This window comes from Kineococcus sp. AC630 (genome assembly GCF_979255925.1).
On record NZ_CEEDMJ010000014.1, the window covers coordinates 1 to 55,067 of the forward strand.

General features: G+C 68.8%; 64 protein-coding genes and 1 pseudogene (1 of these 65 running past the window's edge). 32 read left to right on the plus strand and 33 right to left on the minus strand.

The features are described from left to right. Positions 1-717 precede the first annotated feature (717 nt). Entirely contained in the window at positions 718-1,809 is a 1,092-nt protein-coding gene (locus tag AC0I8G_RS15445) for a GlxA family transcriptional regulator (RefSeq protein ID WP_471730855.1), read from the minus strand. 127 nt (positions 1,810-1,936) lie between these two features. Here AC0I8G_RS15445 and AC0I8G_RS15450 point away from each other — a divergent pair, with 127 nt between their 5' ends. From AC0I8G_RS15450 to AC0I8G_RS15465, 4 genes are all read left to right on the plus strand, one after another. Beyond that, positions 1,937-2,575, plus strand: a complete 639-nt coding sequence (locus AC0I8G_RS15450) for an HD domain-containing protein (protein WP_471730706.1) — start codon at positions 1,937-1,939, stop codon at positions 2,573-2,575. 372 nt (positions 2,576-2,947) lie between these two features. Then, complete coding sequence (locus tag AC0I8G_RS15455) at positions 2,948-3,406, plus strand: tautomerase family protein (RefSeq protein ID WP_471730707.1); 459 nt, start codon at positions 2,948-2,950, stop codon at positions 3,404-3,406. Between the two features lie 260 nt (positions 3,407-3,666). Further along, on the plus strand, positions 3,667-3,972 hold the full coding sequence (locus AC0I8G_RS15460) for a putative quinol monooxygenase (RefSeq protein ID WP_471730708.1): 306 nt from the start codon (positions 3,667-3,669) through the stop codon (positions 3,970-3,972). A gap of 237 nt (positions 3,973-4,209) precedes the next feature. Beyond that, positions 4,210-4,824, plus strand: a complete 615-nt coding sequence (locus tag AC0I8G_RS15465; RefSeq protein WP_471730709.1) for a TetR/AcrR family transcriptional regulator — start codon at positions 4,210-4,212, stop codon at positions 4,822-4,824. 475 nt (positions 4,825-5,299) lie between these two features. Here the strand turns inward: AC0I8G_RS15465 and AC0I8G_RS15470 are convergent, their stop codons facing one another. Further along, positions 5,300-5,890: a CGNR zinc finger domain-containing protein gene (locus tag AC0I8G_RS15470; protein WP_471730710.1), complete on the minus strand. Its 591-nt coding sequence runs from the start codon at positions 5,888-5,890 to the stop codon at positions 5,300-5,302. 603 nt (positions 5,891-6,493) lie between these two features. Then, complete coding sequence (locus AC0I8G_RS15475) at positions 6,494-7,399, minus strand: alpha/beta fold hydrolase (RefSeq protein ID WP_471730711.1); 906 nt, start codon at positions 7,397-7,399, stop codon at positions 6,494-6,496. Between the two features lie 194 nt (positions 7,400-7,593). Here AC0I8G_RS15475 and AC0I8G_RS15480 point away from each other — a divergent pair, with 194 nt between their 5' ends. Further along, the gene (locus tag AC0I8G_RS15480) at positions 7,594-8,574 is read left to right on the plus strand and encodes an alpha/beta hydrolase (protein ID WP_471730712.1); all 981 of its coding nucleotides are present in this window, start codon (positions 7,594-7,596) and stop codon (positions 8,572-8,574) included. Between the two features lie 671 nt (positions 8,575-9,245). Here the strand turns inward: AC0I8G_RS15480 and AC0I8G_RS15485 are convergent. Further along, a complete protein-coding gene (locus AC0I8G_RS15485) occupies positions 9,246-10,040 on the minus strand; it encodes an oxidoreductase (RefSeq protein ID WP_471730713.1) in 795 nt (264 codons plus the stop codon). Between the two features lie 55 nt (positions 10,041-10,095). On the opposite strand from AC0I8G_RS15485, the gene AC0I8G_RS15490 reads away from it, so the two are divergent. Next, entirely contained in the window at positions 10,096-10,683 is a 588-nt protein-coding gene (locus AC0I8G_RS15490; protein WP_471730714.1) for a TetR/AcrR family transcriptional regulator, read from the plus strand. 402 nt (positions 10,684-11,085) lie between these two features. On the opposite strand, the gene AC0I8G_RS15495 is transcribed toward AC0I8G_RS15490, so the two are convergent. The 4 genes from AC0I8G_RS15495 to AC0I8G_RS15510 form a co-directional block, all read right to left on the minus strand. Continuing rightward, the gene (locus AC0I8G_RS15495) at positions 11,086-12,183 is read right to left on the minus strand and encodes an NmrA family NAD(P)-binding protein (protein WP_471730715.1); all 1,098 of its coding nucleotides are present in this window, start codon (positions 12,181-12,183) and stop codon (positions 11,086-11,088) included. Positions 12,184-12,502: 319 nt separating this feature from the next. Continuing rightward, positions 12,503-13,087 carry a TetR/AcrR family transcriptional regulator gene (locus AC0I8G_RS15500; protein ID WP_471730716.1) on the minus strand — a complete coding sequence of 195 codons (585 nt, stop codon included), beginning with the start codon at positions 13,085-13,087 and terminating at the stop codon, positions 12,503-12,505. 352 nt (positions 13,088-13,439) lie between these two features. Beyond that, a complete protein-coding gene (locus AC0I8G_RS15505) occupies positions 13,440-14,432 on the minus strand; it encodes an alpha/beta hydrolase (protein ID WP_471730717.1) in 993 nt (330 codons plus the stop codon). A 12-nt stretch (positions 14,433-14,444) separates the two neighbouring features. Beyond that, positions 14,445-15,413: an alpha/beta fold hydrolase gene (locus tag AC0I8G_RS15510; protein WP_471730718.1), complete on the minus strand. Its 969-nt coding sequence runs from the start codon at positions 15,411-15,413 to the stop codon at positions 14,445-14,447. Between the two features lie 156 nt (positions 15,414-15,569). Between AC0I8G_RS15510 and AC0I8G_RS15515 the strand changes: the two genes are divergently transcribed. The 3 genes from AC0I8G_RS15515 (at position 15,570) to AC0I8G_RS15525 (ending at position 18,330) form a co-directional block, all read left to right on the plus strand. Beyond that, positions 15,570-16,145 (plus strand): TetR/AcrR family transcriptional regulator, encoded by a 576-nt coding sequence (locus AC0I8G_RS15515; protein ID WP_471730719.1) that lies wholly within the window; start codon positions 15,570-15,572, stop codon positions 16,143-16,145. Positions 16,146-16,542: 397 nt separating this feature from the next. Then, positions 16,543-17,262 (plus strand): hypothetical protein, encoded by a 720-nt coding sequence (locus tag AC0I8G_RS15520; RefSeq protein ID WP_471730720.1) that lies wholly within the window; start codon positions 16,543-16,545, stop codon positions 17,260-17,262. A 327-nt stretch (positions 17,263-17,589) separates the two neighbouring features. Next, a complete protein-coding gene (locus AC0I8G_RS15525; protein ID WP_471730721.1) occupies positions 17,590-18,330 on the plus strand; it encodes a transposase in 741 nt (246 codons plus the stop codon). A gap of 455 nt (positions 18,331-18,785) precedes the next feature. On the opposite strand, the gene AC0I8G_RS15530 is transcribed toward AC0I8G_RS15525, so the two are convergent. Together AC0I8G_RS15530 and AC0I8G_RS15535 are read right to left on the minus strand one after the other, a co-directional pair. Then, positions 18,786-19,280 (minus strand): GIY-YIG nuclease family protein, encoded by a 495-nt coding sequence (locus AC0I8G_RS15530; RefSeq protein ID WP_471730722.1) that lies wholly within the window; start codon positions 19,278-19,280, stop codon positions 18,786-18,788. 4 nt (positions 19,281-19,284) lie between these two features. Continuing rightward, on the minus strand, positions 19,285-19,842 hold the full coding sequence (locus tag AC0I8G_RS15535; RefSeq protein WP_471730723.1) for a hypothetical protein: 558 nt from the start codon (positions 19,840-19,842) through the stop codon (positions 19,285-19,287). A gap of 113 nt (positions 19,843-19,955) precedes the next feature. Here AC0I8G_RS15535 and AC0I8G_RS15540 point away from each other — a divergent pair, with 113 nt between their 5' ends. The 10 genes from AC0I8G_RS15540 to AC0I8G_RS15585 all read left to right on the plus strand — a co-directional run bounded on the left by AC0I8G_RS15540 (position 19,956) and on the right by AC0I8G_RS15585 (position 25,027). Next, positions 19,956-20,444, plus strand: a complete 489-nt coding sequence (locus tag AC0I8G_RS15540) for a hypothetical protein (RefSeq protein WP_471730724.1) — start codon at positions 19,956-19,958, stop codon at positions 20,442-20,444. Between the two features lie 289 nt (positions 20,445-20,733). Continuing rightward, the gene (locus tag AC0I8G_RS15545; RefSeq protein WP_471730725.1) at positions 20,734-21,162 is read left to right on the plus strand and encodes an Rv3235 family protein; all 429 of its coding nucleotides are present in this window, start codon (positions 20,734-20,736) and stop codon (positions 21,160-21,162) included. 126 nt (positions 21,163-21,288) lie between these two features. Beyond that, entirely contained in the window at positions 21,289-21,528 is a 240-nt protein-coding gene (locus AC0I8G_RS15550; protein WP_471730726.1) for a hypothetical protein, read from the plus strand. A 98-nt stretch (positions 21,529-21,626) separates the two neighbouring features. After that, positions 21,627-21,923, plus strand: a complete 297-nt coding sequence (locus AC0I8G_RS15555) for a hypothetical protein (RefSeq protein ID WP_471730727.1) — start codon at positions 21,627-21,629, stop codon at positions 21,921-21,923. A gap of 76 nt (positions 21,924-21,999) precedes the next feature. Then, positions 22,000-22,305, plus strand: a complete 306-nt coding sequence (locus tag AC0I8G_RS15560; RefSeq protein WP_471730728.1) for a hypothetical protein — start codon at positions 22,000-22,002, stop codon at positions 22,303-22,305. 143 nt (positions 22,306-22,448) lie between these two features. Further along, complete coding sequence (locus tag AC0I8G_RS15565) at positions 22,449-22,796, plus strand: DUF5983 family protein (protein ID WP_471730729.1); 348 nt, start codon at positions 22,449-22,451, stop codon at positions 22,794-22,796. 157 nt (positions 22,797-22,953) lie between these two features. Next, a complete protein-coding gene (locus AC0I8G_RS15570; RefSeq protein WP_471730730.1) occupies positions 22,954-23,340 on the plus strand; it encodes a hypothetical protein in 387 nt (128 codons plus the stop codon). 230 nt (positions 23,341-23,570) lie between these two features. Then, the gene (locus AC0I8G_RS15575; protein ID WP_471730731.1) at positions 23,571-23,726 is read left to right on the plus strand and encodes a hypothetical protein; all 156 of its coding nucleotides are present in this window, start codon (positions 23,571-23,573) and stop codon (positions 23,724-23,726) included. Positions 23,727-23,892: 166 nt separating this feature from the next. Then, positions 23,893-24,480: a hypothetical protein gene (locus tag AC0I8G_RS15580; RefSeq protein WP_471730732.1), complete on the plus strand. Its 588-nt coding sequence runs from the start codon at positions 23,893-23,895 to the stop codon at positions 24,478-24,480. A 172-nt stretch (positions 24,481-24,652) separates the two neighbouring features. Beyond that, positions 24,653-25,027 (plus strand): hypothetical protein, encoded by a 375-nt coding sequence (locus tag AC0I8G_RS15585; protein ID WP_471730733.1) that lies wholly within the window; start codon positions 24,653-24,655, stop codon positions 25,025-25,027. 222 nt (positions 25,028-25,249) lie between these two features. Here the strand turns inward: AC0I8G_RS15585 and AC0I8G_RS15590 are convergent, their stop codons facing one another. Next, positions 25,250-25,489 (minus strand): hypothetical protein, encoded by a 240-nt coding sequence (locus AC0I8G_RS15590; protein ID WP_471730734.1) that lies wholly within the window; start codon positions 25,487-25,489, stop codon positions 25,250-25,252. Positions 25,490-25,640: 151 nt separating this feature from the next. Here AC0I8G_RS15590 and AC0I8G_RS15595 point away from each other — a divergent pair, with 151 nt between their 5' ends. From AC0I8G_RS15595 to AC0I8G_RS15605, 3 genes are all read left to right on the plus strand, one after another. Further along, positions 25,641-25,820 (plus strand): hypothetical protein, encoded by a 180-nt coding sequence (locus AC0I8G_RS15595; protein ID WP_471730735.1) that lies wholly within the window; start codon positions 25,641-25,643, stop codon positions 25,818-25,820. A 26-nt stretch (positions 25,821-25,846) separates the two neighbouring features. Continuing rightward, entirely contained in the window at positions 25,847-26,464 is a 618-nt protein-coding gene (locus AC0I8G_RS15600; protein ID WP_471730736.1) for a hypothetical protein, read from the plus strand. A gap of 72 nt (positions 26,465-26,536) precedes the next feature. Further along, on the plus strand, positions 26,537-26,776 hold the full coding sequence (locus AC0I8G_RS15605; RefSeq protein WP_471730737.1) for a hypothetical protein: 240 nt from the start codon (positions 26,537-26,539) through the stop codon (positions 26,774-26,776). Between the two features lie 83 nt (positions 26,777-26,859). On the opposite strand, the gene AC0I8G_RS15610 is transcribed toward AC0I8G_RS15605, so the two are convergent. After that, the gene (locus AC0I8G_RS15610; RefSeq protein ID WP_471730738.1) at positions 26,860-27,117 is read right to left on the minus strand and encodes a hypothetical protein; all 258 of its coding nucleotides are present in this window, start codon (positions 27,115-27,117) and stop codon (positions 26,860-26,862) included. A gap of 239 nt (positions 27,118-27,356) precedes the next feature. Here AC0I8G_RS15610 and AC0I8G_RS15615 point away from each other — a divergent pair, with 239 nt between their 5' ends. The 5 genes from AC0I8G_RS15615 (at position 27,357) to AC0I8G_RS15635 (ending at position 30,617) form a co-directional block, all read left to right on the plus strand. Next, positions 27,357-27,644 carry a WhiB family transcriptional regulator gene (locus AC0I8G_RS15615; RefSeq protein ID WP_471730739.1) on the plus strand — a complete coding sequence of 96 codons (288 nt, stop codon included), beginning with the start codon at positions 27,357-27,359 and terminating at the stop codon, positions 27,642-27,644. After that, on the plus strand, positions 27,641-28,018 hold the full coding sequence (locus AC0I8G_RS15620; protein ID WP_471730740.1) for a hypothetical protein: 378 nt from the start codon (positions 27,641-27,643) through the stop codon (positions 28,016-28,018). Before AC0I8G_RS15615 ends, AC0I8G_RS15620 begins: the two co-directional genes overlap by 4 nt. Positions 28,019-28,245: 227 nt before the next feature. After that, a complete protein-coding gene (locus AC0I8G_RS15625; RefSeq protein WP_471730741.1) occupies positions 28,246-28,881 on the plus strand; it encodes a hypothetical protein in 636 nt (211 codons plus the stop codon). Positions 28,882-29,051: 170 nt separating this feature from the next. Beyond that, complete coding sequence (locus tag AC0I8G_RS15630; protein WP_471730742.1) at positions 29,052-29,519, plus strand: 3'-5' exonuclease; 468 nt, start codon at positions 29,052-29,054, stop codon at positions 29,517-29,519. A gap of 117 nt (positions 29,520-29,636) precedes the next feature. Next, positions 29,637-30,617, plus strand: coding sequence for an ABC transporter ATP-binding protein (locus tag AC0I8G_RS15635; RefSeq protein WP_471730743.1), 981 nt, complete (start codon positions 29,637-29,639; stop codon positions 30,615-30,617). A gap of 18 nt (positions 30,618-30,635) precedes the next feature. Here the strand turns inward: AC0I8G_RS15635 and AC0I8G_RS15640 are convergent, their stop codons facing one another. From AC0I8G_RS15640 to AC0I8G_RS15740, 21 genes and pseudogenes are all read right to left on the minus strand, one after another. Then, positions 30,636-31,160 carry a hypothetical protein gene (locus AC0I8G_RS15640; RefSeq protein WP_471730744.1) on the minus strand — a complete coding sequence of 175 codons (525 nt, stop codon included), beginning with the start codon at positions 31,158-31,160 and terminating at the stop codon, positions 30,636-30,638. A gap of 111 nt (positions 31,161-31,271) precedes the next feature. Then, on the minus strand, positions 31,272-31,754 hold the full coding sequence (locus AC0I8G_RS15645) for a hypothetical protein (protein ID WP_471730859.1): 483 nt from the start codon (positions 31,752-31,754) through the stop codon (positions 31,272-31,274). Between the two features lie 477 nt (positions 31,755-32,231). Beyond that, positions 32,232-32,432: pseudogene (locus AC0I8G_RS15650) on the minus strand (helix-turn-helix domain-containing protein); the annotation flags it as partial. Positions 32,433-32,764: 332 nt separating this feature from the next. Further along, positions 32,765-33,001, minus strand: a complete 237-nt coding sequence (locus tag AC0I8G_RS15655; RefSeq protein WP_471730745.1) for a hypothetical protein — start codon at positions 32,999-33,001, stop codon at positions 32,765-32,767. A 527-nt stretch (positions 33,002-33,528) separates the two neighbouring features. Beyond that, on the minus strand, positions 33,529-34,260 hold the full coding sequence (locus tag AC0I8G_RS15660; RefSeq protein WP_471730746.1) for a prepilin peptidase: 732 nt from the start codon (positions 34,258-34,260) through the stop codon (positions 33,529-33,531). 227 nt (positions 34,261-34,487) lie between these two features. Further along, complete coding sequence (locus AC0I8G_RS15665) at positions 34,488-37,763, minus strand: bacterial transcriptional activator domain-containing protein (RefSeq protein ID WP_471730747.1); 3,276 nt, start codon at positions 37,761-37,763, stop codon at positions 34,488-34,490. Further along, complete coding sequence (locus AC0I8G_RS15670; RefSeq protein ID WP_471730748.1) at positions 37,763-38,158, minus strand: TadE/TadG family type IV pilus assembly protein; 396 nt, start codon at positions 38,156-38,158, stop codon at positions 37,763-37,765. Before AC0I8G_RS15670 ends, AC0I8G_RS15665 begins: the two co-directional genes overlap by 1 nt. A 122-nt stretch (positions 38,159-38,280) precedes the next feature. Then, positions 38,281-38,670 (minus strand): TadE/TadG family type IV pilus assembly protein, encoded by a 390-nt coding sequence (locus AC0I8G_RS15675; protein ID WP_471730749.1) that lies wholly within the window; start codon positions 38,668-38,670, stop codon positions 38,281-38,283. A 119-nt stretch (positions 38,671-38,789) separates the two neighbouring features. After that, positions 38,790-39,290 (minus strand): TadE/TadG family type IV pilus assembly protein, encoded by a 501-nt coding sequence (locus tag AC0I8G_RS15680; RefSeq protein ID WP_471730750.1) that lies wholly within the window; start codon positions 39,288-39,290, stop codon positions 38,790-38,792. Between the two features lie 74 nt (positions 39,291-39,364). Beyond that, positions 39,365-39,724: a hypothetical protein gene (locus AC0I8G_RS15685; protein ID WP_471730751.1), complete on the minus strand. Its 360-nt coding sequence runs from the start codon at positions 39,722-39,724 to the stop codon at positions 39,365-39,367. Between the two features lie 263 nt (positions 39,725-39,987). Beyond that, entirely contained in the window at positions 39,988-40,905 is a 918-nt protein-coding gene (locus tag AC0I8G_RS15690; protein ID WP_471730752.1) for a type II secretion system protein, read from the minus strand. Continuing rightward, complete coding sequence (locus AC0I8G_RS15695) at positions 40,902-41,930, minus strand: type II secretion system F family protein (RefSeq protein WP_471730753.1); 1,029 nt, start codon at positions 41,928-41,930, stop codon at positions 40,902-40,904. Before AC0I8G_RS15695 ends, AC0I8G_RS15690 begins: the two co-directional genes overlap by 4 nt. Further along, complete coding sequence (locus AC0I8G_RS15700; protein WP_471730754.1) at positions 41,927-43,285, minus strand: CpaF family protein; 1,359 nt, start codon at positions 43,283-43,285, stop codon at positions 41,927-41,929. Before AC0I8G_RS15700 ends, AC0I8G_RS15695 begins: the two co-directional genes overlap by 4 nt. Next, the gene (locus AC0I8G_RS15705; protein WP_471730755.1) at positions 43,282-44,598 is read right to left on the minus strand and encodes a hypothetical protein; all 1,317 of its coding nucleotides are present in this window, start codon (positions 44,596-44,598) and stop codon (positions 43,282-43,284) included. Before AC0I8G_RS15705 ends, AC0I8G_RS15700 begins: the two co-directional genes overlap by 4 nt. Further along, positions 44,598-45,356, minus strand: a complete 759-nt coding sequence (locus AC0I8G_RS15710; protein ID WP_471730756.1) for an SAF domain-containing protein — start codon at positions 45,354-45,356, stop codon at positions 44,598-44,600. Before AC0I8G_RS15710 ends, AC0I8G_RS15705 begins: the two co-directional genes overlap by 1 nt. A 62-nt stretch (positions 45,357-45,418) precedes the next feature. Beyond that, a complete protein-coding gene (locus AC0I8G_RS15715) occupies positions 45,419-46,351 on the minus strand; it encodes a hypothetical protein (RefSeq protein ID WP_471730757.1) in 933 nt (310 codons plus the stop codon). Continuing rightward, complete coding sequence (locus tag AC0I8G_RS15720) at positions 46,348-46,905, minus strand: hypothetical protein (RefSeq protein ID WP_471730758.1); 558 nt, start codon at positions 46,903-46,905, stop codon at positions 46,348-46,350. The genes AC0I8G_RS15715 and AC0I8G_RS15720 overlap by 4 nt, the downstream gene beginning before the upstream one ends. Before the next feature lie 167 nt (positions 46,906-47,072). Further along, the gene (locus AC0I8G_RS15725; protein ID WP_471730759.1) at positions 47,073-47,282 is read right to left on the minus strand and encodes a MarR family transcriptional regulator; all 210 of its coding nucleotides are present in this window, start codon (positions 47,280-47,282) and stop codon (positions 47,073-47,075) included. Positions 47,283-47,722: 440 nt separating this feature from the next. Next, entirely contained in the window at positions 47,723-48,055 is a 333-nt protein-coding gene (locus AC0I8G_RS15730; RefSeq protein WP_471730760.1) for a hypothetical protein, read from the minus strand. Positions 48,056-48,854: 799 nt separating this feature from the next. Then, positions 48,855-49,868 carry a ParA family protein gene (locus AC0I8G_RS15735; RefSeq protein WP_471730761.1) on the minus strand — a complete coding sequence of 338 codons (1,014 nt, stop codon included), beginning with the start codon at positions 49,866-49,868 and terminating at the stop codon, positions 48,855-48,857. A gap of 442 nt (positions 49,869-50,310) precedes the next feature. Further along, positions 50,311-51,093, minus strand: coding sequence for an RNA polymerase sigma factor (locus AC0I8G_RS15740; protein ID WP_471730762.1), 783 nt, complete (start codon positions 51,091-51,093; stop codon positions 50,311-50,313). A gap of 471 nt (positions 51,094-51,564) precedes the next feature. On the opposite strand from AC0I8G_RS15740, the gene AC0I8G_RS15745 reads away from it, so the two are divergent. The 5 genes from AC0I8G_RS15745 to AC0I8G_RS15765 form a co-directional block, all read left to right on the plus strand. After that, positions 51,565-52,164, plus strand: coding sequence for a hypothetical protein (locus AC0I8G_RS15745; RefSeq protein WP_471730763.1), 600 nt, complete (start codon positions 51,565-51,567; stop codon positions 52,162-52,164). A gap of 164 nt (positions 52,165-52,328) precedes the next feature. Beyond that, the gene (locus AC0I8G_RS15750; protein ID WP_471730764.1) at positions 52,329-53,546 is read left to right on the plus strand and encodes a conjugal transfer protein; all 1,218 of its coding nucleotides are present in this window, start codon (positions 52,329-52,331) and stop codon (positions 53,544-53,546) included. A 32-nt stretch (positions 53,547-53,578) separates the two neighbouring features. Next, positions 53,579-53,893 carry a hypothetical protein gene (locus AC0I8G_RS15755; RefSeq protein WP_471730765.1) on the plus strand — a complete coding sequence of 105 codons (315 nt, stop codon included), beginning with the start codon at positions 53,579-53,581 and terminating at the stop codon, positions 53,891-53,893. Then, complete coding sequence (locus AC0I8G_RS15760) at positions 53,890-54,756, plus strand: hypothetical protein (protein ID WP_471730766.1); 867 nt, start codon at positions 53,890-53,892, stop codon at positions 54,754-54,756. Before AC0I8G_RS15755 ends, AC0I8G_RS15760 begins: the two co-directional genes overlap by 4 nt. Positions 54,757-54,764: 8 nt before the next feature. Beyond that, positions 54,765-55,067, plus strand: the 5' portion of a protein-coding gene (locus AC0I8G_RS15765; RefSeq protein ID WP_471730767.1) for an ATP-binding protein. It continues 2,766 nt past the right edge of the window; the window shows 303 of its 3,069 coding nt (coding positions 1-303); its start codon is at positions 54,765-54,767; its stop codon lies off the right edge, out of view.

The window sequence follows — 55,067 nt, forward strand, 5'->3', positions numbered from 1 at the left end:
GGGCGGCGCTGGCGCGCCGCCTCGTGCCCTCGCGCTGGCGCGCGAGCTGCGAACCGTGTGGCCGCTGGCGCGGCCTAAAGTTTCGTAGTCGTTGCGGTACAACGCGTCTCGCCCCGCTGGCGCGGTGCGAAACTCGTTGGGTTTCGCAGTTTCTAGTTCTTGTAGGCAACTATCGTCGGACTGCGCCCTCCCCGGCGACCCCCTGGGGTCGGGCCTGGCGGCCCGACAAGTGCTCATGCCCGCCCCTCCCCCGACAGTCAAGAACTAATCAGCCCAGAAGACGGGGCCCGGCGTACGCGCTGACCTGCCGTAAGCACCGCGGGCGCCGCTCGGTGACCTCCTCCGTACCCACTCCCTGCACCCCCGGGCTGGGTCGAGTGTCGTGCGCGAAGTACCAACCCCCCTCCCCGGTGACCTCACGGCGCCGGAAGACGCTTCCGAATACCACGGGGTCGACGCACCACCCGCACACCACCCGAAGCGGCTGGGACGGTGGTCTTCTCCGGCATACTGGAACTGGTCTGGCTGCGAGAGCAACGAGATGATCAAGATGTCTCCTGACAACTGTGAGCTCCGCGCGGTGAGACCGCCAGCTCGGAAGCGTACGTATCGGAACTGCCAACCGCGTCACATGGGACTGCACCACCCGAGACCCGCGGTCAATGCGCAGAGCGCAACGCACGGTCATCTCGCGTTGTGCGGCACAGAACAGGAATCTCACTCCTCGGCCTGATGCGCAGGTTCCTCCGCCACGGTGCTCGTTCCGTCTCGCCGGCTGGTCCGAAACCGCTCCTGGTAGGCGCGGGGCGAGACACCCACGTGTGCGGTGAAGGCGCGCCGCAGCGTCTCCGGGCTCCCGATCCCGACGGCACGCGCAGTGGCCGCCACGGAGTACCCCTCGTGCAGCAGACGCACTGCGGCATCGACGCGCACCGCCTCGACGTACCTGCCCGGTGTGGTGGCCAGCTCAGCGTGGAAGAGCCGCGTGAGGTGGCGGGCGCTGAGGTGGGCACGGGCGGCGAGAGCAGACAACGAGTGGTCCCCGGCGGGGTCGGCGGCGACGGCGTCGGTCACCTCCCGCAAGGAGGTGGTGCGTGGCCGGGTCAGCGATGAGGACGGGGAGAACTGCGACTGACCGCCGGGGCGTTGCAGGAACACCACCAGCGACTGCGCGACCTGGCGGGCGAGTTCACCACCGTGGTCGGCCTCCACCAGCGCCAGGGCCAGGTCGATGCCGGCCGAGACTCCCGCGGAGGTGTAGACGCCGCGGTCCTCAACGAAGATCGCGTCCGGTTCGACGTCGATGTGGGGGAAGGAACGCGCCAGCAGCGCCGTGGATCGCCAGTGGGTCGTCGCCCGGTGTCCGTCCAATACGCCGGCTGCGGCCAGAAGGAAGGCACCGGTGCAGATGGAGGCGGTCCGCACCGCCCGCCGCGCCAGGCGCTGCACCGATGAAATGAGGTCTGCATCGATCGGCGTAGTGGGCAGCCGGTCACCGCCGACGACCAGGAGCGTGCCCACACCCCGCGCGCCTCCAGCGGCTCCGTCGACGGGGACTCGCAGGCCGGCCGAGGATGAGACGGGCTGCCCGCCCGGGGAACGGACCTCCAGCACGTAGCGGGCCCCGAAGCGGTTGGCCTCGGCGAAAACTTCCATCGGCCCGGCCAGGTCCAGCAATTTCATCCCGTCGAAAACCAGGGCGGTGACCTTGTGCGAGGGGACACTGTGGGAGGGAGCGCGGTGAGCGGGCACGCGACTAGCGCCTGATGCGCGGTCGCTCCCGCGGTGGAGGTCGGTGAGCGCCACGATGATCTCCTCCTTCTCGCTGATGTCCGGATCCGAGGTAAGCATGTCACGGTGGACACTCCCCTCCTGGCTGTCGTTTGCGCACGATGGGTGTTCCCGGGGCCGTTGGCCCCTCGAGAACGGAGATCTCATGACTGAGACCATCGCCGGTGTGCCAGTGCCCGACTCCACCCTGGCCCGCGAGGCCACCGACCTGGTCCGCGACGCCGCCGACGACCTGATCTTCGACCACTCCCGCCGGGTGTTCCTCTTCGGCTCCCTGCAAGGGCGCCGCCTCGGCCTTCACGCCGATCCGGAACTGCTCTACGTCGGGGCGATGTTCCACGATCTCGGTCTGACCCCCACCTACCGGCGCGACGACCAGCGCTTCGAACTCGACGGAGCCGACGAGGCGCAGCGCTTCCTCACCGCCCACGGCCTCGCGCCCCAACGGATCCGACTGGTGTGGGAGGCCATCGCCCTGCACACCACCCCCGAAGTGCCGTGGCGCTTGGAACCGGAGGTCGCGCTGGTGACCGCGGGGGTGGAGACCGATGTGCTCGGCATCGGACACCGCGACCTCGAGACAGGCGACGTGGAAGCGGTCGTGACCGCCCACCCCCGCCCCGGCTTCAAGAAAGCCATCGTCGACGCCTTCACCGACGGCTTCCGCCACCGCTCCCACACCACCTTCGGTACCGTCAACGCCGACGTCCTCGAACACCGCGTCCCCGGTTACCGCCACCTCGACTTCGTGCAGGTCATCGAAAACAACTCCTGGCCCGAATGAAGGTATTAGCGGATCACACAGACGACGCGGACGACCCGAACAGCCCGGATGGTACGAGCAGGGTATCCGCCTCGTCAGGCTTGGCCATCAACGGCGCATGAGCACCGGGGCGACATGATGGTGCCGTGATACCCGCCCCGCCTACACCGCCACCGTCGGTCATCGGGGCGGCGATCGTCACGGGAAGGCCGCTCTTCGAAGTGGCGGTGCCCTACACCGGAAAAACAATCGTCACCATCCATCATCGATCGCCACCGCAGCGCCAGAGCCGCATCCGCAGCCGCGTGCGCGTCTCGTCATCCTTCACCTCTACGCTCGAGCACGGTTCATTCCGATGTTCCGCCCCCACCCACCGTTTCAATCGGAGCTCCGATGCCTTGGATCAATTTAACCCTGCGCAAGGGTGCCTTGAACAAACCGCAGCAACACGAGGTCATGGATCGGCTGACTTCGGCACTGATGTGGTGGGAGAAGATCCCTGACACTCCCGCCGCACGAGAGGTCATGAAGGGATGGATCTACGAGGTCGAGGCGGATGCCGACTACCACGCGGGGCAACCTAACCACGAGGCTCCCTTCTACTTCCTCGAGGTGCGCATCCCCGCCCATCGACTGAGCGAACTGGACAAGCGCGGCATTATGCGTGACTTCACCCGCATCGTTCTAGAGGCCGAAGGAAGCCCTCCCACCCTCGAGAACGCCGGGCGCGTGTGGGTCACGATACTGGAGATCGAGGCACAGGACTGGGGGATCGGCGGTCACACCGACTGGTTGCGTGCCTATACCAGTGCCCTGACCCCTGCGGGTCGCGCCGGACGCGGCGCTAGCTGAGGCCACCATCCAGCGATCCCAACCTCAAACTCGGCCGGCACGACAGCGGCATCGCGGATCGAAAGCAGCGGATCGAGGACAGCGGTTCGCCGCGGATTCTGCGTCCGCCGTGCAGCCCAAGTTCTCGGGCGTGGCCAACCTTGCGATCCCATCGACATCTGTTTACTTGCCACCGCCGGTGCCACCCCCAATCACGCGGCACGAGTGGCTCACGCCGAACATCCCGGCGACCATCCCGTCATCTCAGTACGAGGAGCGACATGCCCGCCTTCGGGTTCTCCGTCCAGTTCGACGTCCGCCCAGGCAAGGAGGAGGAAGTCATCGCCTTCTTCGAGGAGGCCCGTCAACTCGTCGGAGCTGAACCAGGAACCTTGACCTGGTTCGCCTTCCGCCACGGTCCCACGTCCTTCCGCATCTTCGACGCATTCGAGACCGAGATGGATCGCGAACTGCACCTCCACGGCGAGGTCCGGAGGTTGATCGAGGCGCGAGGGGAGGCACTGTTCGCCACTCCCCCGGTCATCACCCCGGTTGAGGTCATCGCCTCCAAACTCCCCGCCAGGTGATCTCAGATCGGCAGCAACCTGCCCCGGCGACGACGCCACCCTCCCCTGCCAGATCGCCGCACGCAGAGCACGTCCGAGACCGGCCAGAACAGGCGAGGCGGAGGAAGACGATCCATCGGCTCACAGCGCACTGAGGGGATTCACCCCCGGCGAGCCCACGCTGTGCGACCGGTCGGCGGGCGATGACTAAGATGGCCGAGTTGCCATCACAACAGGTCGGCGAGCGGAGGAACGAGCATGGCTACCACCGCTGCAGCGAAGCGGGTTCGACGGGTCAAGCCAGCTGAGGAACGTAGGCGCGACTTGCTGGACGCTGCCCTAGTCGTTTTCGTCCGCGATGGATTGGCTGAGGCCACCATCGAAGAGGTGACCCGCACCGCCGGCATGTCCAAGGGGTCCTTCTACCTGCACTTCGCGACCAAGGACGAGTTGGCTGCCGCCGCCTGGGAACGGCACATGAACGCCTTCGCCGATCTGGGGGAGGCGATCCTGGCTGAGGAGACTTCTCCCATCGGCGATCGCCTAGTGGCGGTCTTGGAATCATTGACGCGTTTCGTCCTGGACCACGGTGAGGTGCACCGCGCGTTGTACGCCGTGGCGGGGGCCGAGGCGGTGAAGAACGCCGCCAACGAACGCCTCATCGACCTGATCGCCGGCGCTGCGCGAGCGGGCGTCGATGCCGGCGTCCTCGACGTCGCGCAACCGGAGATCACCGCTCGAGCTCTTTACCACGGTTACTGCGGCGCCGTCACCGACGTGGTCGCCGGCACCGCCGCCATCGACGGCGAACTGCTCATCCGACACGCCGGGGCCATGACGCGAGCGGTCTTTCCCACGCTCAATCCATCCTGAGGCCGACGTCTTCCTCGATCCGAAAATTCAGGAAACGTCCGTCTCATCCCGGCACTGAAACCAGCACGTACTGAGACAGCGCGGCACTGCGGTGGTCCTCACTGGACCCGTCGACGGTGGGCGATGTTCACCCCAAGCCACATCGCCGCTCTCCTCCTAGCGAGCGCCAGGAGACGCTTCACGCGCCAACCGGAGGGTGCCTACGAGGCGAGGAGCAGGGCGGCAGATGAGCCGAGAGTGCGCAACCCTGGTCGAGCAGACGAGGCGTCGTGCGCCATCCACATCGCGGGCATCCGCGCACGGCAGCGGCGGCCAGGACTGGCCGGGCGACTCAGGGAACTCACCGAGGATCCAGATCGGCGTACGAGCTGGACGTTGGAGCAGCGTCGCCGAAGTCGCGGCTCACGAGGTGTCGACCGGTTGCTCGTCCTGGTTCACGCGGCCCGGCGCCGGGAGATGATGGCAAGGTAGCCGGCTACTGCGTCTCGAGCTGATCTCGTTGAGCACGAGCCCGCTCGCGGTAAGCGCGCGCGTTGGCCATGCCGCCGCAGGTTCGGACGTCGTGCCACACGCGACTGGAGTTCTTGGACTCATCGAAGAAGGCGGTTCGGCAGTGTTCGTTGGGACAGATCTTCAATCGGTGAGCGACTCCGCGACCCGCCGCTTGGGCGAGCTGGATCAGCAGGTAGGAGCGCAGCAGCTCCACTCCCCTACCCATCGGCTCCGTGCAGATCGTGCCGTCTGCGCTCAGGGTGATGGTGACTGAGCCGCTGCGAGTGATCGGTACGTCCACCGGTGCGCGGTCGGTGGCGGCGAGACCGGCGGCGACGGCTTCGCGCACGTCCTCACGCAGCAGAGACAGATCGCGCAGGTCGCGTTCATTGAGCCGGAACACGTGGTCCACGAACCCGTCGGTCAGTTCTTCGAGGTTTCTGAGGGCACCTTGCATCCACTGCTGGGCGCTTTCGAGGTCGTGCAGCAAGTCCGGCTGGCGGGGGTGGTCAGCAGCCAGGGTGTTGAGGAAGTCCTGAACGAAGCCCAGCCCGGCCGGCGCGCTGCCCTCCATGTACCTGCTTGTCGCTGCCCACGGCTGCATCTACGTCGTCCCCCTCGAACTCGAACTCACACCGCCGCCCTCGTCGGTCCCTTTGGCGGACCATGCCGCCTGGTCCCTGTTAGTGCTGCGGCGCCAGAACCCGACAGTTCACCAGCATATTCCGATACCGCGGCGGCACGGTCTGGGGACCGCCACCAGCTGTCCGCGACACGGTGCCGCGTCACGGTCCTCAGCCGAGCCGCTCTTACCAGGCCACTCGCGGCCCCCGTGCCAGGTTTGATCAGCCCGTAGCCGTCACACCACCAGGACGAGGCCCCGTCCTGCTCCAGCGACGCCACACCCTGCTCGCTCCACCCATGGTGCGACCACCTGCCAACAGAGGCTACGGAGAGGGCGACCGGCCGGCTGACCTTGCTGGGCACTCGCTCAGATCAACCCCGTGGCGCTTCACGCCTACAGCTCGCGGACGGACGCATCAACTCACCGCACCTGCCCACCGCGCCGGCTCGAGCAGGGCCGCTCATAGGGGCTGATTCGGGAGGGGCTGCTCGACGGGGTCGGCGCCCTCCCTCGCCCCCGCCCGCGGGCCCGCGTCACCGCTGCGGCCGACGCTCACTCCTTGGCCAGGAAGTCGAGGACGACAGCGGCGAACTCCTCCGGTCGCTGGAAGAGGAAGCCGTGGCCGGCGTCGCTGTACAGCAGGACGGTGGCGTCGGGCAGGCGCTGGGACATGGCGTAGGACTGCTGAGCGTGAACCATGACGTCGTGGGCGCCGTTGGCCACCAGCACCGGGACCTTGATCGATTTCAGGTGCGGCCAGGCAGTGACGTCGTCGGCTGAGCTCCAGTGACCGATGGCCTGCAGTTGAGCCTGCCAGCTCTGCTGGCTGACCTCGACCCCGGAGACGCTCAGGCGGGTGTCCAATCGTCGCAGCGACTCCAGGCCCAGCCGGCGTCCTTCCTCGTGCAGGCCGAAGAAGAGGAAGAGAAAGTCCTCATCGTTGCTCTCGGGGTGGGTCATGACCTCGATGACCTTGGCGTCGGGTCCGGGTGCGCCGGTGGCGCCACCAGGTCCGCTGCCCAGGACGAGGAGGCGGCGCACCAGCTCCGGGCGCTGCAGGGTCAGCAGCTGGGCGACGAAGCCACCGATGGACCAGCCGAGCAGGTCCACCTGGGCCAGGCCCAGGGCGTCGATGAAGGCGGCGGCGTCGTGGGCCATCTCGGCGAAGGTGGCGGGGGTCTGTCCGCTGCTGAACCCGATACCGCGGTTGTCGAAGACGATGACCTCGCGCTGGGCGGCGAGGGCGTCGAGGAAGGCGGGGTCCCAGTGGTCGATGGTGCCGCGGAAGCGCTGCAGCAGTACCAGCGGCGGCTGGCTCGCCGTCGAACCGGCGGGAGACGTCGCGTCTGACGCAGTACCGGAGCTGGAGCCGGTACTGGCACCGAAGCGGCGGTAGGCGAAGCGGAGAGATCCGATGTCGACGTACGAGGTGTCGACGGTGTCGGCGAGGTAGGACATGGGGGTCTCCTGCGGGACCGATGCGGATAGATCAAGGGTGGTTAGAGGTAATCACGTTTTACTTCTAACGGTCAAGGTGTACAGCCTATTGACTGGCAGTCAGTCAGGTGTCTATGGTTCGAGGCGTCGCCCTGACGGTTCTTCCAGGAGTCGACACCCACCCCATCCCCGCACCGGCCTCAGGAGGCCCCGCCATGACTACTGCACCCCTGCGCACCGCACCCCCCTTCGACGCAGAACTGAACACCGTCTTGAAGGTCGTCAACGAGTCCATCTCCCCGACCCTGCTGCCTGAGCATCTGCCGGTGCTGCGCGGTCCGGGGTTCACCCCGACCTTGGAGCAGCTGCTGGAGGGGCGCGCCATCGAGCACGAGGAGCGCTGGATCCCCGGCCCGGCCGGAGACCTGCTGATCTCGATCTTCCGTCCCCGTGGCCAGGGCACCTCAGCGAAGCCCGCCGGCCCCGGCCTGTTCTTCACTCACGTGGGCGGGTTGATCTTCGGTGACCGGTTCGTGGGCGTGGGCCCGGTGGTGGACCTCGTGGAACCCCTCGGCGCCGTCGTGGTGACCGTGGAGTACCGCCTGGCGCCGGAGAACCCCGCTCCTGCGGCCGCCGAGGACTCCTACGCCGCGCTGGTGTGGACCGCTGAACACGCCGGCGAGCTCGGCATCGACCCCGAACGACTGATCACCATCGGCGGCAGCGCCGGGGGCGGGCTGACCGCGGCCATCACCCTGATGGCCCGTGACCGCGGCGTGCCGGCTCTGGCCGGGCAGGTGCTGATGTACCCGATGCTTGATGAGCACAACAACTCCACCTCGGCCCACCAGATCGACGGAATCGGCATCTGGGACCGCACAAGCAACGACACCGGGTGGAACTTCGCCCTCGGGGCTCGCCGCGGCACCCACGACGTGAGCGCCTACGAGTCCCCGTCTCGCGCCAGTGACCTCTCCAACCTCCCGCCCACCTACCTGGAGGTGGGTTCGGCGGAGGTGTTCCGCGACGAGACCGTCGACTACGCCTCGCGCATCTGGGCCGACGGGGGCGACGCGGAGCTGCACGTGTGGCCCGGCGGCTACCACCTCTTCGAGCTGCTCGCTCCGGACGCCGCTCTCTCCCGCGCTGCCCGTGACACCCGCAACGCCTGGCTGGTTCGCCTGCTCACGCGCTGACGCGTACCCGGCGGACCTCACGGTTCGCCGAGGCCTACCGGCGAATCTGCGCGCACATCTGCTGGCAGAGGTACCAGTGGGTCCATCGACTGAGTCCATGCGCCCTTCGAACGCACCGGGCGGGTTCCTCACCTGAGGTGAGGGACCCGCCCATTGCGTCTGCCCGTCCCGCCCGTCCCGCCACCCCGCCTCGAAACCCACCCGGCAACGCCTGGCGACGAGGAGCAGGACAACCCGGCGGCGAGCGCCGTCGCGAGTCGATGCGAGCAAGGAGACGGCAGAGACATCTGGGGAAAGGATGGGGCAGGGACAAGGACTTCTCGTGCACGCGTCTCGGAGTGAAAACTACCCGCCGACGTACCCTGCACCTCAAAGCCCGGCGACGCGTCTGATCACGTCAGCATCCGCCGAGAACCTGTTGGTGGCCCACCTACGGGTCATCGTCCGGCGGCCGTCCGCGGCGTCTCGGACTGATGCTGCGGAACTGATGCGGGGACTACAGGCCAGCCACGAGTCCGCTTGCCGTCGAAAGCACCGACCTTGGGCCGGGAGTGGCGAACAATTAGGCCAACCGACTGCAGGCCGGCTGCTGACCGACTGCAGGCCGGCTGCTAGCGATCCGAAACCACCTGCACGCCGACTGTGGGCCGCCCGCAGATTTGGCGGCGCCATCACCATCCAGGGGCGAGACCGCCGTCGACGCTGACGCTGGTTCCGGTGATCCAGGCCGCGCGATCGGAGGCCAGGAACGCGACGAGTTCGGCGACGTCAGCGGGTCGCCCGGGAGATCCCAGCGGAACCGACGGGGTCTGAGTGATGTGCTCCCACACCGCAGCTTCGGGCACGGCGGTGGCGGCGGCAACCTGGGCGACCATCGCCTCGATCGCGCTGGTGCGGATAAGCCCGGGCAGGACGGTGTTGACCCGCACCCTGTGCGATCCCAGTTCGTCGGCGAGGCCCTTGGCGTAGTGGGTCAGTGCCGCCTTGGCTGAGGTGTAGTGCAGCAGTTCCGGTCGCGGGGTGCGGATGTCCGCGGTGGAGATGAGGACGATCGCGGCGGCCGGGGACTGCTTGAGGGCGGGTAGGAGCGCGCGGTTGAGGCGCACGGCGCTGAGCAGGTTGACGTTGAGGGCCTGCACCCACAGCTCATCGGGAACAGTACTTCCGTCGCCGGTGTGCGGTTGCGCCAGCCCCACGGCGTTGACCAGGATGTCGGCGCCCCCCAGGCGCTGCAGAGCCTGCTCGCCGAACCTGGCCACACCCTCGGGGGTGGCGAGGTCGGCGATCAGCAGTTCGACCCCGGCGGGGAGGTCGTCGACAGCGGTGCGGGCGGAGGTGATGACGCGAGCGCCGGCGGCGGCGAAGCGGGCGGCGATCGCTGCGCCGATGCCGCGGGTGCCGCCGCTGACAACGACCCGACGGCCCGCGAACTCGGCGGCGGGAACAGGAGGCAAGTTGTTGACCATGCGCTCCACAATGAGTGTTCTGGAGAGTTCAGTCAAGAACGGCTAGTCTTCCCGTGTGGCCAGACCCCGCGAGTTCGACGAGTCCGACGTCCTGCACGCAGCGCGCACCCAGTTCCAGCGCACGGGCTACGCCGGCACCAGCATGAGCGACCTCCAACGAGCCACCGGCCTGCACAACGGCAGCCTCTACGCCGCCTTCGGCAGCAAGCACGACCTGCTCGTGCGCTCCCTGGAGGACTACTGCCAGGACCTGGCCGCCACCGCCCGAGACCACCTGAGCGGATCGGAGCACGCGCCCGCGCGGCGACTCCAAACCTTCCTGCGCGAAGCCGCTCAGGCCGCAGCAACCGAGGACTACCTCGGCTGCCTGGCCGGGCGCGCGGCCTCCGAGCTCGCCGGCACCGACGAACAGGTCAGCGCCCGCGTCCAGGCCAGCTTCAGCGAACTGCGCGCGCTGCTGCTGTCCGGCCTGCAGGCCGGACAGCGGAGCGGAGAACTGGCCGCGGATGCCGATCCCGAGCAGCTGGCCTCGATGCTGTTGGCCGTGCTGCGCGGCATCGACGCGATGGCGGTGGCCGGCTGTCCCGCCTCCTTCCTGCAGGAGGCGGCGGAAGCCGCGTGTGCCGCCCTGCCCCTGGCCTGAGAACCCACCAGGAAGGGCGCGAGGCCTGCGGCACACTGCAAAAACTCTCGGCCCACGACGCAGGGCCGCGCGGGGTTAGCGGCGGAGGATCGGAGAGGACGCCGCGCGAGAAACGTTGAGGCGCGAGCCAAGAAGAACAATCACACGGATCAGGTGAGCCGATGAAGACCGCAGGCCGGGGAGCCCACGACGCCGCGCTGCGCGCCGCCTGGCGGTCTCGGCTGCGCCTAGCAGTCTCGGCTGCGCCTGGCGGTCTCGGCTGCGCCTGGCGGTGCCGGCACCGCACTGCCGACACCGCTTGAGGTACCCACGGTCGCCCGACCGTCGCTACCCCCTCCTCGTCTCACAGACTCCCGGGTACCCGTTGGTTGGGGCTGGTCCTCAGGGCTCCACCAAGCCCTTTCAGTGTTCCTGGGACTGCTTTGCCTTCGGCAAGGCGAACTGTCCCATTCGACGGAGGTCGTCGCGGCGCTCCAGGGTGAACTGCTCCACCGTCAGCGGCTGACGGCCACTGAGGCTCTGGATGAGGTCGTTGCTGCCGGCGAAGACACCGTCGCGGTAGTCACGGGCCACGCTGCCCACGTGCTGCACGAAGTGCTCGTCCAGGCCCCGCGTGCGCAAGCCGTCCTGGAAGTCTTCGATGGTGGAGGGCTCGTAGCGCACCGAGGCTCCCAGCGCGCTCGACATCCGCCGGGCGATCTCCCAGTGGTCCATCTCCTCGGGCCCCACCAGGGTGTAGGAGGCGCCGGCGTGTTCGTCGGGTGCCTGCAGCAGAGCGGCGATGACGTGGGCCTGGTCGACACCGGCGATCGGTGCGTGACGCCCGTCACCGAAAGGCAGCGTCAGCACACCCCCCTGAACATTGCCCGGGGTCTCGTTCTGGTCCTGGGGCCGCCACCCCCACAGCAGCCACTCGGCGAAGAACGTCGGACGCAGGTGGGTGACGGTGAACGGGTAGCGTTCGAGCAGACGCTCCCCCACCCAGTGCTGGCGGGCGGCGTCACTGGCCGCCTCGGCGCGCGCGGAGATCTGCGACATGTTGACCACTGAACGGACCTGCGCCTCCGCCGCGGCCTGAGCGAAGTTGACCAACCCGTCGAGCAGACCGGGAGCGACGGGGTAGGTGAAGTAGGCACCCTGCACCGGACGGGCTTTCTCCCCCGTACGGGTGCCGGACACGGCGAACGCCTTGCGCAGAGAGCGCAGGTCGAGCAGGTCACCGACGACGACATCGGCACCAGCGGCGCCAAGAGCACGAGAACGCTCGTCGTCACGGCGCACCAGAGCCGTTACCGCGTGCCCACTCTGCAGCAGCAGACGCGTGGTCGTGACGCCGGTGTTGCCCGTGGCGCCGGCGATCAGGAACCGTCGGGAAGGGGTGGTCATGATGAATCCTCCGGTAGGGAACAACATATTGAGACTGATCAGTGCGGAATTGTGGTACACGACGTTCCCGCCTGACCCGAGACGACCAGGACGCACTGCGCCGATCAGGACCAAGCACTCAGTACCGATCCGGCGACCGCCACCCACCCATCGATCAGTGGATCACCAGCGCCTGCTGGTCAGCCACCAACACTCGGCGCGCGACGACCAGCGCGCGACGACCAGCGATCGCTGCACGTCTCTCGTCGCCGCACCTCGGTGGCGCGAATCCCCTGCCTACGCTGTCCAGAGCACCCCGCGGGGGACAGGGTTCGTCCAGTGAAACCATTGTCCGCACACCAGCTCCCGACGCCAGCTCTCAGGAGGGCGACGCTCGGTGGGTGATGAACTGCACTGGCTGTCGCGGAGCTCGTGACGGCTCACGCCCCTGGTGTCATCCGAGGGCGGCGAGCAGATCGTCGACACCGTCACGCATGTGGTCGGGGCCTGCCCCTGCCCGGGCCAGCACGCGCAGACCGATCCATCCGGTGTGGATGGTGGTCGCGACCCGATGCAGGGCGGGCGCCCCGACCTTCGCCCACCGCGGCTCCTGTCGCAAAAGGTGCCCGATGGTGACGACGCACCGCGCGAAGTGGCGTTGCACCAGATCAGCGACTTGCGCATCAGTACCGCCCAGTTCACTGGCGGCGTTGACGGCGAAGCAGCCGGCCGGGGTGGGATCGGGGGCGCCGGCCGGCAACTGCACATGGGAGTTCAGCAGCGCTCGAACCGCCGCCAGACCGCCTCCTGCGGAGGTGATGGCCGCGTCTTGGGCCTGCTCGGCGCGCTCGATGTAGTCGCGCAGCGCCTTCAGGTACAACTCACGCTTGTCCCCAAAGGTGTCGTACATGCTGCGCTTGCCCACCCCCATCGCAGTCATCAAGTCCTGGGTGGAGGCGTACTCGTAGCCCTTGGCCCAGAACGTCGCCGTGGCGCGCGTCAGAACCACGGCCGGCTCGAACTCCTTGGTGCGCGACACCACTCCACCTCTCACCATGCATTCGACACGACAGGTACTACTCGACAGGTACTACTCGATGGACGGTTGGTAGGTGCCGATCCGTGCGGGTTCCTCGACGCGTCCTGCGCGAGAGGGCCGCTCGAGGTAGCCGTCAGGGCCGGGGCGTGGGCGTGACCGCCCGGCCGGTGCACGCAACACTACTCATATGAGACCGCCTGGTGCAATAAGGGCGAGTACGTTCACCCGCAGTTCTCGGCCTCCATCGCATCAGGCCACCGGTGGCCTCAGTCGACCGGCGCCCGCGAAGACCGGCACGGGGCCAACGCGGGCTGGCGTGAGCCCCGCTCATGGCACCGTCACCGATGTCCACTCAGCCCGATGCGCCACCGGCTCGGTGTGCATCGGCCCCAGTGAGCGGCCCGGTCAGCGACTGGGTTGACGGCTGGGTCAGCGGGTGGGTGCTGTCCACCCAGCTCAGGACGGTCTCGGCCACACTGTGCCAGCCGGAGTCGAAGACCACGGAGTGGCCGCGGCCCTTGAGTTCGCGATACTCGGTGCGGTCACCCGGCCGGTACAGGGCCGCGGCCTGGCGGGCGACGACTTCGGGCACCGTGTGGTCCCGGGCTCCCCCCAGGATGAGCAGCGGTCCACGCTCACGGTCGTCCGTCGCCACCTGGGTGGGACTGGCGGGGTCCTTCTTGGCCGCGGTCAGCTCGAAGATCGGGCGCCCCGGCCCCGGGATGGTCCACCGGGCGTGCAGGTCGTCGGCTTCGGAACGGCTGAGGCGGTTGGCGAAGGCATAACGGAACTGCCGCCGGGTCAAGCTCACCGCCCGCTCGGCGTTGGCCTTGGTGCGCAGCACCGGTAGGGCGGAACGGATCTGGGCCAGCGGCAGAGCGCGGACCCCCTTGATGGGCGCGGGGTCGATGGCGACGGCCGCCGCTGCCGCACCACGGGCCAGCAGCTTCTGGGCGATGAGGCCACCGAAGGAGTGCCCGATGAGGATGGGCCACTGCGGCCGTGGGCTCGCAGTGGTCGGGGTCGCGGAGGTGAGGGGAACGGTAAGGGTGGCGAGGTAGCGGGCGTAGTGGTCGGTGAGTTCGTCGATGCCCCAGCCGGCCATGGCCGCCGGGTTGGCACGGGTCGCTTCCACCGTGTCGGCTTCGCCAGGCCATCCCAGGGTGGAGGCGGCGTAGCCGGCGGCGTTGAACATCTCGACCCACGGCCTCCAGGCGGTGGAGTGGATCCACAGCCCCGGGATGAAGACGACGGGCACACCGGCACCACCGTCGGGGACTTCCCCGGACGTGGGCCTCGAGGCGGGTGAGGAGGAGGAGAAGGCGGGGAAGGGCAGGGAGGTCACGTCAGGGCTCCTTCAGCGCGCCGTGGCGGCGGCGCGTTCGATGGTGGCGGTGACCTCGGCGGGCTTCTCCAGCATGGACAGGTGGTCGGCCTTGGCGGTGACGATGCTGGCGTGGGCGCGCTCAGCCATGGCCTGCTGCTCCGCGGCGGGGATGACCTGGTCGTTGCTGCCGATGAAGAAGACGCTGGGCAGGTGCTTCCAGGCCGGCTGACCCGAGGGCTCCTGCAGGGCGCCCCCGGCGACCGGGGACTGGCTCGCCGCCAACTGGTGGGTGCGGGTGGCGGGCAGGTGGGCGGCGAAGGCCTTGGCGAACAGGTCGCGCTTGACGTAGAGGTCGGGATCGCCCTGGGGCAGGTTGGGGTCCTGGACCGCGTCGAAGACGGTGCTGGGATCGGCCACGGCGAAGACCGAGCCGGGCTTGGCCGCGCTCAGCTGGGCGATGGATTCCCCGGCGTCGGGGGCGTAGGCGTCGATGTAGGCCAGTGCCTTCACACGCGGGGTGGAGGTGGCGGCGTCGGTGATGACCGCGCCACCGTAGGAGTGACCGACCAGGACGACGGGGCCGGTGGTGGCCTGGTTGACGAAAGCCGAGACCGAGGCCGCGTCAGCGGCCAGTCCCCGCAGCGGGTTCGGCGCGTTCAGCACGGTGTAGCCGTCGCGCTGCAAGCGGGTGGTGACCGGGGCGAAGCTGGAGGCGTCGGCCCACGCGCCGTGCACGAGCACGATGGTGGGCTTCACCTTCGCACCCGGCACACCCGAGGTGTCCGTGCCACCCGTCGCGGTCGCGGCGGTCGTGGTCGCCGACAGCCCGCTCGCCCCTGTTGCGTTCGAGGGTGCACCAGAAGACGTGGCGGCGGTGGCCGGGACGAGCGCGGCGACGGCGGCGAGGACGGCGGCGGCACGCAGCCGGCGAGTAGCCAGACGCGAGGTGGAGGACGTGGCAGAGAGGGTGGACGACGAGGGCGTGGACGACGAAGACATGGAGGACTCCTGGGAGAGGGGGATGCGTGGAGCATCCGCAAGACAGAACGATCGTTCTGCCTGCTAGATCAGACTCCCACCGAGCATCACTTGTCAAGTGCCGATACGACTCTCATGCCAGAACGACCGTTCCGCTCGTGGGGTACGCTGTCTTCTGTGACCCCGGCACCGACCCCGCGCCCCTCGCCACCGCGCGAGCACCTGCTCCACACCGCCAGCGAGCTCTTCTACCGTGAAGGCATCAACGGCGTGGGCGTGGACCGCATCCTGCAGGAGACCGGGGTGACCCGCTCCACCCTCTACCGCCACTTCGCGGGCAAGGAAGCACTGATCGTCGCCTACCTGCAGCACGAAGATCAGGCCATGCGCGAGCAGTTCGCCGCCGCCGGGCAGCAAGCGGTCTCTCCCGAGCACGTGCTGGAGTTGATCGTGGAAGGCATCGCCAACGACGCCTCACGCCACCACACCCGCGGCTGCCCCTTCATCAACGCCACCGCGGAGTTCCCCGACCCGGACAGCCCCGTGCGCCAACTCGTCACCGAGCACCGCTCGTGGTTCCGCGACACCCTGCTGCACGCCCTGACCGCCGCCGGTCGCGACGACGCCGCCACCAAGGCCGACACCCTGGTCATGCTGCGCGACGCCGTGCTCGTCGGCTGCTACCTCGACAACGCCGAAACTGTCCGCAGGACCTTCGTACAGTCCGCCCGATGGGTCGCCGGACTGCGCTGACCTTCCGCGAAACTCGACGTGGCTGCACATCCGCGAGGCACCACCAGCGCCACGGCAGGCGCCTGCACCCTGCGGCCACGCATGGGGTCACGTAGAGGTCTCGCAGGACCGTCAACGAACGAAACCCACCAGCGCCGGTCACCAGCACACCGGCCAACAGCACTGCGTCCCTCTACACGTCCACGACCTGCGCAGCCCGATATCAAGAGTTTTGACCCTGAGCAGGCTCCCGACGCGCCCGAGCCGATAGTCCCCGCTCGACGAACCCGTTCGGCCGCAGCTTCTTCGAACCTGCACCTCTGGCACGGCAAGTCCGGACCCGCGTCTCGGCGGAACAAATCCCCGCGAGCCGTCGGTCGAAACGGCTGATGGCGACGCTTCACCACCTGGAGGAATCATGAACAACTTATTGGCGTCAGCCCTCGAGGCCCACGGCGGACTAGAGCGCTGGAACGAATTGAGCACCGTCACCGCTGATCTGTCCATCACCGGTGCCCTGTGGAGCGTGAAAGGTAGGCCGGGCGCGCTTGAGAGGGTGCAACTGAGCGCTCGCCTCCACGAGCAGCGTCTCGTCCTGAGCCCGCTGGGCGGTGACGGCCGATACAGCGTGTACGAAGACGGGCACCTCAGCTTGCGCAGCAGCAGCGGCGAGACACTACAGGAACGCCAAGATCCCGACGCCGCCTTCGCCGGGCAGGACATCGACAGCCCGTGGGACGACCTGCACATCGGCCAGTTCACGACCAAAGCGATGTGGACCTACCTCACCGTCCCCTTCCTCTACACCTACCCCGGATTCAGCGTGCAGGAGGTAGCGTCACGGAAAGAGAACGACGAGGTGTGGCGGGGTTTGGAGGTCATTTTCCCCGACCACATCGCCACCCACACCCGTCGTCAGACGTCCTACTTCGGTCCCGATGGACTGCTAAGGCGCCATGACTACACCGTTGATGTCCTCGGCGGAGCCAGCGGAGCCAACTACGCATTGCAGATCGAAGAGTACGACGGGATCCAGGTACCCACCCTGCGACAAGTCTTCGCTTTCGACGAGAACGGAGACAAGATCCCGGATCCGCTCCTCGTCGACATCAAAATCATCGACCTCCGCTTCGCCTGAGCTCAAGCCGGCAACGTCATCGTCCTCATCCCGACCATCGGGGCCCAAGCCGCGGTAAACCTCGCCCACGGCTGGCGTAGTGTCCGCCTTCTCCACCACGCATCCGAGCACGGCGGTTTAGAAGGGCCAACGCTCGCGGTCGGTCAGCATCATGACTCACCTCTTTCGAGGTCATCGGGGTGGTACCAAAAAGCACCTGCCACCCCTTCCACGGCCCGGATGCCCAGGGAGCTTGACCCGGTTTCCCGGACAGCTTGATCATGACCCGCTTCTCCGGACTCGCGTGTCGAGAGACGGTGACCGCTCGGACACCCGAGAGGATCACCCATGCCCAGGTCGTACCCGCCGACTTTCCGACACCAAGCACTGGCGCTGCTCGCTGCCGGCCGCACCGTGAGCGATATCGCCGCCTCGCTCGGCGTCGCCGGATCCTGCCTGTACCGCTGGCGCAAGCAAGGCCTCATCGATCGCGGTCAGGTCGATGGCGCCAGCGGCCGTGAGAGCGCTGAGCTGGCCAAAGCGGAGAAGCGCATCCGCGACCTGGAGGAAGAGGTCAAGATCCTCCGCAAGGCCGCTGCCGCGGTGGAGGAGGTGGTGCCTCCAAAAGTGCGCTTCCGCCTGGTCGCGGAGCTGCACGGTGACGGTGTCCGCATCGGGCGGTCCTGCCACGCGCTGGGTGTCTCCCGCTCGGGCTACTACGAGTGGGCCTCATGGGCACCGTCAGCGCGCAGCATCCGCCACGCCTGGCTGAGTACTCTGATCGGGACGGTCCACCAGGCCTCGCGCGGGACGTACGGGCGTCCTCGGGTGCATGCCGAACTGCTGCACAACCATGGCGTGATCGTCGGACACAACACCGTCGGCCTGCTGGGGGCACCTCCCACGAGGTGGGGGAATGCGGAGCAGCGGTTTGAGCGGACTGCCCAAGCGTCGCCGTGGCTACCGCATCAAGCAGGTCCCCACCAGCAGCGACCTGGTCAAGCGAAGCTTTCACCGCGACGGCCCCAACCCAGCTCTGGGTCACCGACATTGAGCGTTACGAGGCGTTCACGAACCCTGCGGTGGTGAAAGGACACCGCGGCCCGACTGTCGCAGCAGTCGGGTGAAGCTGAAGGACGATCGGCCGCCGGGACATGACGGTGGCCGGTGAACTAGTCCTTGACAACGACGAGACGCCCCCCCAGCACTGGCGCGCCGCCTCGTGCCCTCGCGCTGGCGCGCGAGCAGTGCACCACCGGGCCGCTGGCGCGGCCTAGGTTCGTAAGTAATTGCAGCACAGCGTATCTGGCTCCGCTGGCGCGGATCGAACCCCGCTGGGTTGGTAGGTTTTTAGTTACAAGGAGCACTATCGTCGCGCTGCGCGTTCACCACAGCGCAGGTACCGACGAGGCCTGGCGGCCCCAAGTCGAAGCGCGTACCGCACCGATGCAGAACCCAAGAAACTGCGCCCCGACGACCGCGCGGGCAGGCAACGAGAGAACAGCCGTTCTGGGGCACGGGTATCAGCCAACGGCCCGTGCACCTCAGCATGGCCCCACCATCGTGTCGACGACGTCGCGGAGGCGGGTCAGCGACATCCGCATATCTCGCGTGGCAACCTCCTTGCTCCTGTCGCTGATGACACTCTCGACCTCATCGAACGCTGCCCGGAGTCCGTCCAGGTGGTCGAGCTGGTCGGCGAGGATCGCATCGGCGTCATCAACGAGACGACGCAGAGCGACCACCTCGGAGCGCAGCCGCGCCGGATCCGTCGGGACCGGCTCCACGGGATGCGAGATCGCCGCCGCGACCTTCCCGCGACGGTTGTGAACCGGGTGCTCCGTGCGGATCGCATGCCGCTCCGCCGCGAGGGCCGCCAACTCGTCGGGATGTTCCTCGAGGGTGATAGCGCGAACTTCTCCCCACCACGGTGACCGCCGAGCGTGCTGACCGAATCGCCGTCCGGTGTCCTCTGTGATCCCCACGTATAGCAGGCGGTGAGCGACGTCGAACGTGCGGTACAGAACCTGGGCAACCACGCTCTCACTCTCCCACGACGCGGGGATGGGAGGGAGAACCTGCATCGTGGCCGGCGCGACGACGCGCCTGCACGCGGCCCAGACTCACCAGCTCTGAGCCAACCGCGATCCCCCGCACCCATCGCCACGGCCGAGCATCGAGCGGGCACACCCGAAGCGACTTCTGGTTCACACGGGCGACCTCCCACCAGACACCGTCCACCAGCACCTCATCCCCCACCGCGACGTTGTGACGGGTGAATCGCGGAGCGCCCACCGCGACCATCTCCTCCCGTAGCTCACTCAACATCGCCACCTCGGCCTGCAACTCTTCCAATCGAGCACGGCACGCCTGCGCAGCTTCTCCCTCCTGCTGGTCAGCGGGCAGCGCCACGAGGTACTGCGCCTCCCACGCCACATCCCGGCCCGCCGTCGCCAGTCGCCGGCTCACTTCATCGGCGCTGAGTGGCGGCTCGCATCCGATGACCGGGTGCGGGAAGTGCTCGAACCCGAGCCAGTCGTTCGCGTTCTGCTCCCACAGTTCTTGTGAGTGGCTGGCGAGGTAGTCACCCGAGGAGTTCATGACAGAAAAACTACTACCTTCCCCGCCTAATATCTAGTGTGCTATGGTTTGCGTGTTGGACGGACAGCGACCCGGCCAGCACACACAACCGGTACCGATAGAGGAGCACGACCGTGAGTGCCTACGTGCAGTCGAACGACCACATCGACCTGCTGGTGACCTTCGCTCGTCAGTGGCAGGTCATCGCCTACCACCACGCGCCGGGGACGAACCCCATCGACACTGTGTGCCTCGATTCCCGCGTCGTCAGCGCTGACGCACTGGGCCAGGAGTTGCTGGCCGAGAACGTGCTCAGCGTCCAGCACCGCTACTCCTCGATGGAGGACTCCGAACGCGCCGAGTACGCGGCGCTCGTCTTCTCCTACCGCTGGCAGCCGGTGCGGCCCGCCGAGCTCGCCGACCTGGGCGCTGACGTCACCGTCGCCATCCTGAAGGCCGCGCGCGGCTACGTCTATCAGAGCTGTGAGCACCCGGGGTGGGCCTCGAGCCGAGCGGCGACCTGGGTTGCTGCCATCGAGCGGGCCGCCATCAACCGGCTCCCCGGCTACGACGAGGCCGCTACCTGGTCCTTCCAGCGGCGCGACGCGTACGCCGCGGTCTGACCTTCTCGCTCTCTCGTGGGGCCAGGAGGCGCGTGCCTCCGGCCTCACGGCTCTGCGTGGCTTTCCGGCCCGCTTCGCGACCGTTGGCCGCGTCCCAGACAGCCGGCCTCGGAACCGATCCAGGGAGTAGCTCGTGGACACGATCCAGAGCACAGCTCGCCCGTACGTCAGGCGGCAGGACAAGCAGCGGGACGAGAACCGACAGGTCGTCTTTAGTGACACCCACCGCAGAGCACCTCGCGAGGAGAGGTCTCCGCTCGACGAGGCTTCCCAGTGCGAGGGGCAGCTCGTGCTCTCGCTGGACGTAGCGCCTGCTCGGCCGCCGGAGGCCGTCCTGGCGTCTCGGGAGATGGACGAGGTCGAGCACTGGGTGCGGCGATGGATGATCGTCTACCTGGGGGTCTTCGCCAGCCGCCGCCCCCGCCAGCAGCTCCTGCGCTGGTGCAGTCCGGAGGTCTACCAGACGGTTTCGCGACGTCAGCAGCTCCTGGCCGTCCGCGAGCGCCGGCTGTGCGCTCCTGGGGTTGCTCAGCCGATGGCGGGACTGGTGACGCCGGTCGTCAAGAGCGTGCACCTGCACCACGTCGGGGCCGGTGTCTACGAGGCGGCCGTCACCCTGCGGACGGGAGCGCGGTTCACGGTAACGGCGCTGCGGGTGGTCGTCGACTGCGATCACCGCGGTCGACGCCGAACTCGTGTCACGGCTCTGGAGCTGTAGCCCGACGCCGTCTCCGGTGCGCTGCGGCTTTGGGGTTGCGACGTCACGGGATCCGGACACCTTTCTCGGACATAGTGTGCTATGGTTTAGCCACAAGTGGAAGACACCGCGACACGGAGGCACCCGATGGAACAGGCCACCTGGACCACCACCGGCGAGACGGTCACCATCGCCACCAACCAGAACTTCACCGTCCCCGACCGGGTCGAGTACGTCGGCTGCGCCAGCGACAGCACCTACCTCTCGCGGCACCAGCACACCCAGCGCTGCACCCGGCGAACCCCCAACCTCACCCCGCACACCCGCGTCATCCGCGCCGACGACGACGTCACGATCATCCCGACCAGCTCGCTCACCCGGCTCTGACACGGCCCGCCCGCAGGCCGCGAGCTGCTCGGACCAGCGCCAACCGCCAGCGGCAGCAGAACGAACACCCGCGCAACCACCCGAGAGGACAGCAGCACATGAGCACCGCCAAGGACCAGTACACCGTCGTCCAGCACAGCGCCTACGGCGTCAAGGGCGACACCACCTTCGAGGCCGGCCTCGAGTCGCAGGCCGTCACCGCGGCAGAGGCCCGCAAGGTCGAGAAGGCAGGCGGGGTGCTCTTCCCCGGCTACACCGAGGCTGAGGCGTTCGCGCTGAAGGCCCAGTACCCCCAGGGCTACGACGGCCTGGTGCCCATGGCACAGGGCACCTTCGCCAGCCTGCACGTCGGGGGCCTGGCCGTCTACGTGCCCGTGCGAGAGGTGGTCGGCTGAGCCCAGCCTCGACGCTCTCGACCATCCGCTGCACCGCCAGCAGCTGGCGGACCAGCCCCCGACCAGACGAGGAAGCATGCAGCCCACCCTGCGCCGCAACGGACGTCACATGGTCACGGTTCAGGTGCGGGTAGCCCTGGACCGTCTGGACCTGGTCAACATCCTGGCCGCTGAGTCCTACGACGAGGCCACCGACTACGGCGAGCGCCCTGAGGCCCAGATCAGCCGCGCCGGCGCCGAACTCGCGGTGCGCGCGGGAGTTCGGACCCGTGGCATCGAGCACTGGGCCTATGCCCTCGATGAGGCCGACGACGCCGAGGACCGGCGCACGTGGGCCGAGTCCCAGGTGCGCCGCCTGTACCCCGAGATGGGCGCGTCCTAAGCCTCCCCACCCAGGGCGCCGGGGGTGGGCGCCGGCCCCGACGCGGCGCCCCCTCCCCCGCCTCGACCCACCGCGCCCTGGGGCTCCCACGGGTGCGCCAGCACTCACGCCACCTGCCCAGCCCTCGCCGAGGAGTCACCCCCGTGATCGCGAAGTACCTGGACATGTCCACCTGCCACCTCACCCAGCGCGAAGTCGACACCGCAGAGTCCGCCTTCCAGCTCGACGGCCCGCGCGTCATCGCTCACGAGTACGGGCTCTTCGTGAACGTGCAGCACGACGACGTCGAGGGACACGACGAGGCGATGCAGACCGCGGGCTTCCCCAACCTGCTCACTGGGAGCCGTTACGCCCGATCCCTAGGTGAGGACGTCCACTGGATCAACTTCGACGCCGATGGGGAGACCGTGCCGACTCTACCGGCCTACGACTGGAGCGCTCCGGCTGCGGTGAGCCGGGCCGACTCTGCGGGGACGTCTTCGCCCCGGTGACCTACCCGTCCTGGCACACGGGTACCGCTGCCACGTCACAACCTGCCGTCGACTCCGATCACTTCCACATCCTTATCTAGTGTGCTATGGTTTATCTGTTGGCGGGACAGCGACCCCGTCGACACCACGAAACCGACCAGCACCGGAGGTACCGGCCATGTCCACCACCACTTCCACTCCCGCTGCCCACGTCACCCCTGGGGTCACGCCCGACGTCATCGCCCCCGCCAGCCTGCCTCTCACCGTCGACGCGAACCTGACGGAACTCACCGCCGCGCTCACCCTCGCCGACGGCGACGGCCGCTTCCGTAACGGCACGAGCGCCGAGGACGTCGCCCACGACAACACCCGGCGCGCCGGAGCGGCAGCGGTGGCGCTGCGGGCCTTTTGGGAGCAGACCGGAGCCGACGTCGACCTCGGGACGGCCCTGACCGATCTCCTGGCGAGCCTGCACCACCTGGCCGACGCCGTCGGTGAGGACTTCGAGAGCCTCGCCGCCTGCGGGGCCTACCAGTACCGGCCGCAGCTGGCCGGGGAGCTGTAACCGCCCCCAGCCAGCCGCACCGGGAGCGACAAGGCCGCTCCCGGTGCACCTGCTTCGAGTCCCGCGCCACCGACAGGTGACAGAGGGTCGAACGGGTCGGACGCGACTCCCCCCCCGCCGCCCGACCCACTGTCGCCGAACGCCGCACGACGTCGACCGCACGACGTCGACCGCGAGCGCCGTGGATCGCCACCCACGGCGCCCATCACCTCCAGCGAAGGACTTTCCCCATGAAGTACCGAGTCGTCGTCGAGCGATCGGAGGTCATCGTCTTCGAGGTGGAGGCCGACTCGGCGGATGAAGCCGACGACCAGCACCTGGCGGGCGAGGAAATCAGCTCTCGCACCACCTCCTACAACGTCGCCGCCATCGAACCGGTGACCTGAACGCGAGCCCCCGGAAGCGCCGGCGTTGTCTTCGACGCCGGGCCCTGGCTGAACCGGTGCACGCCGACCAGGAACAAGGGCCGAACTGACCTACCACCCGTTACCTAGTGTGCTATGGTTTTGGCATCGAAGGACGACACCCAGAACCCCGACCTGGAGGATCCCGATGACGCTCACGCTGACCATCCCCACCGCGACGGAGTACGTGGACCACACCCTCGCCACCGCGTCCTGGTGGGACAAGTACACGATCCTGCCCGGCACCTACGACGTCGAGGTCGTCAACATCGACGGCCACCCCGTTCCCGCCGAATCCCCCCGCGCCTACTACGTCCGCGCCCGCATCAACGCCGTCTTGACCGAGACCTACCGCGTCAACCGTGTCTTCACCGCCTCCTCGGCGGAATACCGCCCCGACCTGGCCGAGCACACGACAGTCACCTGGTCCACCTACAGCTACAACCTGTGGGACGAGCGGTACGCCCCGCACGGCGGCACCATCACGACGGATGAGCCCGCCACCGAAGCCGCCCGCCTGCGCGAGGTGGCCGCCCGGTACGTGACGCTCGAAGCCGAGAACGAGTCCATGCGACGCGGGGAACTGCCCTCGGCCCGGTACGCCGCTCAGGCCGCACGCCTGGAAGCCATGGCCGCCGAGCAGGCCATGTCCTTCGGCCTGACGCCCCGCGACGTCGAGGGCATCATCCGCACTTTGGCCGACTGCGCCGACGGCGCCGAGCTGTCCGCGCGCTAGCACGAGCTGATCGACCTGGCCCGTCGGGTGCGAGACACCAGCGGCGTGCCGGCCTGACCCTGCCGGCCTGACCCTGCCGGGTGCCGCCCGCAAGAAGGCGGACGGCACCCGGCCTCAGGTGACGCCACCCCACGACAGCACCCCACACCACAAGCCCCAGCAGGAGCTCACCGTGACCAGCCCTCTCAACGACACCCTCGCCGGCCTGGACAACGCCGACCTCGACGCCCTGGACCGCGCCGTCTACGCCGAGCAGGCCCGCCGACTGGGCGCTGCACTGCCGCAGCTCGTCCGTAGTGCCGTGGCCGCCTCGGCGCCGATTCAGGAGCACCTGCTCGCCCACCCCGGAACCAGCGCGACGCGAGTGACCTTCTGGACGACGGAGTGGGACAACGGCCACTTCTACGACCGCAACGGCTACGTGCAGTTCTCCGACGGCACAGCCCTGGGGTCGGTGGACCTGGGCGAGGCCCTGGACGAACCGCTCGCTACGAAGGCGAAGTACGACGGCGCCGGCGAATCCGATGGCCTCGTCATCAACCTCTGACCACAGCACGCACCTGCCCACCAGCCCTGGCGCTCCCCCGCCATCGACCACACCTCCCTCACCACCTCGGCGCTCAAGGCTCGAACGAGCCGGCCAGGCGACGTGGTGGTGGGCTGCGGCCTTCTCCCTGTCACACCCGAGGGCTCGGAAGCACCTACCGAGGTGAACCGAGACCGAGGAAGGGCGAAGACGATGTGTATGAAGAAACCTGGGCCGCGCTGCTCAGCCCATGGGCGCCACCGCCTGGAGGCTGCCGGCGCTCGCCTGCAGGAGCTGGAGGAGGCCGGCATCGACGGTCCAGCCCGCCAGCAGGCACTCCAGCGCCATCGGGAGGCTCAACGCGACTTCGACTCCACCCCCGCCGGGCAGCGGGACCTGCAGCAGCAGGTGGAACGCGGCGAAGTCGAGGGAGCAGCACAGGAGCAGGAAGACCTGCGGCGACGCCTGGCCGAAGGCCGCCACCGTCGCGACGCGGCTCGAGCGGCTGCCGCGGACGTGACCCAGCCGGCGTCTTCCTCCACCCTGACCACCAGCACCTTGACCACCGGCACCCCGACGGCCAGCACCGACGTACCCAGCAGCACGATCAACACCAGAGAGCGGGAGACAAATCATGAGCGAACCCACGAGCTCGCAGCACGGTCCCACGGCCAGTCGCCTGAGTCCTCAGGAGCGCGAAGCCTTCCTGCGGCGGCAGGGCTGGAGCCTGGAGATGCCCCAGGCGCAGCGGGAGACGATCGAAGCTCAGTGGCCGGACGGGGCGATCGAGGAAGCTCTCCTGCTCGGCTTCTGAGTCCGCTTCTAATCGACGGGCGGTCGGTGCAGCCGATCGCGGTACACCAGCCACCCGAGGACCTCGCCGCCAGGCTGCGCGCGCAGGGCAAGTCCACCCCGGATCTGCACGAACTCGCCCCCGCCGACGCCGGCGCCTACCGCGACTCGATCGCGGCGCTGGCCTCGAGCACCCCCTACGCGGCGTCGGTCTACGTCTACTCCGAGCCTGAGTACGCCCAGATGCGCCTGCTGGTCACCGACGACGGCCGCTCCGGTGTCGCTCTGAAGGACGACGAGATCGTCTCGGTGTTCTCCCGCGCCGACGGGACGCACCGCGGATGTGGGGAGTCCATGCTGGCCACCGCCGTCGCCGCCGGGGGCCGGCGCCTGGACTGCTTCGACACCGTCCTGCCGCGCGTCTACTCCGCCGCCGGATTCGTCCCCGCCGCGAGGCTGCGATGGAACGACGAGTACGCCCCCGACGGGTGGAACTACGAGACCTACTCCGCCTACAACGGCGGGCGCCCCGACGTGGTCTTCATGGCCTACGACCCCGACCACGTCGGCGGCGGCTACGACCCCGCCGCGGGGGCTCACATCGACGACTACGACGACGGCGTAGCCGCAGTACGCAGCGCCGCGAAGTCGCCCAGCCAGGACTGAACGGACACCAGAACCCACAGCAGCGACAACAGGCCCAACGCCGCAGTCCGCCAGAACCGAGGAGTACCCGCCGTGAGTACCCAGATGAACCCCACTGACAAAACAACTCAAGTCGCCCTCGGCGCGGCCGTCGAACGCGCTCTCGACTACCTCGGGGAGGGAGGAATCCCTTCCGCCCTGAGCGACACCATGCTCGTCTCTGACCAAGCGGCGCTTCTGCTGGACGAACTCACACGCCTTGCCGCCGTGCGTGCACTGCGGCTGCTGGAGCAGCCCAGTCCAATTCCCGGACTACACGAACGGAGAGAGTGAAGAGAGCGAGGTAGGACCAGCTGCAGTGGGAAAGCTGAGCTGGTCACAGACTCACCCGGGAGCACCTGGGCCGCGGTGTGGGCTCAGCCAGCCGCGGCCCGGCCGCGTAGAAAGTCCCACAGGACCTGAGGCACCCAGTACCCCGTGGGCCGCTGGTCCCACCCGCAGCCCACGGCGCTCACCGTGACACCAGCCATCGCCAGGTCGACCTGCATGTCTTCAGGCAACAGGTCCGCTGCTTTGAGGCGTAGAGCGCGGGTCCGGGTGACGGGATCAGCCTGAGTCCACCACTGTTCGACGGCCAGCTTCTGCACGAGCAGATCATCGCGGTTGGCCTTCACCTCAGGTGACGCCACGGCCCGCCTGTGGACAACGCGTTGAGGATCGCTCGCAACGTGACAAAGCAGCACACGGATCCGGGTTTCCACCTGTCACAGCGGCGTGGTCATCGACACCTACCTGGTTGGAACAAGAATCCCGGAGGCCTTCGCGACGATTTATACCTAGTATGCTATGGTTCTAGTTGCTCGGAACCGACAGCGACCGGAACCGACCACCCAACCAGCAGGAGGAAACCACCATGACCCTCGACACACTCCATCGCTTCGAGGAACTCACGCCCGAAGCTCAACCCAACACTTCATCCTGGCGCGAGGCAGGTCTGTGCGCCCAGACCGACCCCGAGGCCTTCTTCCCCGACAAGGGCGGATCGACGAAGCCGGCGCGGGCGGTGTGTCAGTCCTGCGACGTGCGGAAGCAGTGCCTGGAGTACGCCCTGGCCCACGACGAGCGGTTCGGCATCTGGGGTGGACTGTCCGAACGCGAGCGCCGGCGCCTAAAGAGGAGCCGACGGGAGCAGACGCGATGAGCTTCTTCACCCGCCGCGGCCGCCGCGAGCGCGACACCCCGCCCGGCCCCGCAGGACCTCGGCGCGCCTCAACGTCCACCAACGGGGTGTCCGGGGGCCTCAGTGAGCCCCCGACGTCAGACCGGGAGCCGGGCTCGCTCTTCCTGGCCTACCTGTGCCCGGTGGGTGAGGCGCCGGCCTCAAGCACCCCGTTCGTGAAGCTGCAGGTCAACGCCCAGGACATGACCTCCCTGGTCACCAGGGCCTGCAAGGCCCCTCCCCTGACGGCGTTGGATGAGCTGAGCGGCTGCTTCTACGACATCCGCTTCACCTCCAGCAGCGAGCCTGGCGAGCTCGTCGCCTGCGCCACCTTCTCCCGCCGCAACGAGATCTGAACAGCACTCGAGCATCCACCCCCGCCATCACCGCCCGGGGGCCAACTGAGGTCAACCGGCCCCGTGAATCGGCGTCGCGCTCCGACCAGCACAAACTCCTAGTGTGCTAGGTTTTCGGCGCGCATCGTGCACAGCGACAACGACACGCAAACCTTCAACCAGAGCGGAAGACCAACATGTTCACCCTCCTCGAGCGACCGCCTCCCACCGTGCCCCGGAGCTTCCTCATGCCCGCTTCCGCCCTTCCCCCCACCGACCGCGAGCAGCTGCGCGAGCAGGCACACCAGCGCCTGCAGACCTTCCTGCAGGACATCGCCGGCCTCGAGGGCCTGGCGCGCCTGGAGCAGGTTGGGCAGGCCGCGACCCAGGCCATCGCGCAGGCCAAGACCGCCCGCCAGGCCGCCTACGACGCGGCCTTGTCGGCGTCCTTCTACGCCGGCGCCCCTGGGCTGCACAAGGTCCTGGCTTCCAACGCCCAGAGCTGGCTGGAGCTGCGCCGGCGCGCGCTGAAGAGTCAGACCAGCCCTTTCCTGCGCACCGCCTCCCCCGCAGAGGTCGCCGAGCGAGCCCATGAGCTCGGCATCGCCGAAGTCCCCGACGCCGTGGAGAAGCTGCCGCAGCTGGCGTACGCCCACGTGCAGGCCGAGGAGTGGGCTGCGGCGATCCGCGGGGTCCGCGACGAGCTCGTGCGCTCGCTTTACAGCGTCTCGGGGCTCAACCCCCACGGCATCACCCAGCCGATGCTTGCCCAGGCCGCCGGCATCTCCGAGCAGCGGGTGTGGCAGCTGATCAACCCCGACTTCCGCAGCCACCGTCCCCGTTACGGCAACAAGCCGCTGTACGCCCCCAAGGAGGAGTCGTGACCTCACCAACGGGGACAGGGGCAGGGGCAGGACGGTGCACCACCACCAGCACCGTCCTGCGTCCCACCCGCACCGCACACCCAGCACGCGTCCCATTGGGCGGCCTGGCGCCGGCCACCCACCGACGTCAGGCCGTCCGTCAGGCGCAACGATGGCTGGCCGATGAATCCGTGGTCCTGCTGGACACCGAGTCCACCGACTTCGACGGCCAGCTGGTGGAGATCGCGATCACCGACGCCCGGGGCGCCCCGCTGTTCAACTCGTTGGTACGCCCCACCACGCCGGTGGCTCCCGGCGCTCGCGCCGTACACGGCATCAGCGACGAGGAACTGCAGGACGCACCTGACCTGCTCGCGTTGGTCCCGCAGCTGCACACGGTGCTCACCGGACGTCACGTCATCGCCTACAACGCCCGCTTCGATCGTGGCCTGCTGCGCCGAGAAGGCGAACGCATCGGCTTCGACCTACTGGCTTTCACGCGGTGGGGCTGCGGCATGCACTGCTACACCCGCTTCCAGGGCCACGTGGACAGCCGCGGCCGGCACCTTCGCGCCTCACGCCTACCCAGGGCACGGCACCGCGCGGTCGGCGACTGCCGTTCTCTGGCCGAGGTCCTGCAAGAGATCGCCGCCGGCTGAGCCCGCACCAACTCACCAGCGCGACGGGGAGCCCGACGCTCGCGGACGCGGCTTGTCCGTTCGCTGCGAACAGCACAGGGTGACGGCGCAGACTCGCAACGAGAAGGGGACCGCAACGTGCTCGAGGTGCAGGACCTGCGCAAGACCTACCGCGGCGGCAAGGTGGCCGTCGACGGGGTCTCGTTCGTCGCCCGCCCGGGCCAGGTGACCGGCTTCCTGGGGCCCAACGGGGCCGGGAAGACGACGACCATGCGCGCCCTCGCGGGTCTAGAGCGACCGACGTCGGGACGGGCGCTGGTGGACGGGCGGCCCTTCACCGAGCACACCTCGCCGATGTCGGCGCTGGGAGTGCTCCTGGAAGCGAAGGCCGTGCACCCCGGACGTAGCGTGCGCCGGCACCTGCAGGCGCTGGCCGCCACGTCCGGCATCTCGCCGCGCCAAGTCGACGACGTGCTGCAGCTGGTAGGCCTGGCTGACTCTGCCGACACCCGCATCCGCGGTCTGTCTCTGGGGATGGGCCAGCGTGTGGGCCTGGCCACCGCACTTCTGGGCAACCCGTCGACGGTGATGCTCGATGAGCCCCTCAACGGCCTGGACCCCGAGGGCGTGCACTGGATGCGGCAGCTCGTGCGCACCCTGGCCACCCAAGGGCGCACTGTCTTCATCTCCTCCCACCTGCTCAGCGAGATGACCCAGACCGCGGACCACCTGATCGTCATCGGCCGTGGACGTGTACTTGCCGATGAACCACTGAAGGTGTTTCTCGCTCGCGTCGAAACCACAGGGCTGACGGTCTACTCCCCCGATGTGGAACACCTCGCTGATGTGCTGCACGAACTGGCTGGCGAAGCGTCAGCTCAAGAAGAACAGGTGAGCATCATTCGCGGAACCGACGGGAGTTTCCACGTGCAGGGGTTGCCAGTGGAACTCGTCGGAGAGGCCGCGGCGGCAGCGAAACTCCGCCTGCACCAGCTGAGTCCGGTGCGCGCATCGCTTGAGGAAGCGTTCATGCAGCTCACCAGTTCGGCCGTGCAGTACCGATCTACTCCGGTACCTAGACGGAAAGCCGCCCTGCTGCCTACTGGCGTCGGACAGTAGGCAGCAGGGATCGCCGGCTCAATGGCTGGTGGTGCCGCGCCGCGACTCCAGCACCGGGTCGACGAGCCGTTCCACGACCACTCCGGTGGCCACTGCGGCGACCGCGGCATGCAAGACCTCGACGACCCCCTCCCCGCTGCGCCAGGTGCGTGGCGGGGCTCCGGCGCCGGCGGCGTTCTCCAGAGTCTGGTCGACGATGATCCGGGTTAGCGTCTGGGCGACGTCGGCGCGAATCCGCAGCAGCCCGCTGGCCCGCCAGACCCCCCGCAGGGCGCCCAGCGCCGCGCTGGTGGCCACGACCATCGCCAGCGTCGCCGCGACGGGCCGGTCTGCGTCAGAGGGGGAACGCCCGGCCAGCAGCAGCAGCGTGCGGCCCGGCACGTGGGACGTGTCACGGCCGGTAACCGTGCGCTCGACACGCTGGCTGGCGGTCATCGCCATCGCTCCGGCCAAGCCGCCGAGCAGCCCGCGCGCCGCAGCCGCCGCGAGCACCGCGGGCCGGCTGCGTCCGTCGGCTGTCGCGCTTGTAATCACCCAGGGCACGAGGTCACCTCCCACGATTCGGTCGACTCCAGCATGCCAACCTCGAGGACATCCCCCTGTGGTGTCGAGGCTGCCTGGAGTCGCCGGCTACGCGACGGCTGGTGTCGAGGGTCACGAGGCACCTCGCTCCATGTGGTGGACGAAGGCCAGCTGAGTGCAGTCAGCGCACTTGGGCTGCGTGGGGTCGGGGTAGCCCGCGTCATCGAGGACGCGGCGGGTGAGCTTGTCGCATTCCCCGCACCAGGGATCTTCGGCCTTGGCAACAGGAGCAAGCACAAGCGGTTGACGTCCCGGGGGCGCTTCGTCCAGCGGGACCAGCGTTCTGGCGAACAAGCCGCAGGGATTGTCAAGAGGGCCAGGACGCAGTCGACGGTCCACGGCCTCGAGGATGGCTTCCCGCGTCCAGCCACGGCGCATGCGCTGCTCGATCAGGTTTCGCAGACGGGGGACGTCACCAGCGGTGGGGTGCAGACGGTCCGGCAGCAGCACCAAAGCGCGCTCTACCTCATCGCCGTCGACGTCAGCGATGGCTTCACCCGCGTTGACCTCGACCAAGCCCCGAGCAGGGGCGGGATCGATCGTCGAGTTATCCACAGACGCTGCCACGTCACGTGACGTCCACGTGGTTCTAGGAGTTCTTCTGGGAGTTCCACTAGGAGTTACCCGGTCACTAGTGACCGGTGTACTCGTTGATTTTGGCCGGTAGGTAGGGCTCATTTGACCGGTAGGTCCCGGCTCGGACCTACCGGTCAGGTTGACCGGTAGGTCGTGATCGGACCTACCGGTCAGGTTGACCGGTAGGTCGTGATCGGACCTACCGGCCAAATCTGCCGGTAGGTCGTTGACCGACCTACCGGTCAGGTTGGCCGGTAGGTCTTCCGAGGGCGTGTTGGCCTGTGAGCGGCCAGCCTTCCGAGTCCCATGCCCCGCGGCGATCCGGCTCTGAGCTGCCTGGACGTCAGCTTTCGCGACGGTCACATCCAAGCGAAGAAGGAAGCGGTCGCTCGTACGCACCCGTTTGCCCGACGACTCCGAGAAGACGTAGCGCGCCTCGCGTGCGATGAGCCCCAGCTCTTCAAGGAGATCCAGCTGGCGTCTGACGGTCCGGATCGACTGCTCGGTCTCGTCCGCGATCCGCTCTTGACCGGGGTAGCAGGAGAAGTGCTCGTCCGCGTATGCAGCCAGCAGCATCAACGTGGCCTTCGTCCCCACGTCGCCCACGCGCTGTGAGTTCGCCCAGTTCGGCGCTGCGTAGGCGCCCGGCGGGGCCATCAGAGAGCTCCCTTGGTGCTGTCGCAAGGACGGCACGCGACGTGGTCGGCAGCGGTGCCACTCATCACGGCTGCCCTAGCGGCGGGTGTTACAGAGGGTGCACCTGGGGTGACCCATCCCATAACACTTTGGGCGTGTTCAGCGTCTTGGGGTGCACAAAGACGCACTCGAGCGTTTACGCTCATGACTAGCTCCAGGCTTCGTGAGAGTTGGTTGGAGCGAGACGGCGGCGGAGTCGGTCAGTACGGGAGCGGGCAACTCCCGACCGGCGAGGCCGCCGTCGTCTGTTTATGGACTTGTCTGCGGAGACCGGTGATGCGGTCCGCGAGGGATCAGGCGCTGATGCGCAGCTCCTCCTGGTGAGACCCATCGGGCTTGCGCACCTTGATGTAGGAGGGCACGGGCTTGCCGTGCAGCTCGGCGAGACAGAGCGCGACGTAGTCCGAGAGCGGTAGCCCCAGAGCCAATGCGCACTGCTCGTAGTGAGCGGCCTGGTCCGTGGGCACGCGAGTGATGATCGGCTTGCGATCCCCACGTGACGGCATTCCTGGCTTCCTGCGTTCAGGCATGCGCTAGTCCTACCGCAGTCCTGATGCTGTATCAGGCAGACTCGCCGCGACACGCCGGGAATCACGATCATGTCCATCGCGGAAGACAAGGCGTCGTCTCGCGAGGGGTAGCGCACAGGGAACCGACGCAGCGAGGTCGGGCGCGGTAGGGCTGCAGGGCGTGGGCTGTAAGTCTTCACGCCTAGGTAGGTGACTGCTTGGGTCCTGATGTGACAGGACGCCGCAGGAAATTTCACGCGGTACTTGTCGCTGGCCTGCTCGGCCGGCATGACGGCGCGCAACCCGATCAGTCAACCACTCCTCCTGTGGTCTGGTCGAGACGGCATCCATCCACCGGATCGCCCAACACCCCCTTCGCAGACCCACCTTCGTGTCGCCGGTATGAGCTGTCGCATCGGCCAGAGTGCGAGCCAAGACACCAGCAATCATGCGAGCCTGAGTGCGAGTAGACGTGCGAGCCGCACCTGTGGCTGCATGGCGTCGATGCACCTGCTCGAGGAGTGGACTCGGGATCATCGGCAGGCCTGTCACGAGCGACCGTCCTCTCTCACGACGACGCCGGCTACGAGCGACGTCATCGGTTGCAGGTAGATGACCGGGCCTGGAGCTCCAGCGCGTCCTGCCACTTCCTTCGTCGTCCATACCGCTACAGCGAATGCGGCCAGCAGCACTGCGGCAGGGCCCACCCAGCTGGTGAGCACCGCGATCACGCCGGCGGCGAGTAGGGCACTCGACGTCACCTGCGCCGTCGTCTGCGAGGTCAACACGGCGGTCGGCATGGAAGTGATGATGTGCAGCCCCACCGCAGTCCATGCGCCGATGAGCATGAACGGACCGAACGGCACCTTGGTACGCCGCTGGAGGCGACGGGTGAGCAGGAAGGGTGCCAAGGCCGCGGCCGCCAGGACGAAGCTCAGTGCCAGCCCCGCCAGTGCCACAGTCGGAGAGAACCACGTCAGGAGCAGCCCCAGGACGCCGGCCAGGCGAACGTCTCCACGCCCCATGCCTCCGCGCGAGATCAGCCGCAGGCCGTGGAAGACCAGCACGCCGACCACCGCGCCCGCGAGCGCCGTCACCAGCCGCCTGCCACCGCCGTCGATCAACAGCGCATCGAGGCCGAGAGCCAGCAGCACCCCCGCCGTGGCCGGACGGACCACGGCGATGGGCAGACGCCGCTGCTGCAGGTCGACGACGAAGAGCGGCGAAGTGACCGCGGCGATCAGCGCCGCCGCCAGTAGCGTCGGGCGGAGCTGGCCCATCGCCAGGCAGCCCAGCAGCGTCAGTAGTCCGCTCGCCGCGGCCGCGCCTGCTCGGTGAGCTCGATCGGGAAGGCCGGCGCGGTGTCGAAGCCACGGCTGGGCAGCGCCGGCGAGTACCGCAGCGGCTGCGGCCACCCCCAGGAGCAGGCCCACTCCCCCGACTGACGAGGTTGAGGCTGGCGTGAGCGTCGCGTGGAGCGGAAGCGGCACCAGCGTTGCAGTGGTCATCACGCGGCCTGCAGTGCGCCCTGGGCGCGCAGCTGATCGATGAGGGTCACCGTGTCGGGGTCCTCATCGCACCCCAGTTCCTCGTTGACTTGGGTCAGCTCCTCCACGCTGTGGCGCAGCGCCTCCCGCTTGTTCAGTGCGGCCAGAGCGAGCCAGTGCACCCGCCGTAGCTGCTCGTGCCCGGGCTCGAGCAGCAGCCCCTTGGCGGCTGCCCGCTCGGCGCGCTGGAACTGCCCGGCTTCGTGGGCGCGGACGGCTACGGTGACCGCGATGTCGGTCACCAGCTGGCGCATCTCCCCTTCCACGCACTCGGTCCAGACGTAGTAGCGCGTGACGCGACTGCCGACGCGGGCGAACGGCACCCCGCGCACCAGGCTCAGGGCGGCTTCGAGCATCTCGATGTCGTCGCTGGTCGCCAAGCGCTGCAGTAGATCCCAGTCAGTGAGGACCGACTCGTGCAGCCGGTACCCCGCGGCGTCGGAGTTCAACGGCACCAGCTGCTCTCCGGTGTGGGGGTGAGCGCCCAGCGCCTTGCGCAGTTCCGCCACGCGCGGGTGCAACGTAGTGGAGGCGGTCGGCTGACGGAAGAAGTCATCGATGACCTCGCGCGTTCCCACCCCGGGGTTCAGTGCGAGGTAGACGCCCAGTGCCAGACGTCGTCCGGTCAGCTCCATGGACTGACCGTCGCGCTGAACGTCTACCGGCCCCAGGACCCGTACCAGCGGAACCTGCTCATCGAACCCGGCCTGGCGCAGCAGCCGCGCAGCCCGCTCGTTCGCGGCCGCCTCACAGACTCCGGCACCGTCCTCGAGGTCGTCCTCACGCGCCAGTGCCTGATTCGTTGCACCTTCGCCTAGCTCGACGTCCAGCTCCACATCGCGGCCGGTGCGATCGCCGGCGGCGACGACGTTGACCGAGACGTCGCCGGTGGGGCCGGTCACCGTGCCGGTGGTTGCGCTGGCGGTGGGGATGGAAGCGTCGTCCTCGTCCCAGGAGGTGAGGTCGATGACGGCGGGGATGCTGCTCAGCAGTTGAGGTTCGGTGCTGGGCGTGGTGAAGGCGTACTGGGCTGGTTCGGTGGCGTCCTGCTCGGCGGAGTCGAGCATCTGCAGGACCAGCTCGTAGTCCTCACCGCCTAGTGTCTGCGGCCGCAGTCGGATGCGGGTCGGCGTCAGCTCGGCCCACGTGGGGTCGGTGACGTCGACGCTCAAGCCCCACTCCCCCAGCCCTTCTGCGTCGGTGGTCACCGCGGCGATGCCCACCCGGGGAAGGTCGTTGAGCAGTTCGCTGATGGCCGCCTGCGCGTCGGCGTCCAAGGGGTGACCGACGAGGATGATGTGTGGCGACCACACGTCGCCGGCCTCGACCTCCTGACGTGCTTGGGCGACGTCGTCCAGGCCTGACTCCGTGAGGATCCGGGTGACGTCCTCGCGCCGATGCTGCAGTTCGCGTGTCAGCGAGAACAGGTCCGGCAGGTAGCGCATGCGCTCGGGAACGAGGTCGGCGAGGTCTTCGCAGCAGCCCACGAGCGTGACCTGCAGACCTGCGCCCCATGGGGTGGTAGCCAGTTCCAGAGCCAAGGCGTTGAGCATGGCCTGGCTCTGCTGCTCGTCGGCGGCGGCGATGTTCAGGGCCAGTAGCTCCTCGAGGTCGACGAGCAGGTGCGCGTCGTCGACGTCGTGCCCGAGAGTCACCAGGCTCGGCCACGGGGCTGGCACGCGAGCGTCGATGTCGTCGTCGGACTCCGCTGCGGCCGCGCTGGTGAGCAGCCACTCGAAGCCCTCGTCGTCCACCTGCTCCCACGGCGCGGGCAGCTCGGCGGCCTCGAAGAGGTTGAGCAGCAAGCCTTCTCCGTTCAGGCGCGCGGTGGCGATCCCCGGCAGCGGCTGGTCCTCAGTGGCCAGGTCGGCCGACAGACGGCGTAGACCGCGGTCGATGAGGTCCATTGACATGGGCGTGTGCAGGCTCAGCAGCTCGGTCTCCATCGCCGCGGCCGCCGCGTGGGGTGCGCGAGCGCGGAACCCTGCCCGGCGCCGGACGTCCCGGCGACGTCGGCGCAGGGCCACCGCACCCAGAAGGCCGGAGGCCAGCAGCAGTCCGATTCCCCCGACGGTGCGCATGTCGACCACGGCATCAGCCGTGGTGCCGTTGGAAGCGGCGGTTGCATCCGGTGTCGAGTTCGCTGCGGGTGCTGTGCTCTCGGAGCTGGTCGAGGGCAGCGCCGAGGACGCCGGCGAAGATGTCGAGGAGGGCGTAGTGGATGCCGAGGCACTGGGCGCAGCAGGCGCAGCCTGGGACGCCAAGCTCGAGGGAGTGCCCGAAGTCTCAGCGTGCTCCTCTGCCCCGGCCCCCTGCATGCCGGCCCCCTGCATGCCGGTGCCCTGCATGCCGGTGCCCTGATCGGTGGTTGACGGGCTCTGCTGCGCAGCATCGCCGCCCTGTCCCGCGGTCGTGGGGCTGGCCGGTGCCGCCGCGGGCGCGGGAGCTGGCGCAGCTACGCCAGGTAGATCCACCGCGTCGGCGGGCATGTTCAGGACCCACCCGGGCCGGATGACTTCGGGGTGCTCGAAGCGGTCACCGTCGCCCATGACCTGGCTGTGGTTGAGGTCCCAGATCTCGTGCCAGCGCAGCGGGTCACCAAGGTGCGCCTCGGCGATGTCCCACAGGTTGTCGTGGTTGCCGGGGCTGCCCTTCACCTCGTAGGTGGGAAGAGTCGACGAGGATGCGGGAGCTGTTGACGCCTGCCCCGGCGCGATCTGGGTGGAAGCGTTCAGTGCGGCGGGATCGGTTTGCGCGGCAGCCACATCGCTCGCTGCTGAGGGTGCCGCTGCGATCGGCGCACCCGCTGCCGTCGTGCTGGAGACGCTGACACTGCTGGTCGTCGTGGCGGGTGCGGCGGCCATGGCCGCTGTCGGGCCGAGGGCGGAGACGCCGACGATGCCTGCCACGGCCGTGATGACCAGTCGGCGGGCGATGTGTTGACCACCGAAGTTCAGGGGGATGTTCATCCCTCGCCGCGGCCGCCCGCGCAGCTCACCGACGACCGAGCGCGCCTCGACCAGGACGCAGCCGAGGAAGTTGAACCACGCCAACCAGACGACGATGGCGAAGGCGTTGATGACGAAGGTGGAGTCGACCTGGGTGTTCAACAGCGTCGAGGCATCCGGCACCGACGTCGGCAGGGGGTTGCCGACGAAGGTGAGCAGCAGCATCGGGACACCGGCAACGAGAGCCAGCAGTGCCACCCCCGCCAGGACTGCGCGGATCTGCTTCATCACTGAACCTCCTCGTCGATGCCGGTGTGGCTGTCGGCAGACCCGCTGCCGTCGATGTTCATCGTGTGGATGCCGATGACCCCGAAGAACTGCGTCGGGACGGTGGAGGCAACAGCCACGGTGACGGTGTCGGCGTTAGCCGTGACCGCGCAGCTGGCACCCGGTAGAGCCACGTTCACGTAGTCGCACGCTGCGCGGGACGCTCGCGCGCTGTCCGCGCTACCGAACAGGGACTGCTGCGAGCGCGCGGCGCTGACGTTCAACTGATCCGCACCCGCACGGGCGGCCTGGTCGGCGACGTTGTCGGCCTGCTGAGATCCGGCGATGGCCGCGCCACCGTCGAAGATCAGACCGAGCAGGGCGAAGAGCATCGGCAGGCACAGAACTACCCACACCAGCGCCGAACCTTCCTCCTGCGCAGCGTCTTTCGCGGTCGGGGCGACACCGGCCGCGGTGGTCGTCGCAACCGAGGCCGGAACCGAGGTCGGGGTCGGGAGTGAGGACGACGGGTGGCGGTTCATGCGGTCACCGACCGTCGGGTGTCGATGGGCGACGTTCCGCGTGAGCTCATCGTCTTGCTCCCCGGCAGGCCTGGAGCGGTCAGGTCCGACAGAGCCGCGGTGCAGCTGACCGTCACGCTGACCGAGCCCCCTGGCCGCCATCGGCTGAGGTCCACGGAGACCGCGGGCCCACCGGTGCACGACGTCTGCGACAACCGCAGCGAGCTGGTCACGGTCTCGCTGGCCGCGGCCTGCGCGCCGGCCAGGGTGCGTTGCAGGGAGGCCGCGCGTGCAGCGTCCTCTGCGGCCGAGCGCACGAGTTGGTCGGCGTTGCGGATCCGGCCCAACCCCACGGCCAGCAACAGGATCGACACCAGGATCGGTGTGACGACGACGAGGTCGATCATCCCCGCTCCCTCGTCCCTTCGGCCTTGAGGACTCAACGCCCGCCGCAAGGTCACCAGGACACCGCTGCGGGCCGAGGACCCAGCCCGCGCGGGTGTCGAAGGCTGAACCTGGGCGTGCCTCATGAGATGTCCCCGGTCCACTGGTCGATGGAGCCGCTGCTGGTACCGGTCACCGTCAGGTGCATCCACGGGATGATCGATTGACCTTCCCCACTGACGTTGACCGTCACCGCATCCGCGCCGCGAGCGACCTGCGCGTTGACGCCGGTCACCGCGTTGCCGCCGACGCGGGCGGTGAACGCGAGCGCCGTCTGGGCGCCTTCGCCTCCGCCTGCCCGTGACAACCGCTCGCTGCGTACCCCCTGCTCCGCGGCCGCGGTGACGACCTGACGAGCGTGGAGGAACAAGGCGAACTGCACGATCAGCAGGACCAGTAGGAACATCAACGGGGTCAAGATCACCAGCTCGACCGCAGTCGAGCCTTCCTCCGCCTCGGCCCTCCCCGCGGGGCGTTCGCTGCCCTGCTCGACCCTGCTCCGCGGCGCGGTAGCCGAAGTGGCCCCCGACCGCAGTGCGGTCGAGCGCAGCCGCTGCCGCGTCGTGTGCAGGGTGGTGAACATGGAGGCGTCCTTCGGGTGGGATCCGGTGATGCTGCGGCGCCGTCGGGTGCGGTGTGGCACCCGACGGCGGCGACTCAGCCCAGGTTGATGCTGTTGGCCTTGTCGGTGACTTTGGTGGTGATCAGGGCTCCGACGGCGATGGCGAGCGCGGCGATGATGGCGACGCCGATGACCCACTCCGCGACGGAGAAGCCCTCTTCCTCTTCCCCCTGCTCCTGCGGGGCCTGCACGAAGCGGGCCATCACGGCGGCGATGACGAGCAGCGCCGGCAGGTGGAAGGTGAGTCGGTGAGCCATCTGGACCGCGCGCGCGGCCGGGGTCACCCGCGCACTCGCTGCCCCAGACCTGGCGAAGGCGGCGGTGGAGTCAGGGGTAAAGCCGGGGATGAACTGGGCGCTGGTGCTCGAGGTCGCTTCGAGGACGGTGCTGGACATGGGTTCCTCCGAGGATGGGATGCGGCGGGAGCGGCAGGGGCGGGCTGAGGGCTCTTCCGTGAGCAGATCACCGAGGTGGTCATCGCGGCCATCGCCGCAGCCGAGGCTGTGGACAACCCCAGGCTGATGTCGAGGCCGCAGGGACGGCGGGTACCCCCCACGAGAGGGGCGGGACCCGGGCGCGCACCGAAGCGCGGGCCGGGGCTGGCCCCGCGTCGGGGGGCGAGCCAGCTGCCTGGTCGATGACCTGGTGGGCGGGTTCATCACAGCGCCGTCATGAAGTTCGAGACCGGCGGGTAGAGGACGAAGAGCATGAACCCCAACGCCAGCAGCAGCTGCGCGATGACCATCGTCTGGCTGCGTTCACCGGCCTTGCCCTGGGCCACGGCCAACTGGGCATCGCGCAACGACCGTGCCCGCTCGCGCAAGGTCACCTCGGCCTGGGCGCCGGTCGCATCCGCCAGCAGCAGCTGCGCGGAGAGGTCCTGCAGTTCGTGCATGCCGATCTCCTCCCCCAGACGTCCCAGCGCGCGGGCGGGGGTGTAGCCGCTGATGCGTGCGTCGGCCAAGGCCAACCGGACCCGCGCGAAGGGCCACCCACGTCCGATCCGTGCCGCGTCGGCGAGGGCTTCGGAGGCCCCGGCCCCGGACGCGGCGCGCATGGCCACCAGGTCCATGTAGGAGGTGATGGCCGCGCGGAAGTCCGCGCGACGCGACTCCGCGGTGCTGTGCACCCGCCGCGCCGGCACCACGTAGGCCACCAACGTCACGAGCAACGTCACGGTCAGGACCACCACTGCGGGAGTGCTGCCGCCGCTGACGGTCAAGGCGATGAAGCAGAGGACCGGCGCGAGGAGGAACCCGGCCGCGACCATGGCCACTCGCGTGGCCGTGAACGCGGCAGCGTCGACGTTGAGCAGGGACAGGTCGCGGCCGAGCTTGTCGTCGATGGTGCTGGTCATGACCGGGGTACCGGCCAGCCGTCGCGCCAGCCAACTGTGGGCCTTGGCCGTGTGCGAGCGCGCGGTGGTGGCCGCAGCCCGGTACCGCTCGTCGTAGCTGGCCTGAGCGCCCAAGCGCGCCAACTGCTCGCCGAGGGACGGCTGCGAGGGGCGCAGAGCGCGTACCAGCAGCAGCAGACCCGCAGCCAGCAGCATGCCCAACAGCACCATCGTGGTCATCGGGTCTCCTCGGAGGCAGAAGCAGAGGTGGCCCCAGCGGTGGTGAGCGCTGCTGCAGAGGGCAGGTTCAGGGACGCACCACCATCGGAGTCGTCTGCGCCCAGCACGTCAGCCCGCTCCCCCGACTGAGTAGGCGAGGTGATCTGGAGGGACTGGACCGTGGCCGGGGAAGTGGTCTGGGGCGTCACGAGGAACCGTCGCCGGGTCTCGAAGTCGGCCAGGCGCCGCAGCCAGAACAAGCCGGCGGTGAACAGCCCGATGACGATGGCCAGGACGATCTGGCCAGTGACGGTGGAGTACGGCTCGACGTAGTCGCGGTTGAAGACCGTCATGCCGATGACCAACGTGCAGGTGGTGATGATCACGAAGGTCACGCCGCGGCGCATGCTCGCTCGCCCGGCCTCGATCTCACGGCGGATGGTCAGCTGCTTGCGCGCCGACTCCGCCAGCGAGGTGAGCACGACGTTGAGCCGTTTGCCCTGCACCCGCGCGTTCATGGCCAACGCGCCGATGACGCTGTCGGCTTCGGGATCGTCGAGGTCGTCGGCCAGCAACAGCAGTGCCTGATCCAGGGACTGACGCGCGCGCATGCGGTCCAGCAGGTTCGCCAGCGGCTCAGCGATCTCAGGGGCCGCGGTGAGCGCACTGGCCGGGAGGGCCTCCGGCAGTGCCTGCCCGGTGCTGATGGTGTCGCGCAGCGACTCCACCCAGCTGGCCAACGCCTCCAGCTTGCGGATCTGACGTGCCTGACTGCGAGCGCCGCCGAACAGTCGCGGCCACATCACCGCGATCACGGCGATGGCCAGCGCCACGGTGATCCATCGGGTGACCAGCAAGGTCAACAGCCCCCCGGCCACGGCCACACCCCAGCGGATCCGGGTCTCCCGCGGCCAGTGACCCAACTGCAGGGCCCGCGGTGGGCGAACGCCGCCGCCCTGACCGCGCAGGGCCAGCACGAGCAGGAAGACCCCCAACCCGAAGACGAGACCGGCGAGGGTGACCAGCAGGAAGGTCGAGTTGATCATCGCGCGTCCTGTGCCCACTGCGCGTCGTCGTAGCCGACCGCCTTCAAGCTCTCGTACAGCTCATCCGACAACGCGGCCTTGGGCAGGGCCTGCACCGTGCCGGCAGGGGCGCTGAAGAGCTCGTTGGTGATGACCTGCTCCCCGTCGTACTTCCCGACCTCGACGATGCTGGCGACGTGACGCCGGACGGTGCCGTCGGGCAGTTCGGTCTTCTTCACCAAGACCAGCAGGTCCAAGCCGATGGAAGTCAGCATGTTGGCCGCTTCCATCGTCAGCGGCGTGGGCGCCTTCACCGCGTAGAGAGCGATCTTGTCGATGGCCGCGTGCGCGGTGGGCGCGTGGATGGTGGACAACCCCCCGGCGTTGCCCTGGGTGATGGAGTCCAGCAGCGCGACCACCTCAGGCCCGATGCACTCCCCGAGGATGACCCGGTCGGGGTCCATCCGGCGGGAGTTCATGACCAGGTCTTCCATGGTCACCGCACCGAGGCCCTCAGCGTTGGCGGGTCGCTCCTCGAAAGCCACCAGGTCCGGGTGCAGCTCGGGAGGCAGCCCCAGCTCCAGGAAGTGCTCGATGGTGATGATGCGCTCGCGCGCAGGGATCTCGTTGGCCAGCGCCCGCAGCAGCGTGGTCTTGCCCGACCCGGTCTCCCCCACCAGCATGATCGCCTTCTTGGCGCGTACTGCGGCGTGCAGGAAGGCGCCGATGCGGTCGGTGAACATCCCCCGGGTGAGCAGCTCGTACATCCGCACCGACTGCAGCCGGTAGAGGCGGATAGAGACCACCGGACGTTCCGAGGTCGACATCTGCGCGGTGAGACGGTGGTTGCCGGGCAAGCGCATCTGCAGGTAGGGGTTGGCGGGGTCGAAAGGACGAGACGACAACCCGTTGTAGGTCGCGGTGTCACGGACCCACTGGATGAGTTCCTCATCAGACTCCGCGACGGCCGGGCCGCGCAGCTTCTGCCCGCTGAGGGTCTTGACCCAGACCTGGTCGCATCCGTTGATGGCGATGTCGCTGAGCGCGGGGTTGTCCACCAGCGGCTGCAGACGACCCAGACCGAAGATCGCCGCGCGCAGCGCCGCGCGCAGCTCCTCCTCCCCGCCGAGGCGGTGGCCGAGCTGCATCTGATCCTGCTTCTCCGCCGCGATGCTGCGGGTGATCAGGGAGTCAGCGAACAGCAGCTCGTCCTGGCTGGTCATCTCCCGCAGCTGCTCGTTATCCGCCCGACGCCGGCGCTCAGCGTTCAGTCCAGCCGCCACCGTGGTTCGCAGGCGCTGCACCAGGGCAAAGTCCACGACCTGGGAAGTGTCGGGCAGCTGCTCGATGCCGGAGGTGAGGGGTTGAAGAGTCATCGCTGTCCTGCTCCTGAGCTCGTCAGCTGCGGATCACGCTGGGGCGGTGCTGCGGGGACCTGCTCAGGGGCCGTCTCGCCGCCGGCAACGGTGGTGTCAGAGGTCTCCACCCGGGCGGGGTCGTCCTCGGCGGGATCGCTCTCGGCGGCGCACGCGGTGGCGCTCGCGGGGTCGAGGATCTCCTCGCCGGCGGCCGTCTCTTCTTCCTCCAGGCTGACGTCCAGGTCGACGCCGAAGTCGCTGGTGCGCGACCCGGCGGCCGTACCCCGCCGCGAAGGCGGCAGCGGGGGCCACACCACGTCGGGGGGAACCGGCGGACCCACTGCGCCGACCTGCAGCGGGCTCAGCCCAGCGGTGTCGGGAGATGCCGGTTGCTCGTCGCGGTCCTCGCTGGTCTTCGCCCCAGCCGAGGTGACAGTCGAGACCGTCGGGGACGCCACCGGGGAGTCGGCGACTTGCGACGACGCTGCAGCGGAAGGGGATGCCGGCTCGGACCCGAGTGCGGTCTCGCCGTCGGTGGGGGTGGCGAAGCGGCGGGCGATGTCGTGCAGCTCGGTGGCGATGGTGCGTACGGAGGTGAGGAAGGCGCTGGTGTCGCGCTGAGCGGCGCGAGCGTCGAAGAGGTCACGGGCCCCGTCGGCGTCCCAGGTGATCGGCGGCAGCATCGACCAGGAGTGGGTGAGACCTCGTGCGGCCATGGGCCACTGAGTCTCGACCCGCTTGGGGGTGTCGAGGTCGTCGACGATCAGCAGGCGCGGTGCGGCTCCGAGAGTGGTGGCGGAGTTCAGGCGTAGCTGCTCCTCGACGATGGCGGCCACACGGCGGGTGTGGGCGATGCCGCGCAGGTTGCGCCGCGTCACGAGCACCACGACGTCGGCGCGGCTGATCAAGGGCAGCGCGACGCTCTCGTCGTCGACGCGGCCGATGTCGACCAGCACGTCGAAGTCGCCTTCGCGGGAGAGCTGGGCCAGAGCGTTGGCCACCTGGTTCCACGCCGGCCCCATCGCCTGCGCCGCTCGCGGGTGCGGAGGACCGATGATCACCGGTACACCGAGGTCGCAGCCCTGGGTGATGGGCTCCTTCAGCAGGGTGGAGCGGTTGCCGCCGTGGCTGGCCAGGCCCAGGACCCCGGCGCCGCGCTGCCCGCCTTGTAGGTGGCGGCCGTTGTCTCCGCGTGCCAGCAGCTGCAGGTCCGATCCGCTGGGGTCGGCTTCGACGAGGAGGGCGGGAGTCGGCCACACCGCGGCGAGAGCAGCAGTTGTGGTGGTCACCCCGGGGGCGCCCTTGGCGGCCCCGAGCACGATGAGGGCCATCAGGACCCCAGCGGCAGTACGGAGACCGCCACGGTGCTTGCGGCTGCGGCGGAGGTGTAGGCGGCGGCGCTGTCGCGAGGCAGGTCCAGGGACAGCAGTGTGTTTCCGCCGGCGACGTCGGTGGACACCTCGGTCACCAGTGCCGACTCCACGATCTGTTCGGCGTCGGCGACCGGTGCGTTGCCGTTGACCACGCCGACCTTCCAGACGGCCACCCGGCGTCCGGGCTGCGCGTCTGAGGGGACTGAGCCCGGCTTGAGCGAGGCCCCCACGATGACGTTGCCCGGCTCGGGGATGGGGTCGTCCTGGTACATCTTGTTCGTCAGCAGGGCCCCTTCGGGCAGGTTGGAGATGGCCGTCGAGCCCACGACCTGATCGGCGTGGTCCTTGATGACTGCGGAGAAGCCCGATCCGTTGACTTCAGCGACGCGCAGGTCCTCGGCGGTGATCTTCTGGCCGGCGGGCACATCGCGAGCCAGGGCGATCACGTCGTGACGATCACCAGCGCTGGAGTAGAGCACTGCCCCGGCGGTCGCCGAGCCGACGATGATCAGGACCGCGAGCGCCGCCATCGGTCGGTTCGTCTTCGTCTGGGTGCTGCTCTTGGTCTGAGGACGCGAGCGCGCCGGGATCCCGTCGTTCTTGCGGGCCTTGACGGACGCTCCCCTGCTCGTCGACTTCGAGGGGTCCTTGAGGGCAGCCGCGGGCGCGGCGGCGGTGCCGGTAGGCGTCTTCTGCGCGGCTTTGGTCAAGGACATCGAGAGCTCCTGGTGGTGGGTCTGGTGCCGGTCGCCGACGTGAGGTCAGCGGCTGGGGATGATCAAGGAGTCGGGGGCTTGTTGAGGATCTGGCGCTCGTAGACCTGCATGGGGATGTCTGCGTCCATCGAGAGCGGCGCGAGGGTGCCCCCGGTGCCTCCGGAGCCGACCCAGGTCACGCGCCAGGTGACGCTGAGCTGGGAGTTGAAGGCCTGGTCCTGCCCGGCCAGGCGCCGGAAGGACGCGGTGGTGTAGGTGACCGCGCAGTGACCGGCCTGCTCCTCGCTCATCCCCTCCTGCCACGCGATGCCCATGCCGGTGCAGGTCGCGGGTGCGTCGGTGGGGGTGTTCGGGGTCCAGGTGGAGGTGAGCGGGGTCGCGGTCACTTCCGCCCACACCGCTCCCAGGCTGGTGCGCTGGGTCAGGGTTCCGGAGGCGTTGGTCACCCACCACCAGGTGGGCATGTTGACCAGGGAGGCGCCCGGGCCCCACCCGTTGGTGGCGTAGGTGGGGACGGGGATGGGGAGGAGGTTGCGGGCGTCCTCGGCGAGCATCTCCGGGGTCACGGTCGGGACTCTGGCGGGTCCAGCGGCGGTGCCGTTGGGAACCCAGATGACGGTGGAGGCCCCGCCGCAGAAGCGGGTGACGAAGCGGCCTTGCGTGGAGTCGCCCACCAGGCCGGTGCCGGCGTTCTCGTTGGCTCGTCCGGCGCCGACGGGGGTCACCGCAGTGCCGCCGGTGTTGCTCACCTGGGTGTCGTCGTAGGAGCACGTCGAGCCTGCACCCCGGGCGCGCACGGTCTGCGCGCCGTTGGCGGCCTGGCCTGAGCCTCCTGCTGCGCCGGTCTGGTGGACGGTGGTGCCCACTGACCCGCGGCTGGCGCTGACGACCACCGGAGGGACGTCGTCGTCGGCCACGGCGCTCGGCAGGACCACGAGGGTGCTGGCGAGCGCCGCGGCAGCGGTGAGCCCACGACGGCGGCCGGCGGCGCTCACGAGCAGGTCACCGTGTCGTCGAAGGTCACCTGCGACATCCGCCAGGTGCCGTCATCACCCTTGGCCAGCGTGGCCTTGGAGGAGACGGCCGGCACCCCGACGGTCAGCTTCTGACCAGTGGTGGCGTCCTCCCAGCCGGTCTGGGAGGAGTCGATGCAGTCGGTGACCACGGCCTCGGTGTGCTCCTCGTTCTGGAAGACCGGGGTCTTGGGCTTGACGACGTAGTTGCCGTAGGCCTTCTGGCCGGCCAGGGCGGCGTTGACGATGTCGTTGACCGAGCTGCCCAGAGCCGGATCGACCGCCACGGGTGCCAGGGCCTGGGTGACCGCTGCCTTGTCCGGTGAGGGAGTGAGTGACTGGGTGCCCGTGACGTCCCAGTAGGCGTTGTAGCCGGCCAGGACCTTCTGCTGCTCGAGCTGTTCGGCATCCACGCTCGCCGTCGCGGAGCTGGTGGCACTGCTCCCCTGCTGCGGGTCGCTGCCGAAGTCGATGTCGTCGTTGTTGCCGCACCCGGCCAGCAGTAGGACCGCCACGGCCGCTGAAGCTGCGGCCAAGCGGGAAATGGTGAAGCGCTGCATCGAGTCCTCCTTGGATCGGTCGTCTGCAGCTGCAAGGTAGTGACGCCGGGTGTTCACTCCGCACGTTACAGCTACGAAGCTGTAACGTGCAGCGCGCGCTGCGCTCGAGTGAGTCGTGATGTGGCGAGGCTGGGTCTCAGCACTCAGGGCGTCTTGCGCCAACCCTGCCCGGGCCGGCGCGCAGCCCAATCGCGGATCGTCTGCGGTCGCCAGGCCGGGGATCGACCGAACGTCGTGTCCGCCGCCGGGAGCTGTCCGCGGGAGCGGTAGGCGGTCACCGTGCTCTTGGAGCTGTCCAGGAAGACCGCGACGTCCTCCAACAGCCACCAGTCGGTACGCGACGGCTCCACCACGGCGGTCAGGGTAGCCAGCAGCGATCGAGGACTCCGCAGCGCCGCGGCTCTTGCCGTCACTTGCGTGCGCCACCTCTCCACCTCCCGCCGAGCGTGCTCTGGACCGGAGGCTGCTCCGGAATCCCCGCTCACTGCGGTAGGTGCAGGCAGGTCATCAGGTGTGGCCGGTGACGCCGGAAATCTTCGACAGGACACCCCCGGGGCCCGGTCGGGGGCGAGTATTACACCGATCAGGGGGTCTTCACTACCTTGGCAGGGTAACGAGTACCCCATCAAGGTAACAAGAGCGCCCCCGGAGCGGCTTCAGGAGCGCCCATCCACAGGGAGCCGCGTAGCTCCCTCTGGCCCTCCCCCGCCCTCTCGCCCTCCCCTGTCGCGGCCACGACCGCAAGATGCCGCCGCCTCGGCCCCCTAAGGAGCCGGGCGCGGACCCCGACTCATCACGCCTCGGTAGAGCCGTACTCGGCCTGCACGGCGGCGTCGATGAGCTCCCCGCGGTTGGCCGCCCCGTACTGCTCCACCAGCGCGTCCAGCACGTCCCAGTGAGCCTGGCTCAGGCGCAGGGCGATCTGCACCGTCAGCACCCGCGTCGGCGCCGCGGCCATGGAGAACAGCGGGCCTTCGACCACCTGAGGGCGACGCTGCTGCACCAGCTCGGCCAGCTGGGCGTGCTGAGCATTCAGGGCGTTCAGCACCAGCTCGCCGAGCGTCCGGCCCCGATCCCCCCGCAGCCGCGCCAGCAGGTCGCGAGTAGCCGCCGGCACGTACGCCACGCCGCCCTTCGTCGCCGCCGGCCGGCCCGACGCCTTCGTCTCCTCTGCTGCCGTGCGCCGGGCTGAAGAGGTCGAGGATGCGCCGCGAGCGCTGCGAGACGTCCCCCCCTCCCCCGCCGCGACCACTCCCGTCCGCCGGGTGCGAGGAGAGGGGGCGCTGCGGGGCGGGGCTACCGGCGCCCCGCTCCCCCGCGCCGCCGGGTCCTGTGCGATGTCTGCTCCCTCCTCGACCTGCGTCTCACCCTCAGGAAGGTCGTCCTGCTCCCCCGGCTGATCGAGGGGCTCCACCACCTCCAGGCGGGCTGCCGCCGTGGGGTCAGCCTGCTGCCCGCGTCGGGCCGAAGAGGTCCTCTCCCCCGCCGTGGCGGCCGTCGTCCCCACCTCATCGGCACCGGCGCCGGTCTCGGGCGTGCTGGAGTCGGCAGTTCGAGCAGAGCGTCGCCGACTCATCCCCCCCAGGCCCTTGGTGTGGTCCACGGCCGTGGAGGGCTGGAAGGCGCTGGCCAGATCGATCTCCGGCGTGGGCAGGCCCCGCGCAGGTCGTGCGGAACCGGAAGTGTTCGAGCTCATGTCGTCTCCAGAGCTGACAGAGGTGGATGAAGAAGGGATTGGGGTCGGGCCCGCGAGCGGGATCGCTGACCCGGTCGTGCCTCCTCGTGCGAGGCGCACGACCAACCACGTGACCGGCCGATCAGTTAGCAACCATGCGAGCCTCAATGCGAGCCAACATGCGAGCTTGTGTCTCAGCCAACATGACGGCTCGCGCGCGAGCCGTCATGCGAGTCGACGTTTGCGCTGGTCAGGCGCTCGCGTCTTGGCGCAATGCGGCCTGCACGTACGCATCGACGTCGTCGTTGACTCCCTGGCTGTGGGCCGCACCGTCAGCAGATTCGGCCGCGCTGATGCGAGCCAGGAGCTCCTGGACCAGTGACTGGAAGTCGGAGGCCAGACCGGCGGCGCTGGCTGCGCCAGGCTGTGACACGACGGGCCGACCATCCCGAGCGGCCTTCCACCACGGCTCGGCGGTGGCGACCTGCTGCTCGAGCTCGTGCACCAACAGGCCGCGGTTGCGAGCCCCGCTGGCCGAGGACTCCGCGTAGCGGATGACCGTATTGAGCATCAGCTGCTCCCCCGCGGGGCCCAGGTCGCCGACGATGGCGTCTCGGGCTTCGCGCCGCAGGGTCTTCGCAGAGCTGTTGACGGCGCTGAGGAAGATCCCGAGCAGGTCCAGAGGAGCTTCAGGACCGCGCACGGCGCGGGCCTCGACGAACCGGCGTGCCACCTTGCGCAGGCCCTTGCGGCTGGAGTCATCAGTGCGCGTGGGGATGACTACCCAGCGAGCGGCGCCCAGCGCCATCTGCAGCAGGGTCTCGTTGCCCGGGGGGCAGTCGAACAGCAGCCAGTCGTAGTCGGCGGCCAGGGGGCTCAAGCACGTCGCGAGAGCATTGTAGGCGCGGTTGGGATCGCGTTGGCGCTTCGCCTGCGCGTCGACGACGTCCGCGAGGTCAGCCAGGAACTCGCCGCCGCAGATGACGTCCAAGCCGGGACGTACGTCCATGAGGGGCTGGGGAGCCGTCCCCGTCATCACCGCCTGCAGCAGGCCCTGGCCTCCGTCGCTGCGTTCGCCCAGGCCGAAGTCCTCGTCCAGGTTGCCCTGGATGTCCAGGTCGACGGCCAAGACGCGGTAGTCCGGCACCGAAGCCAGGAGGCCGGCGCACTGTGCGGTGGCGAACGTCTTGCCCACGCCGCCCTTGATGTTGCTGAAGGCGAGGGCTCGACCGAGCCCATCGCGGTCGATGGTGGGGGTGGCCATGCTCATCGTCCTCATCTGCGCCTGGCGGAGTCCGCCGGAGCGCGCTCACTGGGGGTGCGGGCTGCTGATCGCCTGAACCGTAGCGAGGACGAGAGCCGTCATGACGGCAAGGACACGCGCCTGTGGACAAGCCGACAGGGCGGTAGGCGCGACAGGTGAGAGACGAGCCGCGGTGTCAGCTCGTAGGTCAGCCCGCATAGCGGGTAACGAAAGAGCCGATACGCCACCTAGCGCGGGCGCTGACAGAACAGCCGCCATGCGGGCCTGTGTATCGGCCTCTGTATGGGCTGAGATGTCAGCCAGTATGCGAGCTAGTGTGCGAGCCAATGTGCAAGCTGAGGTGCGTGCCGCGCTGTCGGCTCGCATGCGAGCTGAGCCGACCGAAGGGGGATGGGCTGGCCCGAACCTCGACAGCACTGCTGCCATTTCGCGTCGGGTTCAGCTAGAACCCCGCCGCCCCGGCGGCGCTCATGAGCTTCATGAGCTCGCATTCCTCGGCCCACGACGACAGGTCACTGACGGGCATCCGGGCCGAGTGGGTAGGGGAGAGGTGCCGCGGGGGCACGGTGGTGTCTTCATGCACGAAGGCGCTCAGGCGAGCCACCGCTCGCGAGGTGCGCCGACGCAAGGTCGCCGCGGAGATCCCCAGCTGTGCGCTCATCTCGACGCTGGTGACCGGCGTCGAGGACGGTGCGTACGTCATCGCCAACAGCTGAGCTTCCGCATCGCTGATGGCCCCGCCCTGCAGCCCGTCGCGGATGAGGATGAGGACGTTGCCGGTGGGATCGAGCCCCGTGGCCTGCTCCTGGTGGTTCTGCAGCTCCCAGCTCCACAGGTTCCAGTCCAAGCGCTCGATGCTCCGAGGACGCATCCGCACCTGGTGCAGGGTGTCCAAGGCGAGGTTGGCGGCGACGCTGCGTGGCCGCCGGTCGCAGGGGTAGCTGCTCATCACCCTCCAGAAGGCCTCCAGTGCGTCGGACTCGTACTCCTCGGCGGTACCGACGGTCCGGCCCGGCAGGCCCATGCGGACGATCTTCCCCAGGAACAGCTGCAGAAGGACGCGGCCGGCGAAGGCTTCCCCCTCCTGGTAGGCGCTGAGCAGACCGAGAAGCAGAGCGTCGCTGGCGCTGCCTGAGGAATCGCTGCACGCCTGCTCCAAGCCCCGCACCGACGTGACCGTGGCGGCGTTGGTGTGGCGCAGGGGCCCGCGACCCCAGTCGGTCACCTGCTCATCGTGCTGCCCAGCCTCCAAGATCGCGTCCCACTCCCGGTTCAGTGCGGCGCACATCTGTAGGCGCGCAGAGTGCGAGCGGGTGTAGGCGGCTTGGCTGCGTTCCTGCTGAGAGCGCGGCTGCAGGCCGCCGGAGGTGCTGGAGCGGGACAGCAGGGGAGTGGAAGACATCGAGGCAGCTCCGTTCATGCGCGTTGGAGCTGCTGACGCTGCGGATCCCCCCTTGCCGCTCGGCTTACCGCTGGTGACTCAACGTGGCTTCCACCCCTTACCGGTCCGCCTACACAGCGAACGGCAAGGGCATTCATGCAGGTCAGAGCTCCACGAGCCCTGATGTGACCTGTATCACTCCCCGTGACAGAAAGTTGTCGACCGCTTTCGGTCACACCCCTCAGCAGGCAGGCACCTACCTCTGCAAGAGGGACCTGGGGGAGACCCGTCCTGCACCCACGGCCGGAGGAAGCGATGACCGAGAACGAACCCGCACCCGACGTCTGCCCCACCAACACATCCCGTGAGCTGACTCCGCCGGTGCTCACGGCACGAAGCTGCACCCCGCCGGCGAGCGCCGGAGGGCAGGACGGGGATGCACCGGAAGATGTAGGAGAGCTGCTCTTCGCCACTGCTGAGGCCTATGACGGCGTACGGACCCTGCGCGCCCGCCTGAGCACGCTGCAGTCCCAGCCCTTCGACCTGATGGCGGCCACTGCCGTGGTCGAGCTGCTGAGCAGCGCTCGCTGGCAGCGAGCACGCTCCAGCTGGCATGTCGTCCAAGGCACGCAGGTCCAGGTCGACATGGAGGCGAGCGGCGCCGACGACGAGGAGATCGCCGCTCACGTCTCAGCCGCCGTCTCGGACTGCACGAGGATCCCCGACAGCCTCGCGCCTGACTCCGCCCTGAGGCTGGCGTGGCAGACCCGCGACGACTTTGGAGCGGCCCCCCGTGGCACCCAGCGTGTCAGCGACCTGCTGCTCGAGCTGGGCGCCGTCTACGGCTGGAGCGGGATCCGTCGCCTGGCTACCGGCCGAGGTCGTATCACCGGCATCGGCGACCAGCCGTGCTGACTGCCTCGCGTCGCAACGCGCCGCGACCAGCGAGCGCTCCAGCCTCCATCGACAGCGAGGTCACCGGTCTACGGGCACGGTTGAACCGCCGCGCCTCCCGCATCAGCGCCAACCGCGGTGTCTCAGAGGGCAGCAAGGGGGATGCACCGCAGGCGGCGCGGACGATGGGTTGGACCTCAGGGGCGGCCCACGGCGCTGGCCTGGTGCGGCTACTGGTGCTGCTGGCGTTGCTGGCTGGACCAGCGGCCCTGCTGCTGTGGTGGCAGGGCGGTACCCGAACGCCTACGCAGGCCCCGGCGTCCACCATCGCCCAGCAGGACCCGGGTGAGGTTGCGGCGGTGGGCAACTTCGCGGCGGAGTTCGTCACGGCCTGGCTAACCACCCCCGCCGGCAACGAGCAGGCGCTGAGCTTCTACCTGCAGAACAGCAGCGGGCTCCAGCTGCCCTCGACCGTCTCGCGGATCCAGAACGTGGCGGTCGCCGACGTCACACACGTGCAGGACTACGCCCCCGCCCCCAGCGCACCAGCGGCGAGCACGGACCAGAACGCCGTGGGGGAGGCAGCCGCCGGCGGTGAACGGCAGGAGAACCTCGCGGGCCCTTCGACGGCGTGGCAGGTCACTATCGCCGCTGACGTAGAAGAGCCCGACAGCACAGGGGCTCGTGTGATGGCCAGGCGCTACTTCGCGGTGCCCGTGCTGGTGCACGCGAGCGCCGCGATCGGGATGAGCGCGGCCGCTGCGGGCGCCTCACGCCCTTCATCCGCCGCTGCTCCCACCGCCGTGACCGCCCCGATCACCGCGTCGGCCTCGAGCACGTTGGTTCGCCAGATGCGCGCGTTGCTGCTGCCCACGCCGGTCGCCGGTCCGATCTCGGGGGAGGGGGCCGAACTGGCCTACAACCAGCAGGTCGACGTCACCGGTGGCCTGGGCACCAGCATCAGCCAGTTCCTGGCCGCCTACGCCGCAGGTAGCGGCGACGTCACCCGTTACGTGACACCAGGTCACTCCATCGAGGCCATCACCCCGGCGCCCTACGTCAGCGTGCAGGTCCAGTCCGCCCTCGCACGCGAAGACGACCCCAACTCGGATGCGCCCACCGACGGTCAGCAGGCCCAGGTCGTGGTCAACGCCGTCTTTACCAACCGCGACCAGCAGCGGAGCAGTACCCAGTACGCCCTGGACCTCAGCGCCCGCGGTGGGCGCTGGGAGATCTCAGCCATCGCCCCCGGACCGCAGCTGACCCTGCCGACTGCTTCCAGCGGCAGTGGGGCGCAGCCGTCCAGCGCTCCTGCAGCAGATCAGGCATCGCCTACCTCGTCGGCGGACGCGTCCGCGGTCACTGCCTCACCCACCGCCAGCTCTACCCCCCAGCGGCCCTGACCCGCCCCGCTTCATCTCACCAAGGAGACATCGTGGACATCTTCACTCGCTTCAACCAGCTCACCGCCAACGCCGAGACCAGCATCAAGGGCCTTGCGATCATCATCGGGTTCGTCTGCGTCGGCTACACCCTCAACTGGTTCAAGACGATCACCCTCGGCCGGGTAGTCCTCGCCCTCGTGATCGCCGGCATCGTCATCGCGGTCGTCCGCAAGCCGGACCTTCTCGCCGACGACGTCGAGAAGACAGTGGCCCTGCCGACCGTCCAGCAGACCTCGGGCCTGCACATCGCCGCGATCGACCTGGACACCGGACGCGTCGCCGCCGCTCCAGGCGCGCAGCTGTGAACAGCGCGACCACGGGTGGGCTCGAGATCACCCTCCCGCCCGGGCACCGTGTCACCCGCTTCTACACCCTCGCCCGCCGCTTCCCGACCCTGATCGGGCGCCTGCCCAGCGGCAGCGACATCCCCTTCGGGCCGTACACGGTCGGCCAGTTCGTCACCGCTGTCTGCCTACTCGTCATCGGCTACCGCACCATGCCGTTCTGGGGAGGAAGCCGCGGCCTCCTTCTCAACGGCCCTCTGCTCCTGGGCCTGACCGCGCTGGTGGTCATCTTCATGCGCAAAGTCCCGTGGCGCGGTCGCGGACCCGTCCCGGTCCTGCGGGGGATGCTCGGCAGCTACAGCGCCACGGAAGGCACCTACAAGGGCAAGCCGCTACCCGCCCGGCAGGCGACCCCGGTGGTGAGTGCGATCGTCATCGCGGATGCGGCCGCGATGATCGCCGCCGAAGCGCTGCTGCAGAAGCGCCAGACCATGACTGCTCTCCCCGCAGTTGAGGCGGCACCCATCCCCGTCTCCGCTGGAACGACTCGGGCAGGCGAGGGTCGCGGGAGCGACACACAGGCCATCGCCTCAGGTCCAGCGTCTGCGTCAGCCCAGGCCCAGGCCCGGACACCGACAGCCGCTGCGGCGCTCGCGAGGAGCGGGAGGGTCCCCGTGCCTGGCCGCGACGTGCTCGAGTCCCGGGCGAAGAGCAGGCCGAGTCCGGCTCCCCGTACGGGCGTGGCGGCCGCCGCCCTCGAGAGCAACAGCCCTCTCAGTGGAGTGCAGCGGCTGCGCCGGCAAGCGCAGGCCGCAACTGCCGCATCCACCCCTGGTTCTCCAGCCCAGCCGCTGACGACCGCTGGCTCTACGGGAAGGCACTGAGCACCACCATGGAACACCCCATCCAGAACCTCTGCGGACACCTGCTCTTCTCCCGCGACGGCACCGTCTGGGCGACGTGGCGGCTGCAGGGACAGGCCTACGGGCGTCGTGCGGTTGCGGAGAAGGAACAGATCCGTGTCCTGCACCAGATGCTCTACCGCTCGCTGGGCGGGGAGTCGTTGCACATGGGCTTCGAGGTCGACTCTGACCCCGTTCAGGTCGTCCGCGACATGCTGCGGGGGCTGAGTCACCCCCTGGAGGAACTGCCGGAGTGGGCCGCCGAGGTCGAGGCCACCACTGAACGGCTCGAG

What these genes read in the sequence shown, in the direction of transcription:
- AC0I8G_RS15450 (WP_471730706.1), top strand. Translation starts at nt 1,937, where the DNA reads ATGACTGAGACCATCGCCGGTGTGCCAGTGCCCGACTCCACCCTGGCC.
- AC0I8G_RS15455 (WP_471730707.1), top strand. Translation starts at nt 2,948, where the DNA reads ATGCCTTGGATCAATTTAACCCTGCGCAAGGGTGCCTTGAACAAACCG.
- AC0I8G_RS15460 (WP_471730708.1), top strand. Translation starts at nt 3,667, where the DNA reads ATGCCCGCCTTCGGGTTCTCCGTCCAGTTCGACGTCCGCCCAGGCAAG.
- AC0I8G_RS15465 (WP_471730709.1), top strand. Translation starts at nt 4,210, where the DNA reads ATGGCTACCACCGCTGCAGCGAAGCGGGTTCGACGGGTCAAGCCAGCT.
- AC0I8G_RS15470 (WP_471730710.1), bottom strand. Translation starts at nt 5,890, where the DNA reads ATGGAGGGCAGCGCGCCGGCCGGGCTGGGCTTCGTTCAGGACTTCCTC.
- AC0I8G_RS15475 (WP_471730711.1), bottom strand. Translation starts at nt 7,399, where the DNA reads ATGTCCTACCTCGCCGACACCGTCGACACCTCGTACGTCGACATCGGA.
- AC0I8G_RS15480 (WP_471730712.1), top strand. Translation starts at nt 7,594, where the DNA reads ATGACTACTGCACCCCTGCGCACCGCACCCCCCTTCGACGCAGAACTG.
- AC0I8G_RS15485 (WP_471730713.1), bottom strand. Translation starts at nt 10,040, where the DNA reads ATGGTCAACAACTTGCCTCCTGTTCCCGCCGCCGAGTTCGCGGGCCGT.
- AC0I8G_RS15510 (WP_471730718.1), bottom strand. Translation starts at nt 15,413, where the DNA reads ATGTCTTCGTCGTCCACGCCCTCGTCGTCCACCCTCTCTGCCACGTCC.
- AC0I8G_RS15520 (WP_471730720.1), top strand. Translation starts at nt 16,543, where the DNA reads ATGAACAACTTATTGGCGTCAGCCCTCGAGGCCCACGGCGGACTAGAG.
- AC0I8G_RS15525 (WP_471730721.1), top strand. Translation starts at nt 17,590, where the DNA reads ATGCCCAGGTCGTACCCGCCGACTTTCCGACACCAAGCACTGGCGCTG.
- AC0I8G_RS15535 (WP_471730723.1), bottom strand. Translation starts at nt 19,842, where the DNA reads ATGAACTCCTCGGGTGACTACCTCGCCAGCCACTCACAAGAACTGTGG.
- AC0I8G_RS15550 (WP_471730726.1), top strand. Translation starts at nt 21,289, where the DNA reads ATGGAACAGGCCACCTGGACCACCACCGGCGAGACGGTCACCATCGCC.
- AC0I8G_RS15555 (WP_471730727.1), top strand. Translation starts at nt 21,627, where the DNA reads ATGAGCACCGCCAAGGACCAGTACACCGTCGTCCAGCACAGCGCCTAC.
- AC0I8G_RS15560 (WP_471730728.1), top strand. Translation starts at nt 22,000, where the DNA reads ATGCAGCCCACCCTGCGCCGCAACGGACGTCACATGGTCACGGTTCAG.
- AC0I8G_RS15570 (WP_471730730.1), top strand. Translation starts at nt 22,954, where the DNA reads ATGTCCACCACCACTTCCACTCCCGCTGCCCACGTCACCCCTGGGGTC.
- AC0I8G_RS15575 (WP_471730731.1), top strand. Translation starts at nt 23,571, where the DNA reads ATGAAGTACCGAGTCGTCGTCGAGCGATCGGAGGTCATCGTCTTCGAG.
- AC0I8G_RS15580 (WP_471730732.1), top strand. Translation starts at nt 23,893, where the DNA reads ATGACGCTCACGCTGACCATCCCCACCGCGACGGAGTACGTGGACCAC.
- AC0I8G_RS15595 (WP_471730735.1), top strand. Translation starts at nt 25,641, where the DNA reads ATGAGCGAACCCACGAGCTCGCAGCACGGTCCCACGGCCAGTCGCCTG.
- AC0I8G_RS15615 (WP_471730739.1), top strand. Translation starts at nt 27,357, where the DNA reads ATGACCCTCGACACACTCCATCGCTTCGAGGAACTCACGCCCGAAGCT.
- AC0I8G_RS15620 (WP_471730740.1), top strand. Translation starts at nt 27,641, where the DNA reads ATGAGCTTCTTCACCCGCCGCGGCCGCCGCGAGCGCGACACCCCGCCC.
- AC0I8G_RS15625 (WP_471730741.1), top strand. Translation starts at nt 28,246, where the DNA reads ATGCCCGCTTCCGCCCTTCCCCCCACCGACCGCGAGCAGCTGCGCGAG.
- AC0I8G_RS15655 (WP_471730745.1), bottom strand. Translation starts at nt 33,001, where the DNA reads ATGCCTGAACGCAGGAAGCCAGGAATGCCGTCACGTGGGGATCGCAAG.
- AC0I8G_RS15660 (WP_471730746.1), bottom strand. Translation starts at nt 34,260, where the DNA reads ATGGGCCAGCTCCGCCCGACGCTACTGGCGGCGGCGCTGATCGCCGCG.
- AC0I8G_RS15665 (WP_471730747.1), bottom strand. Translation starts at nt 37,763, where the DNA reads ATGAAGCAGATCCGCGCAGTCCTGGCGGGGGTGGCACTGCTGGCTCTC.
- AC0I8G_RS15675 (WP_471730749.1), bottom strand. Translation starts at nt 38,670, where the DNA reads ATGATCGACCTCGTCGTCGTCACACCGATCCTGGTGTCGATCCTGTTG.
- AC0I8G_RS15680 (WP_471730750.1), bottom strand. Translation starts at nt 39,290, where the DNA reads ATGTTCACCACCCTGCACACGACGCGGCAGCGGCTGCGCTCGACCGCA.
- AC0I8G_RS15685 (WP_471730751.1), bottom strand. Translation starts at nt 39,724, where the DNA reads ATGTCCAGCACCGTCCTCGAAGCGACCTCGAGCACCAGCGCCCAGTTC.
- AC0I8G_RS15690 (WP_471730752.1), bottom strand. Translation starts at nt 40,905, where the DNA reads ATGACCACGATGGTGCTGTTGGGCATGCTGCTGGCTGCGGGTCTGCTG.
- AC0I8G_RS15695 (WP_471730753.1), bottom strand. Translation starts at nt 41,930, where the DNA reads ATGATCAACTCGACCTTCCTGCTGGTCACCCTCGCCGGTCTCGTCTTC.
- AC0I8G_RS15700 (WP_471730754.1), bottom strand. Translation starts at nt 43,285, where the DNA reads ATGACTCTTCAACCCCTCACCTCCGGCATCGAGCAGCTGCCCGACACT.
- AC0I8G_RS15705 (WP_471730755.1), bottom strand. Translation starts at nt 44,598, where the DNA reads ATGGCCCTCATCGTGCTCGGGGCCGCCAAGGGCGCCCCCGGGGTGACC.
- AC0I8G_RS15710 (WP_471730756.1), bottom strand. Translation starts at nt 45,356, where the DNA reads ATGTCCTTGACCAAAGCCGCGCAGAAGACGCCTACCGGCACCGCCGCC.
- AC0I8G_RS15735 (WP_471730761.1), bottom strand. Translation starts at nt 49,868, where the DNA reads ATGGCCACCCCCACCATCGACCGCGATGGGCTCGGTCGAGCCCTCGCC.
- AC0I8G_RS15745 (WP_471730763.1), top strand. Translation starts at nt 51,565, where the DNA reads ATGACCGAGAACGAACCCGCACCCGACGTCTGCCCCACCAACACATCC.
- AC0I8G_RS15750 (WP_471730764.1), top strand. Translation starts at nt 52,329, where the DNA reads ATGGGTTGGACCTCAGGGGCGGCCCACGGCGCTGGCCTGGTGCGGCTA.